Annotated in this window: 57 protein-coding genes (2 of these 57 cut by a window edge); 25 read left to right on the top strand and 32 right to left on the bottom strand. The window is 57.8% G+C overall.

The window, feature by feature from the left end:
* The 9 genes from I9185_RS02005 to I9185_RS01970 all read left to right on the top strand — a co-directional run.
* Positions 1-389: the 3' portion of a molecular chaperone TorD family protein gene (locus tag I9185_RS02005; protein WP_171231802.1), read on the top strand. 223 nt of this gene lie to the left of the window's left edge; 389 of the gene's 612 nt are visible here — the last part of the coding sequence; its start codon lies beyond the left edge, outside the window; its stop codon occupies positions 387-389.
* A 57-nt stretch (positions 390-446) separates the two neighbouring features.
* A complete protein-coding gene (locus I9185_RS02000) occupies positions 447-635 on the top strand; it encodes a ubiquinol-cytochrome c reductase iron-sulfur subunit N-terminal domain-containing protein (protein WP_171116379.1) in 189 nt (62 codons plus the stop codon).
* Positions 636-740: 105 nt separating this feature from the next.
* Positions 741-3,635 (top strand): formate dehydrogenase subunit alpha, encoded by a 2,895-nt coding sequence (locus I9185_RS01995; RefSeq protein WP_171633060.1) that lies wholly within the window; start codon positions 741-743, stop codon positions 3,633-3,635.
* A 12-nt stretch (positions 3,636-3,647) separates the two neighbouring features.
* Entirely contained in the window at positions 3,648-4,241 is a 594-nt protein-coding gene (fdh3B, locus tag I9185_RS01990) for a formate dehydrogenase FDH3 subunit beta (protein WP_010439472.1), read from the top strand.
* A gap of 111 nt (positions 4,242-4,352) precedes the next feature.
* Positions 4,353-4,703: an antibiotic biosynthesis monooxygenase gene (locus I9185_RS01985; protein ID WP_210092230.1), complete on the top strand. Its 351-nt coding sequence runs from the start codon at positions 4,353-4,355 to the stop codon at positions 4,701-4,703.
* A gap of 27 nt (positions 4,704-4,730) precedes the next feature.
* Positions 4,731-5,927, top strand: coding sequence for a formate dehydrogenase subunit gamma (locus I9185_RS01980; protein WP_210092229.1), 1,197 nt, complete (start codon positions 4,731-4,733; stop codon positions 5,925-5,927).
* Positions 5,928-7,190, top strand: a complete 1,263-nt coding sequence (locus I9185_RS01975; protein WP_171723440.1) for a c-type cytochrome — start codon at positions 5,928-5,930, stop codon at positions 7,188-7,190.
* Positions 7,191-7,203: 13 nt separating this feature from the next.
* A complete protein-coding gene (locus I9185_RS20515; protein ID WP_256367747.1) occupies positions 7,204-7,329 on the top strand; it encodes a hypothetical protein in 126 nt (41 codons plus the stop codon).
* Complete coding sequence (locus tag I9185_RS01970; RefSeq protein ID WP_210092228.1) at positions 7,330-8,202, top strand: helix-turn-helix transcriptional regulator; 873 nt, start codon at positions 7,330-7,332, stop codon at positions 8,200-8,202.
* 49 nt (positions 8,203-8,251) lie between these two features.
* Here I9185_RS01970 and I9185_RS01965 read toward each other — a convergent pair whose 3' ends face one another.
* The 11 genes from I9185_RS01965 to I9185_RS01915 all read right to left on the bottom strand — a co-directional run bounded on the left by I9185_RS01965 (position 8,252) and on the right by I9185_RS01915 (position 18,012).
* Positions 8,252-9,067 carry a substrate-binding domain-containing protein gene (locus tag I9185_RS01965; RefSeq protein ID WP_210092227.1) on the bottom strand — a complete coding sequence of 272 codons (816 nt, stop codon included), beginning with the start codon at positions 9,065-9,067 and terminating at the stop codon, positions 8,252-8,254.
* A gap of 22 nt (positions 9,068-9,089) precedes the next feature.
* Positions 9,090-9,824, bottom strand: a complete 735-nt coding sequence (locus I9185_RS01960) for an ATP-binding cassette domain-containing protein (RefSeq protein ID WP_171633076.1) — start codon at positions 9,822-9,824, stop codon at positions 9,090-9,092.
* A complete protein-coding gene (locus I9185_RS01955; protein ID WP_210092226.1) occupies positions 9,817-10,530 on the bottom strand; it encodes an ABC transporter permease in 714 nt (237 codons plus the stop codon). The genes I9185_RS01960 and I9185_RS01955 overlap by 8 nt, the downstream gene beginning before the upstream one ends.
* 157 nt (positions 10,531-10,687) lie before the next feature.
* Positions 10,688-11,677, bottom strand: a complete 990-nt coding sequence (locus tag I9185_RS01950; RefSeq protein ID WP_152457702.1) for an ABC transporter substrate-binding protein — start codon at positions 11,675-11,677, stop codon at positions 10,688-10,690.
* Between the two features lie 59 nt (positions 11,678-11,736).
* Complete coding sequence (locus tag I9185_RS01945) at positions 11,737-12,582, bottom strand: ABC transporter permease (protein WP_171231810.1); 846 nt, start codon at positions 12,580-12,582, stop codon at positions 11,737-11,739.
* Positions 12,579-13,496 carry an ABC transporter permease gene (locus I9185_RS01940; protein ID WP_171363011.1) on the bottom strand — a complete coding sequence of 306 codons (918 nt, stop codon included), beginning with the start codon at positions 13,494-13,496 and terminating at the stop codon, positions 12,579-12,581. Before I9185_RS01940 ends, I9185_RS01945 begins: the two co-directional genes overlap by 4 nt.
* Complete coding sequence (locus I9185_RS01935) at positions 13,493-13,936, bottom strand: GNAT family N-acetyltransferase (RefSeq protein WP_245217983.1); 444 nt, start codon at positions 13,934-13,936, stop codon at positions 13,493-13,495. Before I9185_RS01935 ends, I9185_RS01940 begins: the two co-directional genes overlap by 4 nt.
* The gene (locus I9185_RS01930) at positions 13,926-14,720 is read right to left on the bottom strand and encodes an ABC transporter ATP-binding protein (RefSeq protein WP_210092225.1); all 795 of its coding nucleotides are present in this window, start codon (positions 14,718-14,720) and stop codon (positions 13,926-13,928) included. Before I9185_RS01930 ends, I9185_RS01935 begins: the two co-directional genes overlap by 11 nt.
* On the bottom strand, positions 14,717-15,214 hold the full coding sequence (locus I9185_RS01925) for a hypothetical protein (RefSeq protein WP_210092224.1): 498 nt from the start codon (positions 15,212-15,214) through the stop codon (positions 14,717-14,719). The genes I9185_RS01930 and I9185_RS01925 overlap by 4 nt, the downstream gene beginning before the upstream one ends.
* Positions 15,215-16,669, bottom strand: a complete 1,455-nt coding sequence (gene hydA / locus I9185_RS01920) for a dihydropyrimidinase (RefSeq protein WP_210092223.1) — start codon at positions 16,667-16,669, stop codon at positions 15,215-15,217.
* A gap of 92 nt (positions 16,670-16,761) precedes the next feature.
* Positions 16,762-18,012, bottom strand: a complete 1,251-nt coding sequence (locus I9185_RS01915) for a Zn-dependent hydrolase (RefSeq protein WP_210092222.1) — start codon at positions 18,010-18,012, stop codon at positions 16,762-16,764.
* 172 nt (positions 18,013-18,184) lie between these two features.
* On the opposite strand from I9185_RS01915, the gene I9185_RS01910 reads away from it, so the two are divergent.
* Positions 18,185-18,793, top strand: a complete 609-nt coding sequence (locus I9185_RS01910) for a TetR family transcriptional regulator C-terminal domain-containing protein (protein ID WP_171723449.1) — start codon at positions 18,185-18,187, stop codon at positions 18,791-18,793.
* 47 nt (positions 18,794-18,840) lie between these two features.
* Here the strand turns inward: I9185_RS01910 and preA are convergent, their stop codons facing one another.
* From preA to I9185_RS01895, 3 genes are read right to left on the bottom strand one after another with little or no spacing between them, the layout of a single operon-like run.
* Entirely contained in the window at positions 18,841-20,145 is a 1,305-nt protein-coding gene (preA, locus tag I9185_RS01905) for an NAD-dependent dihydropyrimidine dehydrogenase subunit PreA (RefSeq protein WP_171633091.1), read from the bottom strand.
* Between the two features lie 18 nt (positions 20,146-20,163).
* Complete coding sequence (locus I9185_RS01900) at positions 20,164-21,000, bottom strand: methyltransferase domain-containing protein (RefSeq protein WP_210092221.1); 837 nt, start codon at positions 20,998-21,000, stop codon at positions 20,164-20,166.
* Positions 21,001-21,046: 46 nt separating this feature from the next.
* Positions 21,047-22,381 carry an NAD(P)-dependent oxidoreductase gene (locus I9185_RS01895; RefSeq protein ID WP_171723451.1) on the bottom strand — a complete coding sequence of 445 codons (1,335 nt, stop codon included), beginning with the start codon at positions 22,379-22,381 and terminating at the stop codon, positions 21,047-21,049.
* Positions 22,382-22,823: 442 nt separating this feature from the next.
* Here I9185_RS01895 and I9185_RS01890 point away from each other — a divergent pair, with 442 nt between their 5' ends.
* The 3 genes from I9185_RS01890 to I9185_RS01880 all read left to right on the top strand — a co-directional run bounded on the left by I9185_RS01890 (position 22,824) and on the right by I9185_RS01880 (position 25,897).
* On the top strand, positions 22,824-23,819 hold the full coding sequence (locus tag I9185_RS01890) for a hypothetical protein (RefSeq protein WP_210092220.1): 996 nt from the start codon (positions 22,824-22,826) through the stop codon (positions 23,817-23,819).
* A 72-nt stretch (positions 23,820-23,891) separates the two neighbouring features.
* Positions 23,892-25,184 carry an O-acetylhomoserine aminocarboxypropyltransferase/cysteine synthase family protein gene (locus I9185_RS01885; protein ID WP_171633102.1) on the top strand — a complete coding sequence of 431 codons (1,293 nt, stop codon included), beginning with the start codon at positions 23,892-23,894 and terminating at the stop codon, positions 25,182-25,184.
* A 2-nt stretch (positions 25,185-25,186) separates the two neighbouring features.
* Entirely contained in the window at positions 25,187-25,897 is a 711-nt protein-coding gene (locus tag I9185_RS01880) for a GNAT family protein (protein ID WP_210092219.1), read from the top strand.
* A 2-nt stretch (positions 25,898-25,899) separates the two neighbouring features.
* Here I9185_RS01880 and I9185_RS01875 read toward each other — a convergent pair whose 3' ends face one another.
* Positions 25,900-26,604 carry an SIMPL domain-containing protein gene (locus I9185_RS01875; protein ID WP_348539706.1) on the bottom strand — a complete coding sequence of 235 codons (705 nt, stop codon included), beginning with the start codon at positions 26,602-26,604 and terminating at the stop codon, positions 25,900-25,902.
* A 155-nt stretch (positions 26,605-26,759) separates the two neighbouring features.
* Between I9185_RS01875 and I9185_RS01870 the strand changes: the two genes are divergently transcribed.
* The gene (locus I9185_RS01870; RefSeq protein ID WP_210092217.1) at positions 26,760-28,709 is read left to right on the top strand and encodes a hypothetical protein; all 1,950 of its coding nucleotides are present in this window, start codon (positions 26,760-26,762) and stop codon (positions 28,707-28,709) included.
* Positions 28,710-28,798: 89 nt separating this feature from the next.
* On the opposite strand, the gene hppD is transcribed toward I9185_RS01870, so the two are convergent.
* Positions 28,799-29,896, bottom strand: coding sequence for a 4-hydroxyphenylpyruvate dioxygenase (hppD, locus tag I9185_RS01865; RefSeq protein ID WP_210092216.1), 1,098 nt, complete (start codon positions 29,894-29,896; stop codon positions 28,799-28,801).
* Positions 29,897-30,043: 147 nt separating this feature from the next.
* Between hppD and I9185_RS01860 the strand changes: the two genes are divergently transcribed.
* Together I9185_RS01860 and I9185_RS01855 are read left to right on the top strand one after the other, a co-directional pair.
* Entirely contained in the window at positions 30,044-30,499 is a 456-nt protein-coding gene (locus I9185_RS01860) for an Lrp/AsnC family transcriptional regulator (protein WP_171633115.1), read from the top strand.
* A 20-nt stretch (positions 30,500-30,519) separates the two neighbouring features.
* Positions 30,520-32,400 carry a monovalent cation:proton antiporter-2 (CPA2) family protein gene (locus tag I9185_RS01855; protein ID WP_209833366.1) on the top strand — a complete coding sequence of 627 codons (1,881 nt, stop codon included), beginning with the start codon at positions 30,520-30,522 and terminating at the stop codon, positions 32,398-32,400.
* A 30-nt stretch (positions 32,401-32,430) separates the two neighbouring features.
* Here the strand turns inward: I9185_RS01855 and cobT are convergent, their stop codons facing one another.
* The gene (cobT, locus tag I9185_RS01850; protein ID WP_210092215.1) at positions 32,431-33,441 is read right to left on the bottom strand and encodes a nicotinate-nucleotide--dimethylbenzimidazole phosphoribosyltransferase; all 1,011 of its coding nucleotides are present in this window, start codon (positions 33,439-33,441) and stop codon (positions 32,431-32,433) included.
* 30 nt (positions 33,442-33,471) lie between these two features.
* Here cobT and cobS point away from each other — a divergent pair, with 30 nt between their 5' ends.
* Entirely contained in the window at positions 33,472-34,284 is an 813-nt protein-coding gene (gene cobS, locus I9185_RS01845; protein WP_348539705.1) for an adenosylcobinamide-GDP ribazoletransferase, read from the top strand.
* Here the strand turns inward: cobS and I9185_RS01840 are convergent.
* The 6 genes from I9185_RS01840 to I9185_RS01815 all read right to left on the bottom strand — a co-directional run bounded on the left by I9185_RS01840 (position 34,281) and on the right by I9185_RS01815 (position 40,184).
* Positions 34,281-35,042 carry an ion channel gene (locus I9185_RS01840; RefSeq protein WP_210092214.1) on the bottom strand — a complete coding sequence of 254 codons (762 nt, stop codon included), beginning with the start codon at positions 35,040-35,042 and terminating at the stop codon, positions 34,281-34,283. The genes cobS and I9185_RS01840 overlap by 4 nt on opposite strands.
* Before the next feature lie 117 nt (positions 35,043-35,159).
* Positions 35,160-35,669: a CarD family transcriptional regulator gene (locus I9185_RS01835; RefSeq protein WP_171116428.1), complete on the bottom strand. Its 510-nt coding sequence runs from the start codon at positions 35,667-35,669 to the stop codon at positions 35,160-35,162.
* A 282-nt stretch (positions 35,670-35,951) separates the two neighbouring features.
* Positions 35,952-36,290 (bottom strand): ferredoxin FdxA, encoded by a 339-nt coding sequence (gene fdxA, locus I9185_RS01830; protein ID WP_152457680.1) that lies wholly within the window; start codon positions 36,288-36,290, stop codon positions 35,952-35,954.
* 66 nt (positions 36,291-36,356) lie between these two features.
* Positions 36,357-36,722: an RNA-binding S4 domain-containing protein gene (locus I9185_RS01825; protein ID WP_210092213.1), complete on the bottom strand. Its 366-nt coding sequence runs from the start codon at positions 36,720-36,722 to the stop codon at positions 36,357-36,359.
* Positions 36,723-36,728: 6 nt separating this feature from the next.
* Positions 36,729-39,554 carry a helicase-related protein gene (locus I9185_RS01820; protein ID WP_210092212.1) on the bottom strand — a complete coding sequence of 942 codons (2,826 nt, stop codon included), beginning with the start codon at positions 39,552-39,554 and terminating at the stop codon, positions 36,729-36,731.
* 21 nt (positions 39,555-39,575) lie between these two features.
* Entirely contained in the window at positions 39,576-40,184 is a 609-nt protein-coding gene (locus I9185_RS01815; protein WP_171633129.1) for a tetratricopeptide repeat protein, read from the bottom strand.
* 30 nt (positions 40,185-40,214) lie between these two features.
* On the opposite strand from I9185_RS01815, the gene I9185_RS01810 reads away from it, so the two are divergent.
* The 4 genes from I9185_RS01810 (at position 40,215) to I9185_RS01795 (ending at position 43,617) form a co-directional block, all read left to right on the top strand.
* Positions 40,215-40,505 carry an SCP2 sterol-binding domain-containing protein gene (locus tag I9185_RS01810; RefSeq protein WP_152457676.1) on the top strand — a complete coding sequence of 97 codons (291 nt, stop codon included), beginning with the start codon at positions 40,215-40,217 and terminating at the stop codon, positions 40,503-40,505.
* Positions 40,505-41,479 carry an alpha/beta hydrolase gene (locus I9185_RS01805; protein ID WP_210092211.1) on the top strand — a complete coding sequence of 325 codons (975 nt, stop codon included), beginning with the start codon at positions 40,505-40,507 and terminating at the stop codon, positions 41,477-41,479. The genes I9185_RS01810 and I9185_RS01805 overlap by 1 nt, the downstream gene beginning before the upstream one ends.
* Positions 41,480-41,563: 84 nt before the next feature.
* A complete protein-coding gene (locus tag I9185_RS01800) occupies positions 41,564-43,384 on the top strand; it encodes a M3 family oligoendopeptidase (protein WP_210092210.1) in 1,821 nt (606 codons plus the stop codon).
* On the top strand, positions 43,381-43,617 hold the full coding sequence (locus I9185_RS01795) for a hypothetical protein (protein ID WP_171633140.1): 237 nt from the start codon (positions 43,381-43,383) through the stop codon (positions 43,615-43,617). The genes I9185_RS01800 and I9185_RS01795 overlap by 4 nt, the downstream gene beginning before the upstream one ends.
* Before the next feature lie 405 nt (positions 43,618-44,022).
* Here the strand turns inward: I9185_RS01795 and I9185_RS01790 are convergent, their stop codons facing one another.
* From I9185_RS01790 to I9185_RS01775, 4 genes are all read right to left on the bottom strand, one after another.
* Positions 44,023-44,292: a DksA/TraR family C4-type zinc finger protein gene (locus I9185_RS01790; RefSeq protein ID WP_170346639.1), complete on the bottom strand. Its 270-nt coding sequence runs from the start codon at positions 44,290-44,292 to the stop codon at positions 44,023-44,025.
* 58 nt (positions 44,293-44,350) lie between these two features.
* Positions 44,351-45,325 (bottom strand): Gfo/Idh/MocA family oxidoreductase, encoded by a 975-nt coding sequence (locus tag I9185_RS01785; RefSeq protein ID WP_210092209.1) that lies wholly within the window; start codon positions 45,323-45,325, stop codon positions 44,351-44,353.
* A gap of 249 nt (positions 45,326-45,574) precedes the next feature.
* Positions 45,575-46,471 carry an RNA polymerase sigma factor RpoH gene (rpoH, locus tag I9185_RS01780; RefSeq protein ID WP_171116444.1) on the bottom strand — a complete coding sequence of 299 codons (897 nt, stop codon included), beginning with the start codon at positions 46,469-46,471 and terminating at the stop codon, positions 45,575-45,577.
* Positions 46,472-46,616: 145 nt separating this feature from the next.
* Entirely contained in the window at positions 46,617-47,651 is a 1,035-nt protein-coding gene (locus tag I9185_RS01775; RefSeq protein WP_210092208.1) for an RluA family pseudouridine synthase, read from the bottom strand.
* Here I9185_RS01775 and I9185_RS01770 point away from each other — a divergent pair.
* Positions 47,650-47,952: a DUF6476 family protein gene (locus I9185_RS01770; RefSeq protein WP_152457651.1), complete on the top strand. Its 303-nt coding sequence runs from the start codon at positions 47,650-47,652 to the stop codon at positions 47,950-47,952. The two genes, I9185_RS01775 and I9185_RS01770, sit on opposite strands and share 2 nt — an antisense overlap.
* Positions 47,953-48,001: 49 nt before the next feature.
* Here the strand turns inward: I9185_RS01770 and I9185_RS01765 are convergent, their stop codons facing one another.
* From I9185_RS01765 to I9185_RS01750, 4 genes are all read right to left on the bottom strand, one after another.
* A complete protein-coding gene (locus tag I9185_RS01765; protein ID WP_210092207.1) occupies positions 48,002-49,855 on the bottom strand; it encodes an ATP-grasp fold amidoligase family protein in 1,854 nt (617 codons plus the stop codon).
* A gap of 69 nt (positions 49,856-49,924) precedes the next feature.
* Entirely contained in the window at positions 49,925-50,977 is a 1,053-nt protein-coding gene (locus I9185_RS01760; protein ID WP_210092206.1) for a glycosyltransferase family 2 protein, read from the bottom strand.
* A gap of 22 nt (positions 50,978-50,999) precedes the next feature.
* Positions 51,000-51,671, bottom strand: coding sequence for a class I SAM-dependent methyltransferase (locus I9185_RS01755; RefSeq protein WP_171723465.1), 672 nt, complete (start codon positions 51,669-51,671; stop codon positions 51,000-51,002).
* Positions 51,672-51,765: 94 nt separating this feature from the next.
* Positions 51,766-53,649: a glycosyltransferase family 2 protein gene (locus tag I9185_RS01750; protein ID WP_210092205.1), complete on the bottom strand. Its 1,884-nt coding sequence runs from the start codon at positions 53,647-53,649 to the stop codon at positions 51,766-51,768.
* A 315-nt stretch (positions 53,650-53,964) separates the two neighbouring features.
* Between I9185_RS01750 and I9185_RS01745 the strand changes: the two genes are divergently transcribed.
* Complete coding sequence (locus tag I9185_RS01745; protein WP_171723467.1) at positions 53,965-55,062, top strand: acyltransferase; 1,098 nt, start codon at positions 53,965-53,967, stop codon at positions 55,060-55,062.
* Between the two features lie 32 nt (positions 55,063-55,094).
* On the opposite strand, the gene I9185_RS01740 is transcribed toward I9185_RS01745, so the two are convergent.
* On the bottom strand, positions 55,095-55,925 hold the full coding sequence (locus I9185_RS01740) for a class I SAM-dependent methyltransferase (RefSeq protein WP_210092204.1): 831 nt from the start codon (positions 55,923-55,925) through the stop codon (positions 55,095-55,097).
* 379 nt (positions 55,926-56,304) lie between these two features.
* Here I9185_RS01740 and I9185_RS01735 point away from each other — a divergent pair, with 379 nt between their 5' ends.
* Together I9185_RS01735 and I9185_RS01730 are read left to right on the top strand one after the other, a co-directional pair.
* Positions 56,305-57,057, top strand: a complete 753-nt coding sequence (locus I9185_RS01735) for a TylF/MycF/NovP-related O-methyltransferase (protein ID WP_210092203.1) — start codon at positions 56,305-56,307, stop codon at positions 57,055-57,057.
* A 103-nt stretch (positions 57,058-57,160) separates the two neighbouring features.
* Positions 57,161-57,171: the beginning of a hypothetical protein gene (locus I9185_RS01730; RefSeq protein WP_210092202.1), read on the top strand. It continues 199 nt past the right edge of the window; only the first 11 of its 210 coding nucleotides appear in the window; it begins with the start codon at positions 57,161-57,163; its stop codon lies off the right edge, out of view.

The raw sequence follows: 57,171 nt of genomic DNA, 5'->3' as shown, positions 1-57,171 counted from the left end.
ATGCATTGTTCATCGGTTTGGGTCGAGGCGAATTGCTGCCATATGCCAGCTTCTACCTCACGGGTTTTCTGAACGAGAAACCCCTTGCGCAGCTCCGCAATGACATGGCCGTGCGTGGGATCACACGCGCCCAGAACGTGTTTGAGCCCGAGGACAACATCGCCTCATTGATGGAGATGATGGCAGGCATGATCGTTGGGCGTTTTGGCAGCCCGGCATCGCTTGAAGACCAGAAAGCGTTCTGGAGCAAACATATCGGCCCATGGGCCGCACATTTCTATTCGGATTTGGAAGCTGCTGAAAACTCGGTTCTCTATGCATCCGTCGGCACCGCCGGTCGGGTATTCATGGAGATCGAGCGCGAAGCGTTCCGGATGACAGCGGGGTAGCCCGCAAATCGCCGGTGCCCCGTGGGCACCAAACCGCAATTGGGACAGGAGGAGCCCATGAGCAAGACCAAGGAAGAAGGCGCCACACGCCGCGACTTCCTCAAACTGGCCGGAACCGCAGCACCTGCTGCCGTTGCCGCCGCCAGCCTGACCGGAAAAGCCGAAGCGGCCGAAGCGCCGACAGACGACACCCGCATCCAGGATACCGCGCATACACGCGCCTACATCGAAAGCACCCGGTTCTAGGATCGGACGTTTTCACACCCGACTGACGGTTGCGATTGGCCCCGACGTCGGCTTCAGCAGTACCAAGCCAGCCGTGGCATACACGGCGCGCAAGGGAGGAAACAAATGCTTAGGAAAAAGACCAACGGGGTTGCGAGACGCCCCCAGCGGACAAGTATCCTGTCCCAAATCGGCGAGAATACCGTCGATCGCCGCGCATTCCTGCGTGGCTCGGGCCTGACGATCGGCGGCCTTGCCGCGATCAGCGCCACGGGTGGAACCGTGACGCCAGCCAACGCCCAGACCGCAGCCAACACGGCAGTCGAGAACATCAAATCCGTCTGCACGCATTGTTCGGTCGGTTGCACCGTGGTTGCCGAAGTTCAGAACGGCGTCTGGATCGGGCAGGAACCCGGCTGGGACAGCCCGTTCAACCTGGGCGCTCATTGCGCCAAAGGGGCCTCGGTTCGAGAGCACGCCCATGGCGAGCGCCGCCTGAAATATCCGATGAAAAAGGAGGGCGGAGAGTGGAAGCGCATCAGCTGGGAAGAGGCGATCAACGAGATCGGCGACGGCATGATGAGCATCCGCGAAGAAAGCGGGCCTGACAGCGTCTACTGGCTGGGTTCCGCCAAGCACAACAACGAACAGGCTTATCTGTTCCGCAAGTTCGCCGCCTACTGGGGCACGAACAACGTGGACCATCAGGCCCGGATCTGCCACTCGACCACTGTTGCGGGCGTCGCGAATACATGGGGCTACGGCGCCATGACCAACAGCTACAACGACATGCACAACAGCAAGGCGATCTTCATCATCGGCGGCAACCCTGCCGAGGCGCATCCCGTCTCGCTGCTGCATATTCTGCGCGCAAAAGAGCAGAACAACGCCCCGCTGATCGTCTGCGACCCGCGCTTTACGCGCACTGCGGCGCACGCGGATGAATATGTCCGTTTCCGCCCCGGCACGGACGTTGCGCTGATCTGGGGTATCCTCTGGCACATCTTCGACAACGGTTGGGAAGACAAAGAGTTCATCCGCACCCGTGTCTGGGGCATGGATCAGATCCGCGAAGAAGTTGCCAAGTGGAACCCGGATGAGGTGGAACGTGTCACCGGCACTCCGGGGTCGCAGTTGAAGCGGGTTGCCCGCACGATGGCCAACAACCGTCCCGGAACGGTTGTCTGGTGCATGGGCGGAACGCAGCACACCAACGGCAACAACAACACCCGCGCGTATTGCGTACTTCAGCTTGCACTGGGCAACATGGGCACCTCGGGTGGTGGCACCAACATCTTCCGCGGTCATGACAACGTTCAGGGCGCAACGGACCTTGGTGTTCTTTCCCATACCCTGCCCGGCTATTATGGCCTGTCCGCAGGCGCATGGGGTCACTGGGCCCGTGTCTGGGGCGAAGAACCTGAATGGCTGGCCGGTCAGTTCGCCACGATCAAGGACAAGGACGGCAAGGACAAACCGCTGCAGAACGAGCGCGGCATTCCCGTTTCTCGCTGGATTGACGGTGTTCTGGAAGACCCGGCCAACATGGATCAGGACAACAATGTCCGCGCCATGGTTCTGTGGGGCCACGCGCCCAACTCGCAGACCCGGATGACGGAAATGAAGACGGCGATGGAAAAGCTGGACATGCTGGTCGTGATCGACCCGTATCCCACCGTTTCCGCCGTTTTGCATGACCGGACCGATGGCGTTTACTTGTTGCCGGCCTGTACGCAGTTCGAAACCCGTGGCTCGGTCACGGCCTCGAACCGGTCGTTGCAGTGGCGCGACAAGGTGGTCGATCCGTTATTCGAAAGTCTGCCGGACGAGGTCATCATGGCCAAGTTCGCCAACAAGTTCGGCTGGGCGGATCGGTTCTTCCGCAATATCGAGATGGAAGACCCCGAAACCCCGAATGTTGAAAGCATCACGCGTGAGTTCAACTCGGGCCTCTGGACCATCGGCTATACCGGTCAGTCGCCGGAACGTCTGAAAAGCCATATGGCCAACCAGCACACGTTCGACAGAACCACGCTGCAAGCCATTGGTGGACCAAACGACGGCGAATATTACGGTCTACCGTGGCCCTGCTGGGGCACACCGGAAATGGGCCATACGGGGACACCAAACCTCTATGACATGTCCAAACCGGTGGCCGAAGGCGGCCTGACCTTCCGCGCCCGTTTTGGCGTGGAACGCGACGGCGACAACCTGCTGGCCGAAGGGGTCTATAGCGTTGGGTCGGAAATTCAGGATGGCTATCCAGAGTTTACGATGCAGATGCTGATGGATCTTGGCTGGGACGGTGATCTGACGGCCGAGGAACGCGCGGCCATCGACGCCGTGGCCGGACCAAAGACCAACTGGAAAACCGACCTGTCCGGCGGCATCCAGCGGGTCGCGATTGCACATGGCTGTGCGCCCTTCGGGAACGCCAAGGCCCGCGCGGTTGTCTGGACCTTCCCGGATCCGATCCCGCTGCATCGCGAGCCGCTCTACACGCCGCGGCGCGATCTGGTGGCCGACTATCCCACCTATGAGGACCGGCATGCCTATCGCCTTCCGACCTTGTACGCCTCGATCCAGAAGAACGACTTTTCAAAGGATTACCCGATAATCCTAACGTCTGGTCGTCTGGTCGAATATGAAGGCGGCGGTGATGAGACACGGTCCAATCCGTGGTTGGCTGAGCTTCAGCAGGACATGTTCGTCGAGATCAATCCGCGCGATGCCAACAACCTTGGCATTCGGGACGGATCACAGGTCTGGGTCGAAGGCCCCGAGGGCGGCAAAGTCAAGGTGATGGCGATGCTGACCAACAGGGTCGGTGCCGGCGTGGCCTTCATGCCGTTCCACTTCGGCGGCCATTTCCAGGGCGAGGACCTCAGGGAGAAATACCCCAAAGGTGCAGACCCCTATGTGCTGGGTGAAAGTACCAACACCGCCCAGACCTATGGCTATGATTCAGTGACCCAGATGCAGGAGACCAAGGCGACTCTCTGCAAGATCTGGGCAGCGTAAGGAGGACGATTAATGGCTAGAGCAAAGTTTCTCTGCGACGCTGAACGCTGCATCGAGTGCAACGCCTGCGTAACCGCGTGTAAGAACGAACACGAGGTGCCGTGGGGCATCAACCGCCGCAGGGTGGTGACGATCAATGACGGCAACCCGGGCGAACGCTCGATCTCGGTCGCCTGTATGCATTGTTCGGATGCGCCCTGCATGGCGGTGTGCCCGGTCGACTGCTTCTATCAGAACGAAGAAGGGGTCGTGCTGCACTCCAAGGACCTGTGCATTGGCTGCGGCTATTGCTTCTATGCGTGCCCCTTCGGTGCGCCGCAATACCCGCAGGCGGGCAACTTTGGATCGCGCGGCAAGATGGACAAATGTACCTTCTGCGCCGGCGGCCCCGAGGAAACGCACTCGACCGCAGAGTTCGCCAAATACGGTCGCAACCGGATCGCCGAGGGCAAGCTGCCCATCTGCGCCGAAATGTGTTCCACAAAGGCCCTGCTCGCCGGTGACGGCGACGTGGTTTCCGCAGTTTACCGTGAACGCGTCGTGGCGCGCGGTTTCGGCTCGGGCGCCTGGGGTTGGGGCACGGCCTACGACCAGAAAGACGGTTGAAATCCGGCTTTTGACAAAACAGCCTCCCGCCCTTTGCGGGGGGCTTTTCAGGTGATGTGATCGGGGATCCGTTTCCTGCAACGTCACAGCAAACAAATTTGAGAGGCGCGCATGACCAATGATGTTTACTGGCTGCTGAAGCTTGACCTCGATCTGGATAAAAAGGATGAGTTCGAAGCGCTTATGGCGGAAATGGTCGCGGCCACGCTGCAAGAAACCGGCGCCAGAAGCTATGAATGGCACATGACCGGTTCGGCCGTTCATATCTATGAACGCTATGCCAGTTCCGAAGATGCCATGATACATATGCAAAATTTTGGTTCTAATTTTGCGGAACGGTTTCTGGCCCTTCTGACGCCAGTGGGGTTGGACGTGTATGGTCCGGCCAAGGATGATCTTCGCGAAGCGCTCGCACCGGTCGGCGCCGTTTTTCACCAGCAAATCGGTGGATTTGACCGCTGATATGAAAATGCACAGGAGGATATCCCTATGCGTCTGATTCAGTTTCTGCTCGTTTCGATTTCTCTGACCGGAGCCGCATGGGCGCAAGAGACCTCTGAACCCACGACGGATGAGCGCACCTCGACCGGCGGAGCGACAACGCTGGAAGACATTCTCGCCCGGCAGCGTGGTGAAACCGTCGACAACAGCTATCGTTCCGAGAACACTGGTCAGGGCAATGCCGAGGGGTTGCTGGGTCAGCTTGGCACGCGTGGAGTGGCCTCGGACAGTGACGTGTATCGCGCTTTGCGCTATGGCTCGGCTGATGTGACGGTGTCTTCTCATGGTCCGGCAGACAGCGTGCTGATTCAGGATGGCGGCATGTGGTGGCTGACCTTCCGCACCGGACCGCTGCGCGAATACGGCACCTATATCATTGCCGGGATGCTGGGCATCATCCTGTTATTTTTCTTGATCCGAGGCAAAATTCGCATCGATGGTGAGAAAACCGGCCGTACGGTCACGCGTTTCAACGGGTTCGAGCGGTTCGGCCACTGGTTGTTTGCCGGGTCATTCCTGATCCTTGGCGTCACGGGCCTGCTGACGCTTTATGGGCGCGACTTCCTGATCCCGGTTTTCGGGAAAGAGGGCTTTGCAGCCCTCGCACAGGGCTGCAAGTGGTTACACAACAATCTGGCCTGGGCCTTCATGCTGGGCCTGATCATCGTCACGGTAAACTGGATTGCCCATAACATCCCCAACCGCGTCGATCTGAAATGGCTGGCCGCGGGTGGCGGGTTGTTTACCAAGAACAGCCATCCACCGGCAAAGAAATTCAACGCTGGTCAAAAGATCATATTCTGGGCCTGCATCCTGCTGGGCGCCTCCATCAGCCTGTCGGGTCTGTCGCTGTTGTTCCCGTTCGAGATGCCCTTGTTTGCCAAAACCTTCCAGATCGCCAATGCGACCGGTATTCCGCAAATGATGGGCCTGAACCTGCCGGTGCAGATGTCGCCGCAGGAAGAAATGCAATATGCCCAGGTCTGGCACGTGATGGTTGCTTATGTGTTCATTGCGATCATCGTGGCGCATATCTATCTCGGCTCTGTCGGAATGGAGGGCGCCTTTGACGCCATGGGCACCGGCGAGGTCGAAGAACAATGGGCCCGTGAACACCACTCTTTGTGGCTGGAAGAAGTTCAGGAAAAAGAGGCAGGCAAAACCGCCGCCTCGCCTGCTGAATAGATGCGGGGGCTGGTACTGGCCCTGGCGCTGATCCCTCTGCCCGCCTTGGCCGAATTCTTCACACTCAAGGGACACGGCGGCCCAATCATGGGGATCGCCACAGCCCCGGACGGGCGTATCGCAACAGCCAGTTTCGACAATTCCGTCGGGCTGTGGGATGATCGGACCCCCGAATGGCTGGAAGGTCATGAAGCCGCCGTGAACGCCGTTGCCTTCAATGGCACGGCCATCTACTCGGCGGGAGATGACTTCACCCTGCGCAAGTGGCCCGGTGGCGACGTGGTTGGGCGACATCAGGGCAAGATCGTGGGTCTGGCAGCGTCCAAGACCCACGTCGCAACCGCCAGTTGGGACGGAATGATTGGGCTTTGGCCCGTGAACGGAGCCGCGCCCACAACTCTTGGACCGACGGGAAGCGGTGTGAACGCCGTAGTTTTTTCTTCTGACGGCACACGGCTTTATTCAGCAAGCATGGATGGGTCGCTGCGCATTTGGGATATCTCGACTGGGCAAGAGATCAACCGGCTCATCGAACACGGGTTCGGTATCAACGAGCTGGTCCTGAATGAACAGGACAACTGGATCGCTTACGGTGCCGTCGACGGAGTGACCCGAATACTGGACCTTTCCACCGGTGAAGAGCGCGATTTCACACTGGATCGTCGCCCGATCCTGGCCATGGCGCTCAGCCCGGATCGTCGGTTTCTGGCCGTGGGCGACGGCGAAGGCTATATAATGGTCATCGATACCTCGGACTGGCGCATCGCGCAGGACTTTCGCGCAACGTTGCGGGGGCCAGTCTGGGCCCTGGCCTTCTCGGTCGATGGTGAAAACATCCATGCTGGCGGGATCGACGAGGCCATGTACAGTTGGCCGGTCACCGCCCTGTCCGATCGGCAACAGATGGCTTTTGCCGAGCCAAGTTTTCTGCAAAACCCCGACGAGATGGACAATGGTGAGCGTCAGTTCGCGCGGAAATGCTCGATCTGTCACAGCCTCACCCCCAACAGCCAGCGCCGCGCAGGCCCCTCCTTGCACGGGGTTTTCGGCAGGCGCGCGGGCACGTTACCGGGATATTTGTACTCGGATACTCTGCAAGGCTCTGATATCATTTGGAATGACGAAACGATAAATGCTCTTTTCGACGAAGGGCCAGACCATTACATTCCGGGGTCCAAGATGCCGATGCAGCGAATTACACAAGCTCAGGATCGTCAGGATCTTATTGTTTTTCTGCGCCGCGCAACGGGTGCCCGGAACTGAACTGGAGGAGACCATGAAAGCCTTTCTTGCCGCGGTCGCCGCAATGGTCGTCATTGCAGTGGCAGCCCCTGTCGTGCTGGATCGGATCGGGTTCACCGCCGCCGACGCCACGTCCGGCTCTGCCGTGCGCCTCGACTGAATGTCGCAATACCTGACCACCCGCGAACTGGCCGATCTGCTGCGCATCGGCGAGCGCAAAGCCTATGATCTTGCCTCCTCGGGCGAGGTGCCCTGTGTTCGCGCCATGGGCAAGCTGTTGTTCCCGCGGGCCGAAATCATTGCCTGGCTCAACGCGTCGCGATCCGGCCCGCAGGTGGCCGAACCGCCTCTGCCTCCGATTGTAGCAGGCAGCCATGATCCTCTGTTGGACTGGGCGCTGCGTGAAAGCGGATCGGGGCTTGCCACCTATTACGACGGCTCCTTTGACGGGCTGACACGGCTGAGCGAGCGCAGCGCACAGGCGGCCGTGTTGCATATCCACGAAGACGGAGGGTTCAACGAAAAATCCCTGCGTGACGCCTTGGGCGAAGGGCCGGTGGTATTGTACGAAATCGCCCGACGCAAGCGCGGGCTGCTTCTTGCCCCGGGCATATCGGATATCAAAACGTTTAAGGATCTCAAATCGCGCCGCGTGATCATGCGTCAGGACAGTGCGGCCAGCCAACACCTGTTCGATAGCCAGCTGGAAGCCCATGGCATGAGCCGAGACGATCTGGACGCAACCCCCGGCTGCGCACGCACCGAAGAGGAACTGGCCATCGCCCTTCACGGCGAAAAGGCCGAGGCCGGCTTTGGGCTGGGGGCTTTGGCAGGGCTTTACAACCTGGGTTTCGTCTCCACCCATTCCGAGAGGCTGGATCTGGCGATTTGGCGCAGGTCATATTTTGATCCGCCAATGCAGAAACTGATAACGCTGCTGCGCTCGGATCAATTTGCGCAAAGGGCCCGTGAATTCGGTGGCTACGACCTGTCGGGCCTGGGCACGATACACCACAACGGTGCCAGCGGGTGAGCCCTCACCCGCCTTTTACCTTGTCAGGATACGCCCGCCGCAGGCCGGCTTAGTCGGCGTTCGGAAAGAACACCTGCTGTCCGTCCAGCCTGAACGACGCAATCGCTTCCTGCCCGTCCGGCCCCGTCAGCCAGTCGATGAAACGTTGGCCGGCTGCCGCCCGCACATGCGCGTGCTTGTCAGGGTTCACAAGAATCACACCGTATTGATTGAACAGGCGCGGATCCCCTTCGACCAATACCTCAAGATTTCCCCGGTTTCCAAAAGACAGCCACGTAGCTCGATCCGTCAGCGTATAGGCATCCATTCCACTGGCCACGTTCAGCGTCGCGCCCATACCAGATCCGGTCTCGCGATACCAAGCACCCGAAGCCTCGGCAGGGTCCAGCCCGGCTGCGGACCAATAGCCCAGCTCGGCCTTGTGTGTTCCGCTGTCGTCACCGCGTGATGCAAACGGCGCTTCCACCTCGGCGATTTTCGACAGCGCGGCCAACACATCGACGCCGCCGCGAATTCGGGCAGGGTCAGACTTGGGGCCGACCAGAACGAAATCATTGTACATCAGATCCTTCCGCTCTATGCCCCAACCATCAGCAACGAATTTCTCCTCGGCCGGTTTGGAGTGAACCAAAAGAACATCCCCGTCCCCGTTGACGGCGTTCCGAATGGCTTGACCGGTTCCAACCGCCACGACACGGACATCGATACCTGAATCGGCTTCGAACCACGGCAGGATGTAATCCAACAGTCCCGAGTTCTGTGTAGACGTGGTCGACTGCACCACAATAAACGGTTCTTCCGCCGAAACCGCGCTGGTCAACAGGCCCACAGCCACCACCGCTGCCCGAATTGATTTCCGGAACATCACACTCTCCGCTTTCTGTATTTCATGTAACCAACCCGCCCCCCAAATAGCGGCGCGACGCATCGCTTTCGGGTGAATTCAAAACCTGTTTTGCCACACCGTGTTCCACGACATGCCCGCCCTGCATCATGACCACGTCCGAGGCCAAACGACGGGCCTGACCGATATCATGCGTCACCATCACGATCCGCACGGCCCGAGCCGATGCCCGCAATATCATTCGTTCGATCATCTGGGTCGCGCTGGGATCCAGAGCGCTGGTAGGCTCGTCCAGAAACAAGGTCTCAGGGTCCAGCGCCAGCGCACGGAGAATCGCCAATCGCTGCGCTTCTCCCCCGGACAATGACCGCGCGGGTTGTCTGGCCTTGCCGTCCAGCCCGCCTTCGGTCAGCAATTCGGCGATACGGGCCTTACGGGCCCTTCGCCCCATGCCTTGACGCTTGAGAACGAAGTCAAGGTTTGCCGCAACAGATCGACGCAGCAGAACCGGTTTCTGAAACACCATGGCCTGGCGGGCTTTCTGTGCCGCGCCCAGCGGTTTTCCACCCTGGACGACCTGCCCCCGATCCGGCGTGATCAGCCCGTGCAGACAGCGCAGCAACAGGCTTTTGCCTGCACCGTTGGGGCCAAGAATCAAGGTTGGCCCCGGCCCATCCAGAACCAATGACGAGACGTCCAACAACGCCTTGCCGTTACTGCGGATTTGCAGGTTCTCGACCTTCAGGCAGTTCACCCTGTCGCAGAGCAGGTCACGCATGACGCACCCCTTCCCGTTCGGCCCGCAGGCTGATCGCGCTGACCATCGCGTTCACGGCCACCGCGATCCCGATCAGGATTGCCCCCAGCGCCAGAGCCAACGCCAGATTTCCCTTCGACGTCTCCAACGCGATCGTCGTCGTCATTACGCGCGTCACATGGTTGATGTTGCCGCCCACGATGATCACCGCGCCGACCTCGGCAATGGCGCGCCCAAACCCCGCAAGCAAGGCGGTAACCAGTGCCAGCCGCGCATCCCAGAGAAGCACGGGAACCGATGCCAGCCGCGACACGCCCAGTGATCGCAGCTGTTCGGAATATTCCTCGGCCAGCATTTCGACCACCTGCCGGGTCAATGCCGCGATAATGGGAGTGACCAACACGACCTGCGCAATGATCATGGCCGTCGGGGTATACAAAAGCTCTAGCACACCCAACGGGCCGGAACGGGACAGCATCAGATAGACCAGCAGCCCCACGACCACGGGCGGGAACCCCATCAGGGCATTCATCAGAACGATCAGCATCCGCCGCCCCGGAAACCTGGCCACAGCCAGAGCGGCACCGACGGGCATGCCGATCAGGGCGGAAATCAGAACCGCAAACACGGATACTTTCAGGGACAACAGCACAATCGCCCACAGCTCTGAGTCTCCCTCAAAGATCAGCGCGATGGCAGAGTTGAATTCTGATGCAAATCCCTGCATTTTATCCCGTGAAGTTCACAATTCGTATGAAATGCGTTCGTTTACAAGTAAATACTACTCTGATTTCAGGTCGAGTACAGACACATATCCGGCATTTAGAATGAAAAACGCGGCCCCGATTGGGACCGCGCCTCAATTCCCCAAGGAAAGGCTGAGATCAATTCAGTGCAGCATCGGTGATCTGATGTGTCCAGGCCCCTTCGGGCTTTTTGGTAATAACCGGATCAGACCCGCCTGCCAGCAATGTGTTGACGGTGCGGTCGAAATCAGCCGGGTCCAGCGCGCCGTTCGACCCTGCGGTCAACTTGGCGATCTCACCCATCATACGCTTTTGGTGCTCTTCCGTCTGAGCACCGGTTGCATCGTTTTCCAGAACGATTTCCGCCGCTTCGTCCGGGTTCTCCTCGGCATATTTCCACCCCTTCATCGACGCGCGAACGAACCGCTCCATCTTGTCGGCGAAGGCCGCATCGCTCAGGTTCTCTTCCAGCACATAAAGACCGTCTTCCAGCGTTGCCACGCCCTGGTCTTCGTATTTGAAGGTCACCAGCTCATCCGGGCTGACACCGGCATCGATGACCTGCCAGTATTCATTGTAGGTCATGGTGCTGATGCAATCCGCCTGACGCTGAAGCAACGGGTCGACGTTGAAGCCCTGCTTCAAAACTTCCACTCCGTTTTCGCTTTTGCCATCGGTACTGATGCCCAACTGGCTCATCCAGCTCATGAAGGGAAACTCGTTGCCAAAGAACCAGACACCCAGCGTGCGGTTCTTAAGGTCTTCGGGCGACGAGATCCCGGCGTCTTTCCAGCAGGTCAGCATCATGCCCGAGCTTTTGAAAGGTTGCGCGATGTTCACCAGCGGCAGCCCTTTTTCACGGGCAGCCAGCGCGGCAGGCATCCATTCGACGGTCACATCGGCACCACCGCCTGCAATCACTTGCGTCGGAGCGATGTCAGGCCCGCCGGGCAGAATGGTGACGTCCAGCCCCTCTTCTTCGTAAAAGCCCTTGTCCTTGGCAACATAATAGCCCGCGAACTGTGCTTGCGTGACCCATTTCAGTTGCAATGTCACCTCATCCGCCGCCAGCGCCGCACTGGCTGCCAGGCTAAAGGCGGCAACCGCCCCGCTGAGTAGCTTGTTCATCTTCATTTCTCCTAGTTGCTTGTTGTGCCCCAATTTCGGGGTCTGTTGATTTCTTTGTTTTATCCGCGCTGTGACGGGTGCCAGAAGGTCACCACTTTTTCGATCCCCGCCACCAGCCCATAAAAGGCCGTGCCGGCCAGTGCCGCAACAACGATTTCGGCCCAGACCATGTCCAGCGACAATTGCCCGACACTGGTAGAGATCCGGAACCCCATACCAAGTGTCGGTGAACCGAAGAACTCGGCCACGATAGCGCCGATCAGAGCCAAAGTGGTGGAAATCTTCAACCCGTTGAAAATGAAGGGCATCGCTGCGGGCAAACGCAGTTTCATGAAGCTCTGCCAATAGGTTGCGGCATAGGTCTCCATAAGATCGCGCTGCATCGAGGTGGCTTCCCGCAGGCCCGCCACGGTGTTGACGAGCATCGGAAAGAACACCATCACAACCACCACCGCCGCCTTGGAGTGCCAGTCGAACCCAAACCACATCACCAGAATGGGGGCGGTTCCGACAATCGGCAGGGCGGCCACGAAATTGCCGACCGGCAACAGGCCCAGACGCAGGAAATCCCAGCGATCCACCGCAATCGCCATCAGAAAGGCCGCGATGCACCCGATGACATAGCCGCTGAGCGCGCCCTTGATGATGGTCTGCACAAAATCAGCCCACAGGATCGGAAGGCTGTCCGCAAACCGTACCGCTATTACCGACGGCGCTGGCAGGATGACCAGAGGAACCTCAAGCCCGCGCACCAGAAGCTCCCAGATCCCGATGACCGTCAGGCCAAAGATCAGCGGGGCCAGAAATCGCACCATTCGGGTGTCGGCATAAGGCCCGCTGGCCAACCGGCTGTTCAACCACCAGCCCAAAAGCCAAAGCAGGACAGCACACAAAACCAGTATCATTGCGCCATCCCCATCCGTTTCAATACGGCACGTTCAATCAGCCCCAGCAACCCGACCAGGCATGCCGCCAGAATGGCAGCCGCGAACAGAGCCGACCAGATCTGTACCGTCTGACCGTAATAGCTGCCGGCAAGCAACCGCGCGCCCAGACCGGCAACAGCCCCTGTCGGAAGCTCACCAACAATGGCGCCGACCAGCGACGCGGCGATCCCGATTTTCAGCGAGGTGAACAGATACGGCATGGATGCCGGCAGGCGCAATTTCCAAAAGCCCTGAGACCGGCTGGCGTTATACGTCCGCAACAAGTCCAGCTGCATCGCATCGGGGCTGCGCAGGCCCTTGACCATGCCGACGACAACCGGAAAGAAACTCAGATAGGCCGATATGATCGCCTTGGGAATGATGCCCTGGATACCAACGGAATACAGCACCACAATGATCATCGGCGCCAGCGCGATGATCGGAATGGTTTGACTGACAATGGCCCATGGCATGACCGACAGGTCCATAACGCGGCTATGCACGATACCCACGGCCAGAAGGATCCCCAGGCCGGTGCCAATCGCAAATCCCAGCATCGTCGCGCTGAGCGTGACCCAGCCATGATAGATCAGCGACCGTTTCGAAGTGATCTTTTTCTGGACCGTCGTTTCCCACATTTCTACGGCGACCTGATGCGGGGCCGGCAGTCGAGGCCGGTCCTGTTCCCATGTGGCCGGGATGGCGAATGTGTTGTTCAAAACAAGACCAACCTCGGACATGTCCCGCCGGTCCTTGGCAGACGGCGGCTGTACGACGGCCCCCGCGCGTTCCTGTTCGGTCAACACGCCCTTTATGTTCATCGGAATACAGGCCACGTACCAGAACAGAACAATTGCGGCGATGACTGTGAATACGGCGATGACTTGCTTCATGCACGCCACTCCATCCGATAGACGGGCACGGTATCCGGCGGCACAGGGGGTTCCTCGGCCGTCACTTCAAACCCTTCACGGCGATAAAAACGTTGCGCCGCCGTATTGGGCCGGTGCGTCGTCAGCCAGAGAAAATTTCGGCCCTCTTTTGCTTTGTCGACAAGGCGCTTGCCGATACCCTGCCCCGTCCGGCTGCAATACAGCGCGCCGATTTTATTCTGTGCCGGGTCCACTGACATGTAGCAATCGACCGGATCACCGGCGACCCACATTTCACGGCTGTCGAATGCGTCGCTGATCAGCTTCGCCAGTTCATCGACCGGCAGTTCGTCGGGCATCCAGTCCGTTTGCGTGGCCCAGTCGTGAACAACCCTGGCGCAGGCAGGCACATCGTCTGGCGCCGCGCGCCGGATCTTATCCGCATTCAGCTCAGCCGTCATTGGAATGCCCACCCCGCAAACCTTCGCGCACACGGTGCGCAACCTCGATGAATTCCGGGGTGTCGCGAATGTCCAGCGGCCGTTCCTTGGGCAGCGGGCTGTCAATCACATCGGCGATCCGCCCGGGCCGTGGGCTCATCACCACGATCTTTGTGCTCAGATAAACCGCCTCGGGAATGGAATGCGTCACAAATCCGATCGTCTTTTCCGTACGCGCCCAAAGCTCAAGAAGCTGCTCGTTCAGATGGTCCCGCACGATCTCATCAAGCGCCCCGAACGGCTCGTCCATCAGCAGGATATCCGCGTCGAACGCAAGGGCCCGAGCAATACTGGCCCTCTGCTGCATCCCACCGGACAACTGCCAGGGAAACTTGCCGCCAAACCCATTCAAATCAACAAGCTCCAGGACCTTTCTCACCCGTTCATCCTGTTCGGCAGCAGGGTATCCCATGATCTCAAGAGGCAGTTTTATGTTCTTTGCAATGGTGCGCCAGGGATATAGGCCCGCCGCCTGAAAGACATACCCGTACGCCCGGTTTCGACGCGCCTCATCAGGCGTCATGCCATTGACGGTCAGCGTCCCGCCCGTAGGTGTCTCCAGGGCTGCGATACAGCGCAGAAAGGTGGTTTTGCCACAGCCGGACGGCCCGATGAAACTGACGAAATCGCCCTTGTCGATTGTCAGGTTCACGTCCTTGAGGGCGTGCACGGGTCCGTCATTGGTTTGGAAGGTCAGGTCGAGGCTTTGCGCTTCTATGACTGGGTTGGACGTGGTTGGTTTCATGTTGCTTCGTTCTTGTAAAGGATCAGAAACGCGGACAAAAGCGCCGCGGGTGCACCGAAAATTAGTGGCCAATAATTCGAAAGATCGGACAGGTCAGCCATTAAGCGTTTCATTTCGCACTCTCGACCTATGAGCCAACTCCCAATCGGCACTCCAAGCGAACTCACCAAACTGGTCATCAGTGCCGCTGCAGCGACCGCGATTCTAGTGTTGGCACCGAACCCAGCCGCGGCGGAAACCACCGCTCGATACACCACGATGCCAGGAAACAAAGCCAATAGGGAAACCGGAACCCAAAACGAACTCCCCCAAAACAAAAAGAACACGTAAAGCCACAAGAACCCGGCTAGCAAATTCAAAAGTTCGGCCGCAGATTTAACGTAAAAAAACGGCCAAAAGGTTATGAAAAGCAGGGACAATAGAATGGTAACGGCCACAAACCTTGCATACCGACCGAAAGGTGGGCTTTGTATATCCCAAGATTCGTCTGCCACTCACACCCCCGTCGCCGGAATTCCCGTCCGCTTGACTGGCCTTGGGGCGGTCAGCTCTTTCCAGGTGCTCAGCGCTTTGTTGACGGTGGTGTTCGCCTCACGCGCGACAAAGTCCCCATGACCTTCCTGCGTCCGGATTTCACCGTCATGCACCGCCACCTGACCCCGCGTCAGAGTAAAGCGCGGCAGGCCTTTGACCTCTTTGCCCTCGAACACATTGTAGTCGATCGAAGATTGCTGCGACGCGGCGCTGATTGTCTTGCTTTTCTCAGGATCCCAAACAACAAGATCAGCATCCGCCCCGACCAGAACCGCACCCTTTTTAGGATAGCAATTCAATATCTTGGCAATGTTTGTTGAAGTGACAGCCACGAATTCGTTCGGTGTCAGACGTCCAGTGTTGACCCCATGTGTCCACAACATCGGCATCCGGTCTTCCAGCCCGCCGGTGCCGTTCGGGATCTTGGTGAAATCCCCTACGCCAAAGCGTTTCTGTTCGGTTGTGAAGGCGCAATGATCGGTTGCAACCACGCTCAGCGTTCCCGATTGCAGGCCATTCCACAGGCTGTCCTGATGCTGTTTGTTGCGGAACGGAGGGCTCATGACCCGTCGCGCCGCATGGTCCCAATCCTGATTGAAATATTCACTTTCGTCCAATGTCAGGTGCTGGATCAGGGGTTCTCCCCACACCCGTTTGCCCTGCATTTTTGCCCGGCGGATGGCTTCATGCGCCTCTTCGCACGAGGTGTGAACAACATACAGCGGGACACCCGCCATGTCCGCGATCATGATCGCTCGGTTGGTGGCTTCACCTTCCACCTGCGGCGGGCGCGAATACGCATGTGCCTCGGGGCCGGTATTGCCTTCGGCAAGCAGCTTGGCACTCAGCTCTGCCACCACATCTCCGTTCTCGGCATGCACCAGGGCGGTACCGCCAAGCTCGGCAAGACGCTTGAACGAGGCGAACAGCTCATCATCATTCACCATCAGCGCGCCCTTGTAGGCCATGAAATGCTTGAAGGTGTTGATACCGCGCGTCTCGATCACGGTTTTGATGTCGTCGAACACCTGTTCCCCCCACCAGGTCACCGCCATGTGGAACGAATAGTCACAATTGGCCCGTGTCGACTTGTTGTCCCAACGTTTCAGCGCATCCAGCAGGCTCTCACCGGGGTTGGGCAGTGCAAAATCAACAACCATGGTCGTGCCGCCCGCCAGGGCCGCCCGCGTCCCGCTTTCAAAGTCATCGCTGGAATAGGTGCCCATGAACGGCATTTCGAGATGGGTATGAGGATCAATACCGCCCGGCATCACAAAACAGCCGGTTGCGTCCAGTTCCTTGTCCCCCGTCAGGTTCATGCCGATTTCGGTGATCACGCCACCCTCGACCAATACATCCGCCTTGTAAGTCAAATCCGCGGTGACAACGGTTCCGTTTTTGATGACAGTACTCATTTTGAACTCCCTGATGCGGTCTGCGCCGCTTGCTTCATCTGGCCAAAAATATCCCGGGGGAGTCGCCCTTGGGGCGACGGGGGCAGCGCCCCCTATTCCACGATTTCGGCAGTCTCGACCACGGCATGCAGCAGAACATCCGCCCCGGCTGCGGCCCATTCCTTGCTGATTTCTTCGGCTTCATTGTGGCTCAGCCCGTCAACACAGGGGCACATGATCATCGCGGTCGGCGCAACCCGGTTGATCCAGCAGGCATCATGCCCCGCGCCCGAGATGATATCAGTGTGCGAATAGCCCAGCCGTTCGGCTGCGTTTTGCACGGCCGATACGCAAGCATCGTCAAATTTCACCGGATCGAACCCGCCGACTTTCTCGAATTCGATCTGAAGACCCATCTCGTCAACGATGTCCTCGGCAGCCACCCGCAGGCGGTTCTCCATGTCGGTGATTACCTCCAGCTCGGGCGAGCGGAAATCGACCGTAAACACCACCTTGCCCGGAATCACGTTGCGTGAGTTCGGGTAGACATCGATATGCCCTGCCGCACCCACCGCATGCGGAGCATGAGACCATGCGATCTCGTCGACTTTCTCCAGGATCCGCGCCATGGCCAGCCCGGCATTCTTGCGCATCGGCATCGGTGTCGATCCGGTATGCGCATCCTTGCCCGTTACCGTGATCTGCGTCCAGCTCAGCCCCTGACCATGGGTGACGACGCCGATATCCTTGCCTTCGGCTTCAAGGATCGGGCCCTGTTCGATATGCAGCTCAAAGAACGCATGCATCTTGCGGGCGCCCACCTCTTCATCACCACGCCAGCCGATCCGGTTCAGCTCATCCCCGAACTTTTTGCCTTCAGCATCTTCGCGGTTGTATGCCCAGTCTTGCGTGTGCATCCCGGCAAAAACGCCCGAAGACAGCATCGCCGGCGCGTAACGCGTGCCTTCTTCGTTTGTCCAGTTGGTGGCGACGATCGGATGTTTCGTCTTGATCCCCAGGTCGTTCAGCGTCCGGATCAGTTCCAGCCCTCCCAGGACACCCAGCACACCATCATATTTGCCGCCGGTCGGCTGCGTATCCAGATGCGAACCCACGTAAACCGGCAGCGCGTCCGGGTCAGTGCCTTCGCGACGGGCAAACATGTTGCCCATCTGGTCAAGCCCCATGGTGCACCCTGCTTCCTCGCACCATTTCTGGAACAAGGCGCGGCCTTCCGCGTCCTCATCCGTCAAGGTCTGGCGATTGTTGCCACCGGCGACACCCGGGCCGATCTTGGCCATCTCCATCAGACTGTCCCACAACCTGTCGCCATTGATCCTGAGATTCTGCGCCGGAGCTGCCATGTTCATCTTCCCTGTTTGCTGGCGAGTTGGCTCGCTTTTGATGTCTTGATTTGACCATATGGTCAAACTCACGCTATCACGGGTTCGGTATCAGTCAAGAATTTGCGCGGTTCAGCTGAAATTTTCAGTAGGTCCCGCACCTGTTCGACGAAAAAAGAGACACGCTGAAAACATGCCAAAAGACCGCGCACCAACCCGTATTCAGAAAAAGAACCGCGCCGCGATTCTAGAGGCCGCCCTGAACGTGTTTTCATCCCACGGGTTTCGCGGCGCAACCGTAGACCAGATCGCAGCAGAAGCAGGTCTGAGCAAGCCGAACCTGCTGTACTATTTCCCATCAAAAGAAGCGATCCACACTGAATTGCTGTCCGGCCTGCTGGATACCTGGCTGGCTCCGCTGCATGATCTGGACGCCAATGGCGATCCGATGGAGGAAATCCTGGCATACATTCGGCGCAAGTTGCAGATGAGTCAGGAGCTACCACGGGAAAGCCGCCTTTTTGCCAACGAGCTTGTACAGGGCGCGCCGCGTATTCACGATGCATTGTCCAATGATCTCAAGACACTGGTCGACGAAAAGGTCACGATCCTTACCGGCTGGATGGATCAGGGAAAAATCGCGCGGGTGCACCCCTACCACCTGGTGTTCTCGATCTGGGCCTTGACGCAGCACTATGCAGATTTCGATGTTCAGGTTCGTGCAATTCTGGGCAACGAAGATCCGTTCGAGGGTGCAGAAGCCTTTGTTGACACGTTGTACCGCAAACTTCTGAGCCCCTGAAAAAAGGGGCCGCAATAACGGCCCCTTGACGATCTGTCGCAATCCCCTCATTCGGCCGCCTTGGCCATCGGGTTGTTCGGATGCGTCGTCCAGTTCGCATAAGTTGGCTGAACTTCTTTTCCGGTCCGGGGATCAACCTCGCCCGCTGCCATCGGCACCATATCGATGCAGCCTTCGATCGGACAAACATCGACGCAGAGGTTGCAAGCGACGCATTCGTCATCCATCACCTCAAACACGCGGTCCTCGGACATGGAAATCGCCTGGTGGCTGGTGTCTTCGCAGGCAGCATAACACCGGCCACACTTGATGCACTGATCCTGATCGATCTTCGCCTTGGCGACGTAGTTGAGGTTCAGATACTGCCAGTCGGTGACATTGGGCACCGCACGTCCGATCACCTCATCAATGCTGGAATAGCCTTTCTCATCCATCCATTCCGACAGCCCCGCCGTCAGTTCGTCAATGATCTTGAAGCCATAGGTCATCGCAGCGGTGCACACCTGAACGTTGCCGCAACCCAACGAGATGAACTCGGCCGCGTCACGCCAAGTGGTGACGCCGCCGATGCCGGAAATCGGCAGGCCCCGCGTTGCCTCGGCCCGCGCGATCTCGGACACCATCGACAATGCAATGGGCTTTACTGCCGGGCCGCAATACCCACCGTGGCTGCCTTTGCCGTCAATGGACGGTTCAGGGCTGAACGTGTCCAGATTGACGCTGGTGATCGAATTGATGGTGTTGATCAGCGACACCGCATCCGCACCACCGTTTCTGGCGGCCGCAGCCGGTTTGCGGATATCTGTGATATTCGGCGTAAGCTTAACGATGACCGGGCGGTCGTAATACTGTTTGCACCAGCGGGTGACCATCTCGATATATTCCGGCACCTGCCCCACGGCCGAGCCCATGCCGCGTTCGCTCATCCCATGAGGGCAGCCGAAGTTCAGCTCGATCCCGTCCGCACCGGTTTCTGCCACGCGTGGCAGAATGGCCTTCCATGCTTCTTCCTCGCACGGAACCATGATCGACGCGATCAAGGCGCGATCCGGGTAATCGGATTTGACCCGCGCCATTTCCTCGAGATTCACCTCGAGAGGACGATCCGTGATCAGTTCGATATTGTTCAGGCCCAGCAAACGGCGGTCGGCCCCGTAGATTGCGCCATAGCGCGGGCCATTCACGTTCACGACCGGAGGCCCCTCGGACCCCAGCGTTTTCCAGACAACTCCTCCCCACCCGGCTTCGAAGGCGCGGCGCACATTGTATTCCTTGTCCGTCGGCGGCGCAGAGGCCAGCCAGAACGGGTTGGGGCTGGAAATGCCCAGAAAGTTTGTCGTCAGATCGGCCATGGCTTCTCCCTTCCCGGCTCAGCCGGATTTTTTGAATATCATTTCGGTCGGGCGAATACGCCCGGCCTTGAGGTTTTTGACGTAGTTTTGGAACTTTTCGGGCGCCGTTTCGCCCATCATCAGGTGGATTCCCAGCGGCGCTGGTCCGGTCTCGGCTATCTTGGCAAATACGTCTTCGAAGAACTGGATCGCAAACGCGGTGCGGTCTGTTTCGGCAACCAGCTCAAGACCGGCCGCGGCCGCGGCGTCTTTGTATACTTCTGGCGCGTGAACAAAGGAGGTTTCCGGAAAAGTGGACCAGGGAAGCGGAAAAGCCAGCGGCTCATCCACCTCTCCGCCCATGACGTCGAACAGGGCAAAGGTGCCACCGGTGGCCAGAACCCGTGACACTTCCGCGAACAGCCCCGCTTTGTCTTCGATATTCATGCCCACATGCATCATGACGGCAAGGTCGAACCCGGCATCCGGCACAGGCATGTCCAGAGCACTGCCAACAAGAAAGCTGGTCTTTTCGGAATGTCCGACTAGATCGCTGAGCGCAGTTGCGGTTTCCACGAACTCAGGCGTCAGGTCGACCCCTGTAACCGTTGAGTCATATTTGTCCACTATGTACCGGGATGTGCCTCCGATGCCGCATCCGATGTCCAGAACGCGTGTCGCATGGGTCGGAGAAAGTTGCGCAAACAGGTTGTCGGTCGCAAGAACGCCGCCGGTATGGAATTCATCCCCCGCCTTCAGATCAGCGACAGTGGCCGCATCCGGGTCGATGCCGCTGGCCTCCAGCGCCGCGCGGACGCGTTCGGTCAGTGCACCGGTGGTATAGTGTTGAGCAACAGCTTGTTCGATCTGGGACATGGGAATACCTCAGCAGCGAAAGGAATGGGGTGAATACCCCACCCTATCACGAAACGAGCGTCGCGTGGATGTCCATCGCCGCGTCCCGACCTTCGGCAACGGCCGTTACGGTCAGATCTTCACCGCCCGCAGCGCAGTCACCACCAGCCCAGACACCAGCCAAAGAGGTTCGGCCAGCGCCGCTGACGGCGATCTTGTTGCCATCCAGCGTCAGGCCTTCGGGTGCGCCCTCCAAGGTCTGTCCGATGGCCTTGAGAACCTGATCGGCCGGCAAGCGGATCGTTTCTCCGGTTGCGATGAGCTGACCGTTCTGGCTGGAGGTATATTCCAGCTCGATCTCGGTCGCGGCGCCATTGCCGTGGATGGCCACTGGCTGAACATTGGTCATGATCCGAACGCCATGCGACGCTGCCAGGTCCTGCTCGTACCGGCTGGCCCCCATGGCATCCCGGCCGCGGCGATAGGCAATCGTGACGTTTTCGGCGCCCAGAAGCTTGGATTTCACGGCGGCATCCACAGCCGTCATGCCCCCGCCGATGACGACCACATTCCGGCCAACGGGCAGATCGGCAAGGTCGCTGGCCTGCCGCACGTCCGATATGAAATCAACCGCGGCCCGCACACCGTCCTTGTCAACACCGCCTGCACGCAAGGCGTTGACGCCGGCTAGACCGATGGACAGAAACACCGCGTCGTAGTTTTCGACCAGCCCATCCAATGAGATGCTTTCGCCCAAAACCGAACCGGTCTCGATTGCAATCCCGCCGATTTTCAGAAGCCAGTCCACCTCGGCCTGTGCAAAATCGTTGGTCGATTTGTAGGCCGCGATACCATATTCATTCAGGCCGCCGGGTTTGGGCTTGCTTTCATGGATCACCACGTCATGGCCCAGCATCGCCAGCCGATGGGCACAGGCCAGACCCGCAGGCCCGGCCCCTACAACGGCAACTGTCTTGCCGGTCGAAGGCGCACGTTCAAACGGATGCACGCCCGAGGCCATGATTTCATCGGTGGCGAAACGTTGCAGGCGCCCGATCTCAACCGGTTTGCCTTCGGCGGCCTCGCGAACGCAGGCCTCTTCGCACAATGTTTCGGTTGGACAGACCCGAGCGCACATTCCGCCCAGAATATTCTGTTCGAGAATCGTGCGCCCTGCTGATTGCGGTTGACCGGCTTGAATCTGGCGAATGAACAACGGGATATCGATATCCGTTGGACAGGCCGTCACGCATGGCGCGTCATAGCAGAAATAACAGCGATCTGCGGCTACTGCGGCCTCGTGCTGCGCAAGTGGCGGATGCAGATCGGTGAAATTCGAGGTCAGCTCATCGCTTGAAAGCCGCCCGGCTACGATGCCGGGTGCCATCTGGCCCTGTGCCATCACTCTACTCCCTGTAGATATGTTTGTTATGCTCTCAGCTTGCCACAAATATTTTTTTTATCAATTGGTAAAATTTGCCAAATGGTCAAAAAATGAAAAGCCTTGCAAAAACAACCGTGTTTTTGGGCACTTCGCTTAGGGGTTAAGCACGAAAAGCGTTGAATCATTGGGTCGGAAGGCAGGATTTGCCCAGGAAAGGGCTGTGCGGGTATGGGCATACAAGGTTCGGTCAGCATCGCACGCCACCGATTTTCCCTTACGACATGAACCGGGCCAACCTCGGAAAATCCGCAAAATGACCTTGCTCAGCCCTTTCTCGGCGCGATGAGAGGAATGCCATAGATAACAAGAAATCAAACTTTCGGCTTTTGACGCCCCACCCCGCTTGCTGTAACCCGGATCAAAGGGTGCCGGTTCCGGCAGCTTTCAGGAATGGGCATAGATGCAGGCAAGTTCTCGGAAATTCAACATCGCGGTTGTCGGGCAAAACAACCGCCTGCAATATGAGGCCCTGTTGTTCGCGGCCTCGCTTCGCCATTGTTCGCCCGGGTTCAAAGGCCGGCTGTTTGTCGCCACACCCAACCCGGGCCCGCGCTGGACCCACAACCCGAGCATCCAGGACGAAGACGTTCTGAAGGCCCTGAAACAGTTGGATGCCGAAATCCTACCCTTCGACTCGCATGTTTTCGGCGAAAGCTACCCTTATGGCAACAAGATCGAAGCCTTGTCGGCCCTGCCGGAAGGTGAACCCTTTGTGTTCTTCGACACAGACACGCTGATCACCGGCGACATCACAAGCGTCCCGTTCGATTTCAACCACCCCGGAGCCTCACTGAAGGTCGAGGGCACATGGCCAAAGCCGACGCTGTACGGCCCCGGCTTTGACGGTATCTGGCGGGCGCTTTATGCGCGCTTCGGGCTGGATTTCGAAAGCTCGGTGGATCCGGGCCAACCCCATGATTACTGGCGGCGATACCTTTACTTCAACGCAGGTTACTTTTTTTTCAAATGCCCCAGGATGTTCGGTGAACGGTACCTGGACTACGCAAGAACGATCCGGGATGAGAACATTCCCGAACTGACGGGCCAGAACCTTGACCCATGGCTGGATCAGGCGGCCCTGCCGCTGGTCATTCATTCTTTCGGCGGCGGGCGGGACGCTTTGCCGGACGGGCTTCTGGACGGGTCCGTCAGCTGCCACTATCGCCTGTTCCCTTTGCTTTATGCCCGCGAAAGCGATCACGTGATCGATGTGCTGGAAACCGTCGTGGCCCCCAACAAGGTCAAAAAAGTGCTCAAACAGTATGATCCGTTGAAAAAACTGGTTCTTCAGGGCAAAGGCGAAAAAATCCGTGCGCTCTTTGATCAGGACAATCTGCCGCGGCGGGAACAGGTGCTGCGCAACGCGATCAAAAGCAAAGGACTCTGGCTGCGCTGACAGGATCGTTGTGCGCAGGCGGGCAATGGCCTACAGATTCCGCAAGACAGATACCAACAGGAGATTTTCACGATGTCTGACGGCCCGACCTACGGTTTCGACACATTGCAAATTCATGCGGGTGCCCGCCCCGACCCGGCGACCGGAGCACGCCAGACACCGATTTATCAGACCACGGCCTATGTGTTCCGGGATGCGGACCACGCGGCGGCCCTGTTCAACCTGCAAGAGGTGGGCTTTATCTATTCCCGCCTCACCAACCCAACCGTCGCCGTTCTGCAGGAACGCGTGGCGACGCTTGAAGGCGGCGTCGGGGCGGTGTGCTGCTCGTCCGGGCATGCGGCACAGATCATGGCGCTGTTCCCGCTGATGGGGCCCGGCTGCAACGTGGTCGCCTCGACCCGTTTGTATGGCGGCACGGTCACGCAGTTCAGCCAGACGATCAAACGCTTTGGCTGGTCCGCCAAATTCGTGGACACCGATGATCTGGACGCCGTGAAGGATGCCATCGACGAAAACACCCGCGCCGTGTTCTGCGAATCCATCGCCAATCCGGGCGGTTATGTGTCTGATATCCGCGCGTTGGCGGATGTTGCTGATGCTGCGGGCATCCCGCTGATTGTCGACAACACCTCGGCCACGCCCTACCTGTGCCGTCCGATCGAGCATGGCGCGACACTGGTTGTGCATTCTACCACCAAATACCTGACCGGCAACGGCACCGTCACCGGAGGGTGCATCGTGGATTCTGGCAAGTTCGACTGGTCCGCGAATGACAAATTCCCGTCACTGAGCGAACCCGAGCCTGCCTATCACGGCCTGAAATTCCATGAGACTTTTGGTCCGCTGGCCTTCACCTTCCACGGCATTGCCATCGGTCTGCGTGATCTGGGCATGACCATGAACCCGCAGGCAGCTCATTACACGCTGATGGGGATCGAAACACTGTCGCTGCGTATGGAGCGCCACGTGGAGAACGCCCAGAAAATCGCAACGTGGCTGGAAGCGGATGACCGGGTGGAATACGTCACCTATGCGGGATTGCCGTCATCACCTTACAAGGACCGGGTCAAATCGCAGTATCCACGTGGCGCTGGCGCATTGTTCACTTTTGCGGTGAAGGGCGGCTATGACGCCTGTATCAAACTGGTCAACGCGCTGGAAATCTTCAGCCACGTGGCCAATTTGGGCGATGCCCGCTCGTTGATCATCCACTCGGCCTCGACCACCCACCGACAACTGACGCCGGAACAACAGGAAGCCGCGGGCGCAGGCCCCGGAGTCGTGCGGGTGTCAATCGGCATCGAAGACGTGAACGACCTGATCGCGGACCTTGATCAGGCCCTCGCCAAGGCCAGCGCCTGACTATGGCCGGGCACGACACAAACGACCTTGGCCAGCCCATCGGTTTGCCGGTGTCGGGTGACTTTCCGCGCCCGACGCCGCCTTACACACCGATGGAAGGCCGGTACTGTTCTGTCGTGCCACTGGATGTGAATCGCCATGCGCCCGGACTTTTTCGGGCGTTTGCCAATGACAGGGATGGCCGTAACTGGACTTACCTGCCCTATGGCCCGTTTGTCAGCGAACCGGAATTTGAAGACTGGGCCCGCGCCAACTGCATGGATGCGGACCCGATGTTTCATTCCGTATTGGATGCGGACGAAGTGCCAGTCGGCATGGCCTCTTATCTTCGGATCGAACCCGCAGCGGGTGCCATCGAAGTCGGCCACATCCACTTTTCACCGCTGCTGCAACGCAAGCCGCAATCGACCGAGGTCATGTACCTCATGATGAAGCGGGTTTTCGACGAGCTCGGCTATCGTCGGTACGAGTGGAAATGCGACGCACTGAATACACCGTCACGCAATGCCGCTGAACGGCTGGGATTTACTTTCGAAGGGGTGTTTCGACAGGCGACCCACTACAAGGGCCGCAATCGGGATACGGCGTGGTACGCGATCATCGACACTGAATGGCCGCGCATTCGCGATGCATTCGAAGCCTGGCTGTCGCCCGACAATTTTGACGGCACGGGCCAGCAGCGCAAACCGCTGATGGCCCGTGTGAAAGCGTGATCTTAGTCTGAAATCTCGAATTCCATCGAGACACTGACGGAAACCGACACCTCGCCGCCCGCGACGGGAACACCACCCGCATCCGCCATGCTCAGCGCGCGCATTTCTGCCATCGGACGAATGCCAGCTGTTTGCTCCGAGATCGACTGAACCGGACCAAGCGTCACGCCCGCTGCCTCTGCCAACTGCTGTGCTTTGGCCGTGGCTTCGCCAACGGCCTTGGCACGCGCCTGCGCCTCGATCGGTTTGGGATCCCGTACGCCAAAGCTCAAGCCCCCGAAATCATTGGCGCCGTCCTGAATGACCGCGTCCATGATCTTCCCCAGTTGGGTCAGGTCGCGTACGCGCACAAACACGCGGTTGGACGCCGTAAAGCCGGTGATTTCGGGCGTCTCCCCATTCTGTCCATGACGACCCGACCAGACGGGCGACAATGACAGGTCCCGTGTCTGGACGTCACGATCTTCGATACCCATCTCGGTCAGGCGCGCCAAGACTTTGGAAACGGCATCTGACGTCGCCTGCATCGCAGCCGAGGCTTCGGCGTCTTCGTTGGTCACGCCCAAGGTTATCGTCGCCATATCAGGCGCAATCTGCACTGTTCCGGTTGCATCAACGTTGATGCGACGTTCTTCCGCATGAGCGGCCCCGGCAGCCGTAGCCGCCATCATCGCGGCCAGAAAAGCGAATGTCTTCAAGGTTATCACTCCAAATTACTCTGCTTTTAGATGGGTTGACGGGCCCTTGCGATACAAGAGGAGATACCGCCTTTTTCTTTCCCTCGGCGGGTTCCTGCTTTAATGTCGGTCTGCAAACGCAAAGTCGTTTGCATTGACATTGATAATTATGGTTCCTCCGGAATATGAAACCCGCCTTTGCGCTGTCTTTTTCTGCGACCGGAATAACACTGCACCACCGTTCCGATGACGACTGGTTTGTTGTCGGTACGATTCCGCTGGATGTTCCGGACTTGTCCGCACAGATGCAGGCGTTGCGGGAAAAGGCATTTGCGCTGGAAAATGATCTGAGCTGCAAGCTTGTGCTGCCAGAGGATCAGATTCGGTTTCTAGAGCTTTCCACCGATAGGTTGCTGCCGGAATACCGGGCTGAACGTATCGAAACTGCTCTGACCGAGGCCACGCCTTACGCCCTGTCGGAACTGAGTTATGACAGCCAGACCGAAGGCGACACGACCTTTGTTGCCGCCGTGGCGGTTGAAACTCTGGCCGAAGCGCGGACCTTTGCCTCGGAAAATGGTTTTGTGGTGGTGGCGTTCACCGCCGAAGACAAAGAGGGCGCGTTCCCGCGTGAGGCGTTGTTTCGCGAAACCTCGGACGCTTCCGATCTGTCACACCCGGAAAACCAGCCATCTCCGGTGGAAACGGACGCAGTTGAACAGGCTGATGATTCCGACCTGCCCACCCATCCGATTGCCGGAACCGCCGCGCCCGAGGCTTTCCGAGCACCCCGGGAAACAACGAACAATCTTGATGCATCTTCAGGGGTAAACCGGTCTGTCATTCCGGTCTTTGCCGCCTTGCTTCTCGTTGGTGGACTTGTTGGCGTTTGGCTGGCATCGGGGTCCGACCCTGAACAGGATCAGGCGGAACAGAGCCCGGCTCAGGTTGCGGTTCCCGCCACTGAACCCGCCGCAGAGCCCCTGCCTGAATCGGAGCTGGACACGGCTGCGCTGGAAGCCCCGCAACAAACCGTTCCGGACCTTGCGATCGATGAAGCCGAAGTGCCTGCGAACGAGGCCTCGGAAACTGAGACCGGCACGCAGCCGGATCTGACTGCCACAGATGCAGCCATTCTGGAGGCCCTCAAAGTTGCCCCTACCGCGGTGGACTCCGTCGCTCAGGACCCCGAAACACTAAAAGGTGTCGAGGCCGTTACGGGCATAAGCACGACAGCGCCTGCGGCACCGGAAATACCTGAGACTGTGGAACCGCAGGAATTGTATCTGGCATCGCTGGACCACGCCGATCTGTTCGAGGATGCGGTTGCCTTACCGCCCGACCCCAGTTTTGACACCGACGCTCCTTTTGAACCCGACGTATCCCCCAACATTGCGGGCACTCGGTTTGATCTGGATGAGAACGGCCTGGTCGTGCCTACACCGGAAGGCACCGTTAATCCGGCGGGGGTCGTTGTTTATCTGGGGCGCCCTTCCAAGGTTCCACCTGAAACTCCGGTTCGTTTCGAAGAAGAACCTGTGGTTGACGAGGTCGACGACAGATTGGCAGGCATTCGGCCCAAGCCGCGCCCCGCTGATCTGGTCGAGAATTTCGAGCGCGGTCAACTGGGTGGCCGGTCACTGGAGGAATTGGCATCCAAGCGACCGAAAGCGCGCCCGGAAAACCTTCAGACCGAACCACAGGTCGATGAGGCACCAACGGCCTTGGCTGTCGTAAGAGTCCCGCGGCCCAAATCCCGCCCCGCCGGATTGGCCCCTGCCAAATCACCTGCTTCAAACAGTTCGAATCTTGGGTCCACAGCAGCATTGGATCAGAAATCCGATGACGCAGGATCGTTCCAACCAAAGACCGTCGCGCCCAAAATCCCTTCGACCGCGTCGGTCGCACGACAAGCCACGATCGACAACGCAATCAACCTGCGCAGGCTGAACCTGATCGGGGTCTACGGAACGCCGGCCAACAGACGCGCATTGGTGCGGCTTCCCAGCGGGCGTTACAAAAAGCTGAAAGTCGGAGACCGCCTTGATGGCGGGAAAGTCATCGCGATCAGCGACAGTGAGCTCCGATATCAGAAAAAGGGCCGCAACGTGACCCTGGCGATGCCGCGCAGCTGAAAACCGGCAATCGATCTTCTGACGCACCAACCGTCACATAAAAGCGCCGAAGGCAGATGAACTGCCCCCGGCGTGTCAGTGCGTTGCAATCAGGCTGCGGAAATCTCGCCGCTTTCGATCTGTTCGCGTTCGATGGATTCGAATAGCGCCTGAAAATTTCCCTCGCCGAAACCGTCGTCGCCCTTGCGCTGAATGAACTCGAAGAAGATCGGTCCGATGACGGTTTTCGAGAAAATCTGTAGCAGAATCCGGGTCTCACCACCGTCGACAACGCCTTCACCATCGATCAGGATGCCGTGTTTCATCATCCGGTCCAGCGGCTCCTCGTGGCCGGCCACGCGGGTCTTGGACATCTCGTAATATGCCTTGTTCGGGCCCGGCATAAATTTTAGACCGTTTTCCGCAATTGCATCGGTCGAGGCGTAAATATCGTCACTGCCGACAGCAATATGCTGAATGCCTTCACCTTTGTATTTCTTCAGGTAGGATACGATTTGCCCCGTCTCACCGCGGTCTTCGTTGATGGGGATGCGGATACGACCGCAAGGAGACGTCAGCGCCCGGCTGTACAACCCGGTGAACTTGCCCTGAATGTCAAAGAAACGAATTTCACGGAAGTTGAACAGGTCGCCGTAGAACTTGAACCACTTGTCCATGTTGCCCTTGTAGACGTTGTGCGTCAGGTGATCGAGATAGAAGAACCCCTCGCCCCGAGGTTTGGATTCTTTGATCCACTCGAATTCCTGATTGTATGGCGATGTGTCGTAATATTGATCGACGAAATAGATCAACGATCCGCCGATGCCCTTGATCGCAGGCACATTCATGGTTTTGTCAGCGCCGTCGTAAGGTTCCGCACCTTTTGATACGGCATGGTCATAGGCCTTTTGCGCGTCAACAACTCGCCACCCCATGGATGGCGCGCAAGGTCCGTGCTCGTCCACGAACCTCGCGGCAAAGCTGTCGGGATCCGCGTTCAGGATATAGGTGACATCCCCTTGCTGCCACAGCTCGACGGCGGGCTTTTCCTTGTGGTGGGCCACCAGGTCAAACCCCATCTTCGCGAACAGATCACGCAGCTCCTGCGGCTCAGGATGGGCAAACTCGACGAACTCAAACCCATCGGTACCGGCAGGGTTTTCTTCGCTGATAACAGATTTCGGGGCGTTGTGTGGGAAAGGACCCATGGCGCGTCTCCTTCGAAAACAGGAATTTCTTTGCTGATTCAAAAATATGACTTTTATGACGCTGTTTCTGCGCATTGTTTTCGTGTAAACTGCCGATAGGCGCGCAAAACGCGCATAAAAGTTAATAATGGCAGGATTTTTCCGCACATGCTGGACGCGACCGACAAGCGATTGCTTTCCGCCCTGCAAAAGGACGCACACCTGACCGCGCACCAACTGGGCGAAATGCTGAACCTGTCACCCAGTCAGGCAGGACGCCGCCGCCAGCGGCTTGAAGCCGAAGGGTACATAACCGGGTATGCCGCGCGGCTGGACCCGTTGAAACTGGGTCTGCAAGTGCAAGGCTTTGTTCAGGTCCATCTGGGAACTCATGGCCCTGAACAATCTGCAAGCTTCGCCCGCATGGTCGACACCCGCCCCGAAATTACCAGCGCATGGACGATGACCGGTGAGGCAGATTACCTGCTGCACATCTATTGTGACGATCTTTCCGCGCTCAACAGCTTGCTACATTCGGTCATCCTGCCGCATCCTGCCGTTGCAAGAGTTCAGAGCCAGATCGTAATGGACCAACTGAAACGCGACGCCCCCCTGCCCACCTGAACGGGCCCGAGAGGACACCTATGGACGTATTCCTATATCAGGCTTCAATCTATCTGGCAGCCGCAGTCATCGCCGTTCCCCTGTCTGCACGGCTTGGGTTGGGGTCGGTTCTGGGGTATCTGGCCGCTGGGATTATCATTGGTCCTGTTCTTGGCCTTGTCGGCGCGGAAACGGAAAACCTTCAGCACGTTGCCGAATTCGGTGTGGTGATGATGCTGTTCCTGATCGGTCTGGAACTGGAGCCGCGCGCCCTGTGGGATATGCGCGATAAGTTGCTGGGGTTGGGCGGGTTGCAGGTTGCGTTGTCGACGGCTGCGATTGCTGCCGTGGCAATGTACGCCAACCACCCCTGGTCGGTCGCCCTGGCCGTAGGGCTGACTTTGTCGCTGTCATCCACGGCAATCGTTCTTCAGACCCTTTCCGAAAAGGGCCTGATGCGAACAAATGGCGGTCGAGCTACGTTTTCGGTGCTGTTAACGCAAGACATAGCGGTCATTCCGATCTTGGCCTTGCTTCCACTTCTGGCCTTGCCGGCCATGCCTCAGATCAAATCGGATGGTTCGATTGACCGCGGGGCCGGAGGACTTCACGGCGCGGACCATCACAGCCTTTCTCTGGTCGAAGGTCTGCCGGGTTGGGCCGTCACGCTGGTCACGATCGGGGCAGTGGTGTTTGTCATTCTGGCCGGTGTCTACCTGACCCGTCCGCTGTTTCGCTTCATTCACGCGACCCGCCTGCGCGAGATGTATACCGCTCTGGCGCTTATGATCGTGGTCGGGATTTCCTTCCTGATGACCCTCGTCGGACTTTCCCCTGCCCTGGGCGCCTTCCTGGCGGGCGTGGTTCTGGCCAGTTCCGAGTTCAGACATGAAATGGAAAGCGACCTTGAGCCATTCAAAGGGCTTTTGCTTGGGCTTTTCTTCATCACGGTCGGTGCCGGGATCGATGTTGCCTACTTCTTTGATGACCCCCTTGACCTGATCGGTCTGGCGCTTCTTTTGATCCTTGCAAAAGGGATCATCCTGTATCTTGTGGGCAAGGCCTTCAAGTTGCGTGGGCGCGATCACTGGCTGTTTACCTTGGGCTTGGCGCAAGCGGGTGAGTTTGGCTTTGTTCTGCTGGCATTTTCCACGCAACAGAATGTCATCCCCCCCGACCTGTCCCAAAAACTGCTGATGATCATTGCTTTGACGATGCTGATCACACCGCTTCTGTTTATCATCTACGATCTTCTGTCGCGAAAGATCGGCGACACTTCCAAAGAACCCGTGCCGGATGAAATTGACGAAAAAGGCCCCGTCATCATTGCCGGGATCGGTCGGTTCGGGCAGATTGTAAACCGGTTGGTGCGGGCCAGCGGATTCAAGACGGTTGTGCTGGACCACAACATCGAAACTATTCAGCTGATGCGCCGTTTCGGGGTCAAAGGGTTTCTGGGCGATCCAACACGCCCTGAATTGCTGCGCGCTGCGGGATTGGAAAAAGCGTCGGTCCTTGTCGCTGCCATGGATGACCACAAACAAGTCACGCGGCTTGTCGGGTATGCCAGACGGCAGCGCCCTGACCTGCACATCATCGCACGCGCCCGCGACCGGACTCATGTGTACGAGCTCTATCAGGCTGGTGCCAACGACATCGTGCGGGAACTTTTCGACAGCTCATTGCGCGCAGGCCGCTATGTTCTGGAGAATATCGGGCTGAGTGAGTACGAGGCCGCACAGGCGGAACAGACTTTTTATCATCATGACCGGATGTCTGTTCGCGATCTCGCCGAGCTGTGGGTCCCGGGTCTGCCAACTGCCGAAAACAAGAAATACATCGAGCGTGCACAGCAGCTGGAAAAGGATCTGGAAACCGCGCTGCTGGAACTGGCCGAAAAACACGCCAAGAAGTCCGCCTGACCCAAGCCTGTGCCCGGGTCAGGCAATGAATCAACCGTCAGACACTCCTGCCTCGGCAAAGGTTGCCATACCGGAATGGCAGGCCACGGCGCTTCTGAGAATATTGATCGCCAGCGCCCCGCCCGAGCCTTCGCCCAGCCGAAGACCAAGGCTCAGCAGCGGTTCCTTGCCCAGCTTCACCAATACGGCACCGTGTGCGGCCTCGGCGCTTTGGTGGCCGGCCACGGCGTGATCCAGCGCGGTGTCCGACAGCCTCCACAGGCAGGCAGCGGCAGCGGTACAGATGAAACCGTCCAGGATCACAGGAATGCGCAATATCCGCGCGGCGGCAATCGCCCCGGCCATCGCCGCAATCTCACGACCTCCGAGGCAGCGCAGAATTTCAAGGCCATCCTCTGACCTGTGCAACGCTACACCTTCGGCCACAACACGGGTCTTGTTGGTCAGCCCCGCATCATCGACGCCCGTCCCGCGACCTGTCCAATCGGCCGCGTCACCACCGAACAGCGCGCAGGCAATCGCGGCTGCCGGGGTGGTGTTGCCAATGCCCATTTCGCCCACGACCAACAGATCAGCCTGCGGATCCACGGCCTGCCAGCCAGTGCGCAGCGCGTCCAGCAATTCGGCTTCCGTCATGGCCGGTGCCCGGGTGAAATCTGCGGTCGGGTTGTCCAGATCCAGCGCGTGAACATCCATCGTTGCACCCGCCGCCCGGGCCAGCTGGTTGATCGCCGCACCGCCATGTTCGAAGTTCATCACCATCTGCACGGTCACTTCCGACGGAAAAGCCGAGACCCCCTGTGCGGTGACTCCGTGGTTTCCGGCAAAGACGATGACCTGTGGCGCCGCGATCTTTGGACGGGCATCTCCGCGCCATCCTGCGTACCAGATTGCCAAATCTTCAAGTCGCCCCAGCGCGCCCGGGGGTTTCGTCAGTTGTCCGTTTCGCTCTGCCGCGCCCTGCGCCGCGGTGGCATCCGGCCCCGGAGCCGCTGCAAGCGCAGCACGGAACGCGTTCAAATCATTCAGTTCAGGCAACATGAAAGCCTCATTGCATCAGAGTGGTCCTGTGTGTTTAACCGAAGCATCGAAACCAACAAGACCCCGAAAGGCACGGGCGTGCAGAAAAACGACACCAATCCCTTTTCCCTGTGGGATATTCCGCTGGCTCTGGTGCTGTTGACCCGCCTGCCCCTGCCCCGATTGCCGGAACCTGTATTCAAGCGGCAGGCACAGGCGGCATGGGCCTTCCCCATCGCCGGGCTGGCCGTCGGAGCGATCGCCTGTCTGGTCGGATGGTTGGCAATGGTCTTTCATCTGCCCCCTTTTGTTGCCGCGACACTGTTGGTTGCAATGTTGATCATGACGACGGGCGCGATGCACGAGGACGGTCTGGCCGATACGTTCGACGGCCTCTGGGGCGGGTTCACTGCTGAACGTCGACTTGAAATCATGAAAGACAGCCAGATCGGAACCTATGGTGTTCTCGCTTTGGTTGTTTCCCAGCTTGCTCGGGTTTCGGCAGTTGCCACGATTTTGGCAACCGGGTCGATTTGGGCGATTCTGGCAGCCTGCGTGTTCTCACGCGCCCTGATGCCGGTTTTGATGGCATCCCTGCCAAACGCCAGAAAATCGGGGCTGAGCCATTCGGTGGGAACCCCCGGCGCGATTTCGGTCAGCATGTCCTTGGGCCTGGCCGTTACAATCGCCGTTTTCCTGTGCGGGGGTGCGGCGATCACCGCCATATTCTCTGCTGCCTTGGTTGCCGCCATCTTGGCGCTGACAGCGCGCAAGAAGATCGGCGGCCAGACCGGGGACATACTTGGGGCATCGCAACAACTGGCCGAGATCGCGTTTCTGCTTGCCATCAGCGCGCAGATTTAGGACGCGCCGCCTGTTTCGATCCGCAGTGTTTCACCGCAATGCTTGCAATGCACGGCATCCGGATCATGCCGATACAACCCGCAGCTTGGGCATTTGTGACGTACCTTCTGCGGCATGAATATCGCCTGCGCCAAACGGACAAACAACGCGACGCCCACGACCATGATGAAGACCGAAAACAGCTTGCCCCAAGGTGTGCTCAGCGTGATGTCGCCGAACCCGGTTGTGGTCAGGGTGGCCATGGTGAAATACAGCGCGTCTATGTAAGGCGTCTGGGCGTCTTCCGGAATGAAGAACACCAATACCGCCGTAGAGGTGGCAAAGACGAAAACCATCAGATTGATTGCTGCAATCACCGCGTCTTCATGGGTGCGAAAAAAGGTACTGTCGCGTCGCAAGTCCCTGAGCAGGTGGTATGAATGGATCAGGCGCAAGGCCCGCAGAATCCTCAGGAAAGCCAGGTTGCCCGTCAGAAACGGATCCAGAACCAGCGAGACGATAACGACAATATCCGCCAGCGTGTAAATCTGGCGCAGCAGCTTCCAACGATCCTTTGAAATCCAAAGCCGCGCTGAAAAGTCCAAGAAAATTAAAAAACCGATCAACTGGCTTGCAAGGATCAAGCCGGGACCATGAGGGACGTGAGCCGTTGCAACAAAGAAAATGATTGTCGCAACATCGAACAGGATCAGAGCGTACCGAAACCAGACCGAAATCGGGTCATGTCCGATATACAGATATCTAACTGTCTGCTTCATGTCCGCCCTGTAGCTTGCTGCATATACAGTAAAATTAGCGGTACTTGCGGAATTCACCAAGCCACGAAAAAGGCCGCCCCGATGGTGGAGCGGCCTGTTGTCATATCGAACTCGCTGTCAGGCAGCGCGAGAGGTCAGAACTTCGTCCACCTGTTTGGCGGCGGATACTTCGCCGGTGCCGGAAACCGCCGCAACCTCGCGGGTCAGGCGTTCCAGCGCAGCTTCGTACAGCTGACGTTCGGAATAGCTCTGCTCGCGCTGGTCGTCCGTGCGATGCAGATCGCGGACCACTTCCGCAATCGAAATCAAATCGCCCGAGTTGATTTTCTGCTCGTATTCCTGAGCACGGCGCGACCACATGGCGCGTTTGACCTTTGCCTTTCCCTTCAGCGTTTTCATTGCCTGACTGATCACGTCGGGCGAGCTGAGCGACCGCAGACCGGACTCGGTAACCTTGTTGGTCGGCACGCGCAGAGTCATCTTGTCTTTCTCAAATGAGATGACGAACAGCTCCAGAGAGAATCCCGCGACTTCCTGTTCTTCGATCGAGATGATCTGGCCTACGCCATGAGCGGGGTAGACAACATAGTCGTTCGGGCGGAACTCGAGCTTTTTCGACTTTGTCATTCAGTTTTTTCCTTGCTTGCGGACGGGACACAGACAACAAAAGCACCACATGCGGGGACTTTCTCAGCCCCGACAGGCGGCGATATTGTCACAAATTCAAATCTCCAAAGCGAGCATACTTGTGGAGCGCATCCCAATCTCGGTCATCATACAAGAACCAAGTATATCACAAAAATACGACACCCGAAAGTTTACCCGGCGGTAAATTTTCATATTAAACCTGTTTTCAACAGGTTGAGCCGCGTTCTTTTCGCATCAAACAGAGGTTTGAGCGCGAATCGTTCAACCACCCTCGCCCGGTGCTTCCGAGAAATACTTCTCCATCTTGCCTTCTTCACCGTCGCGTTCTTCCGCATCGGGAAGCGGATCTTTCTTGGTGACGATCACGGGCCACATTTCCGAGTACTTGCGATTGAATTCGACCCATTGATCCATGCCCGGTTCAGTATCGGGGCGGATCGCGTCGGCCGGGCATTCTGGTTCGCAAACACCGCAGTCGATGCATTCGTCGGGATGGATGACCAACGTGTTCTCACCTTCATAGAAACAGTCCACCGGACATACTTCGACACAGTCGGTATATTTGCAGGCGATACAGTTTTCGGTGACAACATAGGTCATGATCGGATTCCCGTTTGCGGTTTGAGCGTTTAGCTAATTCAGTCTGGCCTACTCTTCAAGATATGATCAGCGATCTTCGGTGCGAGAAAGATCAAGAGAACGGCGATCTTTCTTTGTCGGGCGACCTTTTCCCTCAAACCCCGGATTTTTGGGCGGAACGTCCTGTTTTTCGGTCATATCGAAATACAGCGTTTGCGCTTCGGGGGCCGGACCACGGCGATCCCCGATTTTTTCGATGCGCACAACGCGGACGATACGGCCCTGAGGAAAGGTCAGAACGTCGCCCGGGGCCACGGTCTGCGCCGGTTTTTGCACCCGGCTTCCGTTCAACCTGACATGGCCCCCGCTGACCTGTTTGGCGGCCAGGCTGCGGGTCTTGAAGAACCGCGCCTGCCACAACCATTTGTCAATCCGCAGCTTGGCCTCGGCCATTTCGGATCAGTTGCCGTCCTTCAAACCCATCAGCGCGGCTGCAAACGGGTTGTCGGGATCAATCGCCTTTTCCTTTTTCGGCGGCCGGGACGAGAAGGTCTTGGCGCCCTGAGGCTTGCCGCCCTTCTTGCCATGCGGTTTGCCACGGCCATCCTGCGGCTTGCCGCGCGGTTTGCCCTTGCCCTGCCCCTGCTCGCGGCGCGGACCTCGGTTGGGCTGTCGCTGACGGGCCCAGGTGAAGGTGTAGAACACTTCAACCTCGGGTTCGTCTGACACTGGTTCTGCGGGAAGGCTGTCCGCACCAGCCTCGGCTGCCGCCTCGGTGCCGTCGGTGGCCTCGGCTGCCGCCTCGGCGGGTGCGGCGACGTCTTCTGCCGCGACTTCACTTGCCGGGGCTTCTTCGGCGGTCGGTTTGTCCGCTTCAGCTGCCGCCGGCTGTTCGGCCGGTGCAGGTTTGACTTTCGGCCGCTCGCCGCGTTCCGCCTTGTATCCCAGCCCCTGCATAAGGTCTGCGAACTGATCCAGCGTCATACCGGTGATCGACAGCATATCGGGTTTGGCTTCGAAACCGCCGCGGCTGTCTTCTGCGCGCAGCATGTCCGCCAAACGTTCCAGCATGTCGATACGGATCGAACGCTCGCCTGCATCGCGGTAGCCACACATGGTGTCATAGCCCTGCGGCGCATCCTTGGCGACCGGCACGGTCACCAGGCCCGGAGGCGGCGCTTCGGGGAATTCCTGCAACCCGCTGGACAGCGCCCAAAGCACGAGACGCAGACGCGTCGGGGCCGGTTTCAGCAGCAGCGGCATGAAAATGGTGAACTGGCCGAACCGGATACCATGCTTGCGCAAGGCGCCGCGGGCGTCCTGATCAAGATCCTTGACCTCTTGTGCGACCTGTGCGCGGGGCAGGATACCCAGCGCTTCGACCATGCGGAAAGCAAAGCCTTTGGCAAGGCCGCTGAGTTCCTCATCGCGGGACAGGTTCAGCAGCGGCTCGAACAGAGCGGTCACCTTGCGGTCAATGAAGTGCTGCAAACGGCGCTGCACTTTCTGCTCGACATCCGGCCCCGCCGCTTCGTCAACGAACACTTCGACCATAGGTTTGAGAGGTTCCGCCCCGGCAACCAGCTTGCCAACGGCGTATTCACCCCACATCAGGCCACCCTGATCAGTGAAATCAATTTCAGTATCGGGCGCGTTGTAGAAGCGATCGGCGCGCAGATGGAATTGCGGCGCGAGTGCTTGCAGAGACGCCGATTTCAGAGCTTTTGCCTCGGTTCCCTGCGCGCTTTTGTCCGGGATGAACCGGAACCCTTCCAGACGACCGACGAATTCGCCTTCGACGGTCACTTCACCCTTGTCATTTACTTCGGCCAAAAGGGCCTCCTTCTGTTTGAGCCGGCGCAACAAAACGGATGTGCGCCGATCCACAAATCTTTGCGTGAGACGCTCATGCAGAGCGTCGGACAGTCTGTCTTCTACAGTGCGGGTTTCGTTACGCCAATGTGATTCGTCACGAACCCACCCTTTCCGCTGCGCAACATATGTCCACGTGCGAATATATGCCAATCTTTTAGATAAAGCGTCGATATCGCCGTGGGTCTGATCGATCCGTCTGATCTGCCGTGCCATGAACTCGTCGGGAAGGGATCCCCGTTCATGCAGATGGCCATAGATCACCTCCAGCAAGCTGGCGTGTTCCGCATGGCTGATACCGCGAAAATCAGGGATTCTGCACACATCCCACAGCAACCGGATGGACGGGCCGTCGCTTGCCCGGGCGACAACTTCGGTCACTTGCGACAGCGATTTCAACGCGTTCAGGTCATCAGCAGGGCGGGCCTTGATCAGGTGTTCATCATCCGGGCTAACCTCAAGCGAGTCGATCAGCGCATCAATCGAGCCGAACCGAAGGGCGGCATTTCGCCAGTTCAGCTTTTTCATCGGCGTAAACCGGCTGTCCATGATCGCCTGCGCCACGCCCTCGTCCAGCGGCGGGGCCTCTCCGGTTACGCCGAATGTGCCATCCGACATCCCGCGACCTGCCCGGCCCGCGATCTGCGCCAGCTCGTTCGGCGCAAGCGGACGCATCCTGCGCCCGTCGAATTTGGACAGGGATGAAAACGCAACGTGGTTCACATCCAGGTTCAACCCCATCCCGATAGCGTCCGTGGCAACCAGGTAATCAACCTCACCGTTTTGGTACAGGTCCACCTGTGCATTCCGGGTCCGCGGGCTGAGCGCCCCCATGACCACCGCAGCTCCACCTTTCTGGCGGCGCAACAATTCGGCGATGGCATAGACGTTTTCAACCGAGAACCCCACGATGGCGCTGCGCGCAGGCATCCGGCTGATCTTTCTGGAGCCCGAGTAAACCAGCTGTGACATCCGCTCTCGCCGCACGAACTGCGCCTGGGGGACCAGCGCCGAAATCGGGCCACGCATTGTGTCCGAGCCCAGGAACAGTGTCTCGTTCGTGCCGCGAGACCTAAGCAGACGGTCGGTGAAGACGTGACCCCGTTCCGGATCGGCACAAAGCTGAATCTCATCGATGGCAACGAAATCAGCACCCATGCCTTCCGGCATCGCCTCAACCGTACACACCCAATACTGGGCGCGAGGCGGTACGATCCGTTCTTCGCCCGTGACCAGCGCCACCACCGACGGCCCACGGATCGCAACGATCTTGTCATAGACCTCGCGCGCCAGCAGGCGCAGCGGCAGACCGATCACGCCGGTCCGATGGCCCAGCATGCGTTCGATAGCGTAATGGGTTTTACCAGTGTTGGTCGGGCCAAGTACGGCCACGATTCGGGATGACCCGCTCACATTCGCCCCCTGCCCCGAGCCTTACAGCGCCTTGCCTTCAACCTGAGGCTTCAGCCGATTCACGGCATTGGTTACTTCTTCGTGATGGGGATGTATAGCCAAGGCCCGAGAATAAGCCTCGTAGGCTTTCCGAGGTTCCCCGATAACTTCAAAGATCAGACCCAGACCGTAGATCGCCTCATAGTGGTTTGGATTCAGCGTCAGCACATGTTCCAGATCGGCGGCCGCCATACCAAATCGCTCGACCCCGAAAAAGGCAGAGGCGCGCAGATGCCAGCCTTCGGCAAAATCAGGCGCGTGATCCGTCAGCGCGGTCAGGTGATCCAGAGCAGCGCCGACGTCGCCCTCATCCAAGGCTTCGCGTCCCCGCTCCAGCAGCAGATCAGCCGACGCAGACCCCGATTGCGACCACAGCGCCTGCAACTGCCGATCCAGTGCAATTGCCTGTTCCGGGGTCGACTGCGCCAGTTTTTGCAGCAACTCATCCTCGTCCCGTGAATCCGCCTGCTGCGCGAAACAATTGGAGGAAAACGTGACTAGGACAAAAAGTGCCGCAACGGTACCTTTGAGATTGTGAATTGCAATGCTCATAACAATAGTCAGTGTAGCGTTGCGACCGGGGATGTCCATTCACGGCGCACTAACAATATGAGGAAAAGCATGAGCGAGACTCTTGAAAAGGCGGCTGCCGCACTGAACGAAAAACTGGATGGCGGCGCGTTTGATGACACGGCCAAGTTTGCCATCACCGATCTGGGTTCGATCGTCCTGGATGAAAACGGTGCGCGGGTCAGCGATGAAGAGGCCAGTGTCACCATGAGCGCTGATGCAGAGACGTTCGAACAGATCCTCAGCGGTGAGCTGAATCCGACCGGCGCGTTCATGTCCGGAAAGCTGAGCATTGACGGCGACATGGGTGTTGCCATGAAGCTTGCCTCGGTACTGGCCTGATGGAGTTGTCGCCGGCCCCCTTTTTTGAAGACGTGGCCGGCGGACCTGCCGGTGGAAAGGCCCACTGGTTGACGACGTCTGACCAAAAACGCATTCGCGTGGGTCACTGGCTTCCGGATGGTGGCGCACATGGCACCGTCATGATGTTCCCCGGACGCACCGAATACATCGAAAAATACGGAAGTACCGCCGGTGAATTCGCGAAACGCGGCTTTGCGATGCTGGCCGTGGACTGGCGCGGTCAGGGTCTTGCGGATCGGCTGCTGGACAACCCACGCATCGGCCATGTCGATCATTTCACCGATTACCAATACGATGTTCAGTCAACCCTGGACCTTGCGAACGCTCTGGATCTGCCCAAGCCGTGGTATGTCGTCGGGCATTCGATGGGCGGTGCCATCGGGTTGCGTGCCGTCATCGAAAAAGGGTGTTTTGCCGCGTGCGCGTTCACCGGCCCAATGTGGGGAATTTTCTTCACTCCGGTCATGAAACCTCTGAGCCGCGTTACAGCGTATTGGGGCACCGCGCTTGGCCTTGGCGAACGCACCCCCCCGACCACGACGCTTGAAAGCTATGTCCTGTCACAACCTTTCGACGGGAATATGCTAACCCGCGACCCGGACATGTACCGGATGATGCAAAATCAGCTGAATGCGCATCCCGAACTGGCTCTTGGTGCCCCTTCCAACCGCTGGCTGCGCGAGTCGCTGGACGAATGCGAATGGTTGATGGAACAGCCCGCCCCGAAGACACCCTGTCTGACTTTTCTGGGCAGCCACGAACAGATCGTCGATCGCAAGGCCATACGGGCGCGCATGGCCAATTGGCCGAATGGTACATTGATCGAAATCCCGAACGGTGAACATGAAGTGCTGATGGAAGCACCGGACGTTCGGGGCCCGGTTCTGGACCAGCTTGCCAGGCATTTCCGGGCCAACCAATCAAATGGGGCGTCCGAGCTGGTTTCCACGTAAACCTTTTCACCATGGGATTGGCCGCTTGTGATCCGCGCGCGCCACCCCTAGATGTTTGCAAAAGCAGTCTACAAAAGGTGATCCATGCGCGACCTTCCCTTTCCCGTCCGTGACGCAAACGCAATGGGCGGCGCCGACAATCTGGGCAATCTCCCCGAATGGGATCTGACGGATCTCTACACATCCGAAGAAGCGCCCGAACTGGCGCGCGACCTGGACTGGCTGGAAGGTGAATGTGCCGCCTTTGCTGCCGACTATGAAGGCAAGCTGGCAGAGCTGGACGCCGCGGCCCTTTTGGCCTGCGTTCAGCGCAATGAAAAGATCAACGCCGTCGCGGGCCGTATCATGTCCTTTGCCGGTCTGCGTTATTACCAACTGACCACCGACGCAGAGCGGGCCAAGTTCCTGTCGGACATGCAGGAAAAGATCACCGTGTTCACAACGCCTCTGGTGTTTTTCACGCTCGAGATCAACCGGATCGAAGATGATGTGCTTGGGGCGCATTTTGCTGCCAACCCGGATCTGGCCCGATACGAGCCCGTGTTCCGGCGTATCCGCGCGATGAAGCCCTATCAGCTGTCTGACGAGCTGGAAAAATTCCTGCACGATCTGGGCGTTGTCGGCGACGCGTGGGAGCGTCTGTTCGACGAAACCATCGCCGGTCTGACGTTCAATGTGGATGGCAATGAACTGAACATCGAGGGCACCCTGAACCTGCTGACCGAACAGGACCGCTCCAAGCGCGAGGCAGCGGCGCGGGAACTGGCCCGCGTGTTTCAAGAGAACATTAAAACATTTGCCCGTGTCCACAACACGCAGGCCAAAGAGAAAGAAATCGTCGATCGCTGGCGCAAGATGCCGACCGCGCAAACAGGGCGTCACTTGTCGAACGATGTCGAACCCGAAGTGGTCGAAGCCCTGCGCGAGGCGGTCGTGGCCGCCTATCCCAAACTCAGCCATCGGTACTATGAGCTCAAGCGCAAGTGGCTGGGGCTGGATGTGATGCAGGTCTGGGACCGCAACGCGCCGCTGCCGATGGAAGACACCCGCACCGTGTCGTGGGAGGACGCCGAGAAAACCGTGATGGAGGCTTACTCCGCCTTCGATCCCCGTATGGCCGACATCGCGGCGCCGTTCTTCTCGAAAGGCTGGATCGACGCGGCGGTGAAGCCCGGCAAGGCCCCGGGCGCCTTCGCACATCCCACCGTGACCGAGGTGCATCCTTACGTGATGCTCAACTACCTGGGCAAACCGCGCGACGTGATGACCCTGGCGCACGAGCTGGGCCACGGCGTGCATCAGGTGCTGGCCGCCGATCAGGGCGAGATGCTGTCCTCGACGCCCCTGACACTGGCCGAAACCGCCAGCGTCTTCGGCGAGATGCTGACCTTCCGCAAGATGCTGGATCAGGCCGAAACGCCCGAACAGCGCAAGGTTCTGCTGGCCGGCAAGGTCGAGGACATGATCAACACGGTGGTCCGCCAGATCGCCTTCTATGACTTTGAATGCAAACTGCACGCCGCCCGCCGCGAGGGGGAACTGACTCCGGATGACATCAACGCCCTGTGGATGAGCGTTCAGGCCGAAAGCCTTGGCCCCGCGTTTGAATTCATGGACGGGTACGAGACCTTCTGGGCCTATATCCCGCACTTTGTTCACTCGCCCTTCTACGTTTACGCCTATGCCTTCGGCGACGGGTTGGTGAACGCGCTCTATTCGGTCTATGAAAGCGGCGCCGAAGGTTTCGAGGACAAGTATTTCGAAATGCTGCGCGCAGGTGGATCAAAGCACCACACGGAATTGCTGGCCCCGTTCGGGCTGGATGCCAGCGACCCGAACTTTTGGGACAAGGGCCTGTCGATGATCTCGGGCTTTATCGACGAGTTGGAGGCGATGGAGGGGTGACTGACCCGGGCGACAAGGGGCGCTGGCGGGCCATCCAGCACCGCCTGCACCCTGTCTTGGCCCGGATCCGCCGCAACGTCCCGCGGGGGCTGCGGTTTGTCGTGGGGCTATTGTTGATCGTCGCGGGCGTCTTCGGTTTTCTTCCTGTCCTGGGCTTTTGGATGATCCCTTTGGGCATCATGGTGGCCGCCATGGACGTCAACCTGCTGCGACGTTGGTGGCGCCGCCGGTAACTCCAGTTTGGCTTTCACCTAGTTTTTCCCGGTCGCCAGAAACACTGCGAAACGATCAAAGTCGCCCCCAGAGCGGCCACTTGGGATGATCGGTGCCCGTAGAAAAATAGCCGGATTGACGAAGGTGAACACCACTGAGGTGGCGACCAATCAGGTGGCCGTCAGGATCGAGACACGTGCGGCGGCCTCGTACCAAAGCAAATAGGCCAGCGCAGTCGACAATACGCCCAGAAAGGTCAGGAAGACCACATCGTTGACGGTTGGTTTTTGCTGCTAAAAAGCCGGTGGGTGGGATCATGCAGATTAGCAATGATCATGCATCGATGTGACAGTTCTGTTTAAAGTCTTGATTACTGACGCGATCGAAGCCCATGTACGTTTGGCTCATCGCGGCCATACCCAAGATCACTTCAACTGACTGTCCTTCGACCCCCGCCGATTGACGCCGCCGCGCGCCTTGAACGCGCCGTCCCGTTCCTGCTGGCAATCCAGGCAGAGCTTTACTCCGGGCAACGCGACGCGACGCTTTTCCGGGATAGGTTCCTCGCATTCGGCACAATGGGTCAAGCTTTCGCCCTGGGGCCGCTTTTGCGCCTGCATCCGCGCCAGTTCATCTGAGATCGACGCTTCGATCTGTTCGCTAACAGCGCCGTCGCGCGCCCAACCTCCGGCCATCGGTCATCTCCTGAAATTGTGACACTCAGGATAGCTGAGCCGCTGGCCGCAACGCAAGTTACAGCGAAATCGCGCCTTCGAATACACGATCAATCACCTCTTGCGTCCCGCGTGAGAATTCCAAAGGACAGGGATACTCCGCCCCGTCCCTGATTGATCGGCAAAAGGCCTCGACCTGCAACTTGTAATGGTCTGCTCCGGGGAAGCGAGTGACCTGAACTTCAAGCCCCGGCCGGTGCAGCTCGACCCGAGCCTCGCCAAACACACGTGCATTGAACGGGGTCGTCAGACGGATCAAACCGCTTTCGCCGTGAAACACCATCTCCTGATGGGGATGCATCCGTATGGAAACATAGCTGGAATAGGTAAATCCGGGGAACTGCGCGCGAATTTCAGTGAAGATGTCGATATCATCCTGCCAACGGATCGCGGATTGCACCGACACAGGCTCTTGCCCGGTTGCAAAGCGCGCCCCGCCGATCACGTAGACCCCGATGTCACGCAATCCGCCGCCACCCGTTTCCGCGCGGTTTCGAATATTCTGGGTATCTGCCCGATTGTCAAAACTGAACGCCCCGGTCACATGTACCAAATTGCCGATGGCACCATCAGCGATCAGTTTCCTTGCAAGCTGCCATTGAGGGTGATGGACGATCATGTAGGCCTCGGCGGCCAGCAGGCCGCTTTGGTCCCGCTTTTGGATCAATGCGTCGAATTCATCCGCCTTCATGGTCATGGGCTTTTCGCACAGAATATGCTTGCCAGCGCTCAAAGCCTTAAGGCTCCATTCCGCATGCATATGGTTGGGCAACGGGATGTAGATTGCGTCGATTCCGGCGTCTGCCAACAACGCATCATAGCTGTCAAATACTTGCAAATCCGGGCAAAAGGACTGAAACGGTTCTGCTTTCGCTGCATCCGAGGTTGCCAGCGCGGCCAAGCGCGCCCCATTTGCAGCATGTATCGCCGGGGCCATGTATTCGCGGGCAAATTTCGCGGCACCCAATACACCAAATTGAACCGGTCTTTGCATTGCGCCCTCCGTACTCGGCTTGTTTCAAATTACGCGCTTCCCGAGGGGTCACCAGCGCTCGTTCTGCTGCGAAATCAAAGACAAAACACGTCTTTTCCTAACACAGCTTTCGACCTTCAGCCATTGATTTAGGCCTTTGGTTCAGTTTCCGCCAACATTCGCAAAAAACGCCCCCTGATCATCAGAAGGCGTTTTCCGTCATTGCTTGAACGCGAAGAATCTTCCTGCGAGGCAAGAAGGGCGCAACTGTTAGCTGACGCCTAACATGCCTTTTTCCCGCGCCAGATCCCGCATTTTCTTTTGCAGCTTCTCGAACGCGCGCACTTCGATCTGGCGAATGCGCTCTCGGCTTACGTTATACTGAGTGCTCAACTCTTCGAGCGTGACCGGCTGATCCATCAAACGACGCTGGGTCAGGATATCCTTTTCCCGATCATTCAGCACATCCAGAGCCGCCGCCAGCAATTCCCGACGCGCTTCCAGTTCATCGCGTGCTTCGTAGTCACCGGCCTGATCTGCATCCTCATCCTCAAGCCAGTCCTGCCATTGCATGGTGCCTTCGCCTTCGGACCCGACCGTGGCGTTCAGGGACGCATCGCCACCGGACATCCGGCGGTTCATGCTGATCACTTCTTCTTCGGTCACACCCAGATCAGTGGCGATCTTCTTGACGTTTTCAGGGCGCAGGTCGCCCTCTTCCAGTGCACCGATGCGGGCCTTGGCCTTGCGCAGATTGAAGAACAGCTTTTTCTGCGCCGAGGTCGTGCCCAGCTTCACCAATGACCACGACCGCAGGATGTATTCCTGGATCGAGGCACGTATCCACCACATGGCATAGGTCGCCAAACGGAAGCCTTTTTCAGGGTCAAACCGTTTGACAGCCTGCATCAGGCCCACATTGGCCTCGGAAATCACTTCGGCCTGCGGTAGACCATAGCCGCGATAGCCCATGGCGATCTTGGCCGCCAGACGCAGGTGAGACGTCACCATCTTGTGCGCGGCTTCGGTGTCCTGCTCTTCGACCCAGCGTTTGGCCAGCATGTATTCTTCTTCCGGCTCCAGCAAAGGAAACTTGCGGATTTCCTGCATATAGCGATTCAGGCCGCCCTCGGGCGTCGGTGCGGGAAGATTTGCGTAGTTTGCCATTATTGTGTCCCTCCGACAAATGTTTAGATGTTTAACATAGGATATGGGTAAGGAACCCTTCCCATTCAAGAGGTGCTGCTAACAGTCTGGAATTAATCTTCCGTTAAGGAAAGGTAAAAAGCCCTTTTTCACAGGAGTTTGCTTATTATGACAGCGGTGCGCGCAGACGTTCGACAAGGTTTTGCATATCTTGCGGTAAATCGGCCTCGAACCGCAGGGATTCACCAGTGACAGGGTGCTCGAATCCCAAAACAGCGGCATGAAGTGCCTGACGGGGAAAAGCGCCTGCAAAACCGGCGGCAGCGGCAGAGAACGCTTTGACGGACAGCTTTCGCTTGCCGCCATAAACCGGGTCGCCCACCAGCCCGTGCCCCGCGTGGGCCATATGAACGCGGATCTGATGCGTTCGGCCGGTTTCAAGCCAGCACTCGATCAGGGCAAGACCCGCAGGCACTCCAAATGTCTCGACAACGCGCGCGCGTGTCACGGCATGCCGCCCACCATGGAACAGAACCGCCTGTCTCTGACGGTCGGTCTTGTGCCGTGCAAGTTGCGTTGTCACACGCATGATGTTGCCGGGTTCAAAGCTGATCCCTTTGACACCGCGCAACCGAGGATCGTTGGCATCCGGCACCCCGTAACACACCGCACGGTAATACCGCTCGACGCTATGCGCCGCGAACTGCTCGGCCAGCCCGTGATGCGCCGCGTCTGACTTTGCGGCCACCAGAAGGCCACTGGTTTCCTTGTCGATGCGATGCACGATACCGGGGCGTTTCACCCCGCCGACGCCCGACAGATCGTCTCCGCAATGGTGGAGCAAAGCATTCACCAAAGTCCCGCTGGGTGATCCCGGCGCGGGGTGTACGACCATGCCTGCGGGTTTGTTGACGACGATTACGTCCGCATCCTCGAAGACGATCTCGAGCGGGATGTCCTCGGGGCCGATATGGCTGTCTTCGGCCTCGGCCACGACAATCGTGACACGCGCCCCTTCGGCCACCTTGGCCTTGGGGTCGCGTATCTCGGCACCGTCGATCTGTACCGCGCCCTCTTCGATCAGACGCGCAAGTCGGGTGCGCGACAGGCTTTCCCCGTCTGGCACATCGCGGGAAAGCGCCTTATCAAGGCGAGGCGGCGGATCGGCCGCGATCTGAAACTCAATCTGGCGGGTGCCCATGACTGTCCCTTCCGAACCTCAAGAACCGCAGGAAACTCCGCAACTGCGATTGCTGCGGCGGATGGTCATGCTGTTGACCGCGGTGATGATTGGCGGGGTTCTAGTGACATTCGCCCTGATTGTCATCCGCCTATCGGACCGCACACCCACCTTGCCGGATCAGATCGCGCTGCCCGACGGCGCCCGGGCGCAGGCCCTGACCATCGGGGCAAACTGGTATGCCGTCGCAACCGATGACAATCGCATTCTGATCTTTGACAAAACAACTGGAAAACTGCGCCAGGAAATCGCGGTCGAATAGGCCCTGCCACCTGTTCCGGCGGCATGAAAGATCCGGGGATTGTCCAGCCTCAGCCGGGGAACAGCCGAGTTCCGGTCCACGCAGCACCCAGACGCTGATCCAGCGCATCCGACCGCATCTTGTGCTTGCCTGACACCGGCGCCAACATGATGTCACCCAAGCAAACTCTGTCACCAACCGGGAAAAGCTCTACGCTTGCGCATTCAACGTCTTGCCCCAGGGTTTCAGCGATCCGGATCATGTCTTCAAAGCGGTCGGACCGGGGTTCAACGGTGCTGCTGGTTGGCGAATACAGCTCATCTGCAAGGTAATTGTAGTCGCGATCATGGAGCATCTGGATGCGCCCACGCCCCCGGTCACGGTCAACCTGCACCAGCTGCACGCGTCCGGCGATCACCCAGAGTTTCCAGGTGCCGGCCTGTCGATCCCCGGCGGTCAAGTCTTCTTCGATGTAATAGAGGGGCTTTTGCGTGGCGCGCCACCATTCGCCTGTCCAGAACCCTTCGGACGTTTTTGTCTTGTGCCACGCGGCCAGCTTCTGGTTGGCATCATCGCGCTGCGTGGCATCCAGCGGGAACGACAGGGCCAGCTTGTGACCATGGCTCATCGTTCCTTTCAACCAATACTGGCCGGGCCCGAGGTCGAGTGTTTCGGGCAATGCCGGAATGTGCGCCTCCCACATGCGCTGCGGGCAGGCAAGCAATTCCGAGGCGCTGCCCACGTATTTGGACCGGTCAGAGATCAATGCATCAGGGACTTCGCCAAACAGCTTCATGACCACCAGCTTTTCGGCAAATGTCTTTGGCGCGCGCAGGTCGGGTAAAGATCGATGACTATCCGCATAGTTGTACAAAGCCATACCAAGCGCATTCAGCCTAGCAGGGTCACTGTCATAGTGTTCCCAACCGCGCGAAAAACCCACGCGCGGCGGGGTGTTGGCACCGTACAGATTGTCAGCTGCAATTGCGTCGAGATCAGCCTGTGCCGCCTTGAGATAGTCTTCCCGGTCAGAGAGCAGAGCAACAGAAACAACGCCGCCGGTGGCGTCGTGGATTTCTTCGGTCGTAGCGCGCAAGGTGGGCAGGTTTGCGGGAAACTCCACCGGTTTGAGGCCCCCTCGGCCGTGGCGCGGCAAAGGCGCGTCGCCCGGTCTCACCCCCAGGTTCCGCAAACGTCGATCCAGAAACGAATGCCGCTTGATTCCGTTTGCAATCCACCACCGCATCCGGCGTCCCCACAGATGCACGGCAAGCGTTTCCTCTTTGATATACGCGTCCCTGAACTCTCGGACGTGAATGTCATTGGCCTGCCCTGCACGTCTAAACGGCAAAGGATAAAAGACCGGTATGGGGCTGGCATGCTTCAACTCGTCAAAATGGCGCAGAAACCATGTCATGACACCGGGGCCGTAAACACTGTGTTCCTGATCTGACGCATGAGGCAACTCACCAGCCTGTTTCAGGCGTTCCAGTTCCTTCCGCTCCTCCCCTTCAACCCAGGGGCGGATCGGATAGGGGTCCTGGCAGTATTCGGAATACGCGTTCAACGTGGGGCTGTCGAAAGGCAGCCGCATAACAGCATTGCAGATGGTATCGCGGTTGAAATACCCAAAAACATGATCGGCCCTTGGGATCGGGGCAAGCGCCAAAACATCCGTGTCGCACCACAGAAAATCCGTTTTCTTCATCAGGTGCAATCTGAAGATATCGGATTGGGGCACCGGCGTCTTGAACTGGTTGTTCACGATGAACTGCCTGGGTTCGTGGATTTCATTTGCCGACACCAGTTCGATACCATCCGGAACGTTGTCGACTTGCCCATAGTGGAACAAAACGACCCTGTGACCGCATTCGACGAATGACAGCATGCACATCTGCTCCAGAAAGCTCAGGCTTCCTTCCATCCACAGCATCCCAATCGTCGGAAGAGAGTGATCCGCAACCATTCGTCTATTTCTCCAGGGGCTGTTTTGTCAGGACTCTGTCCGGTTTTCGTCAGTCGAAGACGGCGCGCTGGCCGACAGGCGTTCCCTTACGCCACGGTCCTTTGCGACAAAATCCACGGCCGGTTTTTCAAGAAGTTTCTGGTACAGCTCATCATACTCTGGCAGTTTCAGCAGATCGTTGATCAGAGCCTTGTGCCAGCGGAACGCTCTTCTATGTAGCCGTCGAAGCCTGTCGTCAGCGCGAAACTCTTCCAGCACCGCATCCACTTCGTCCTTGTACCGCAGGATTGTTTCATCCTTGGCACCGCCACGGTTCCAGCGGTCCCAATATTCGGTTCCAAGTGTCTGCGCGGAATGATTTGCCCGACCTCGGCTGCGCTTGGCCAAATAGGCCTGCGTGGATCTGACGGCATAGTGGTTGATCTGTGCGACTTCAAATCCAAACGGAGGCGAGACATGGTTGCCGAAGGGCGCAGGTTCCGTGGCGTGCCCTCCGGGCACGGACCGGAACACGCCGGCCTGAAGTTCGGGACGGGGGTGCGGGTTGTGCAACCCGAAACGAAGATAGAAATCGCCCTGCCTGAACAGGGATTTGACAAACCGGCGCCCTGCCCCGCCTTGTTCGAAATCCAGCTCACAATCGAAGAACTGCCGCGTCACCAGCGTATCGCGCATAACATGCCGACCACCGTTCGAGAATATCTTCCAGGGTATGGAAATAACGTCAACGCCGGGCGTTGCCTCGATCAGATCATCAACCCTGTGATTTCCAACGTGAATATTCAGGAATTCATCCGCGTCGCCGACATATATCCACTTTGCGTCTTTCACCACCGGCAAGCGCCGTGCCTGCCTCAGCGCAGACCGGTGTATCCCTCCGGTTCCAACCCGGTTCCTGTGAAATTCCACATGGCCCAAGTCCTGCAACCGTCTCAGAATCTGGTTGGTGCCGTCTGTACAATCATTGGTGTAGACAATGATCCGGTCAAACCCCAGCACCTTGTGATGGGCCACCCATTCCAGAATATAGGGACCCTCGTTCTTCATCGCGGTGATGAGGACTTTTTCAGGCTTTTCCATCGCTGCCACTTATCCCCGCCGCCTAGTCGTTCTGACCTTTGCTGTCATCTTGCGGGACAATCTTTTCGATGGCGATCTGCGCGCCGGCAATCGCGCGGATGCGCAACTCTCGGGGGTGCTGGCCCAGAAACTCGTTGACCGCACGGATCACCCCGTCGCCCCACCAGCCGCGGCGGTGGTAGTCGTCGAATGCCATGATCCCACCGGGTTTGATCTTGGGAAACAAAGCGGCCAGATCAGCGGTCACGCCTTCGTATGAATGGTCTCCGTCGACATAGGCGAACGAGATGCTTTCATCATCAAAAAGCTTCAACGCAGGTACCGAAAAATCGCGTATAATACCAACCTTGCCTTCTTCGATCTCGGCCTCGAAAGTCTTTACGACCTTCTGGAAGATGGCCTCCATCTTTTCGTCTTCGGTCCGACCCACAAACGCGGTTGTGTGCGATTCCTCACCGATATGCTTCCATGGATCGATCAGAAAAAGCTGACTGGGCTCGATCAGTTTCAGAATGGTCGGAGAGAACTCACCCTGCCAGACACCGATTTCTACGGCAAGGCCCCCCTTTGGCAAACGGGAAAGGAATGTGCGGCGGATTGCGTCTTTGCTGTTTTTGCGCTTGGTCGCTTTGTCAGCCTTCGGTTTCTTCTGGCTGCCGGGCGCAACACCGATAACCTTGGATTCGTTTGACATCTCGACCTCACTCGCAGACGGGTATCCCATTTACTCAGAACCCGTTTTGTTCATTGCGCCATGGCTACCACGCCACAGCCTCAAGAACCAGAAGCTATGTGTCCTTTTTGCCAAGCGGTGGCAACTTGTCGATACCAAGCCACGGTGGCTGCAAGCTGGTTATCCGGTATCGTGCAGCATTACGCCCGAGGAAACTGTTTATCGCCGCATTCATACCCGTATACGACCCGCCTCCGTGACGGCGATAAGATGTGAACGCGATACTCCCCCCGGGCGCAAGAACCCGGTCGATCCGACGCAACAGCTGGTTCATCACCTGCTCTGCCCGCACCCCGCGGATGATGACGACGCCGACGCTTTCGTCTTCAAACAGCTTCAGCATCAAGGGGGGCAGCGCCCGGTAGACACGCAATTGTCCGGCAAGAATGGGGGCGCGGAAGTATTCCAGCAATGCATAAAACGTGCGATCCAAAGCCTGTAGCTCGGGATCCTGAGTTGCATCCGGACATGTGAAACCGTCCCATGACAGCCCCCACGGTCCTATGACCGTCAATTTCTCGACAGCGTCCAGATCAAGTATTTCTTCGATGATTTCAATCTCAACATGTCCGATCAGCACCCAATTCTTCTTACCACTGATTGATCGAAGAAAACTCTGCCGCTGGTCTTTTGTTCTTTCAACCTCCGGAGGGGCAGAAGGCAGGTAGACAGGATCCTTGGGGTCGAACAGCACCGAAACCTGTTTGGCATCCGTAATTTGCGCATGCTGCGCGGCGGCCTCTTCGTAATCAAACGAGGTTTCGAGGGCGTCGAGCCGAACGAACCAAGGAAAATTGTATGGCTTGGAGTTCTCGGGCTTGGACATCTTGCCGAGCCGCGTCCATTTCGCGACCTGGGCAAATGTGATGTCCGGATCCTTATACATTTCGGCGTTGAAAGACAGATCGCCATCTTCCATCACGCCGAGTTCCAGCGCCTTGACATAGCGCCCGCTGCGAAAGCGGCTGAACTTAGCGATAAAATCCTGCGCCACCTCGGTTTTTCTGAGGCTTGCGATGCGTTCCTTGTGAAATGCAACTGCCTGATTATGCAATTGCCCCAGAACAGTATCGGATCGCAGCTTTTCATAAACCTCCCGAAGTCGTGCAACTTTGGACAGGATCGAGGTTTCTTCGATGTCGTTATAGCAATGCAGCTTCCAGTAGGCCTGACCTGTTGCCTCCATCTTCGGATGAAAACTCGAGGTATTTACATCCCCACGCAACCGCTTCATCAGATAGCTTTCCACGGACCTCACCGCATAGTGGTTCATCCGAAAAAGCCTGCGCCCAAACCCGGCGCCCGTTGATGAATACGCCCACCCTCGTCTTCGCATGGCCGGCGGCAACGGATCACCGTCCCCGTCGACCCAGGCAAATCGATCCGCCTTGTTGGGTATCGGGCCGCGCGGTCGATGCGTGCTGATTGTGCGATACGATCCGTTGTTGCGAAAGAGCGATTTGAACGCCCGCAAGTTATGGGGGCTGACGGCGCCAAGCTCGCCCGCACGGGTGAATTGCTCGACAACGAACCTGTCTTCGAACTCGACGATTCCGTTGTGTCCGAACAACTGCCAGATTGCGGCAAATCCGTCCGCATGCGGCAATGCACGAAACAAATCGTCCAGTGTTCCGTCGCCGACGCGAATATCAAGAAATTCATCCACGTCGCAGACCAATATCCATTCGGCTTCTTTGCACCAGGGGTGTTCCATGGCGTTTACATAAGCTGAAGCCTGAGGTCCAAATTCCCACGGGCCGGGATTGCCGATATGCGCCAGAAACCCCAGTTCCTGGCACCGCTGAAGGATCGTGTCGGTGCCATCGGAACAATCGTTCGAATTGACGATAAAATGGGTGAAGCCGATCGAAAGATAGTATGCAATCCATTCCAGGATGAACGGCCCCTCGTCTTTCATCGTGGATATGACAAGTCTCATCGCGTCTACCTGTACCCGTGGCCCGCAAATTCAGGATAGCGGGAAAAAACGCATCTTTGCAGATGTATAGCGCGCATCCCTGCCTGCGGCTTAGTTACGGGCCCCGGAAATGCATTGCAAGTGGACGAGCCCGCCGGTTCAGCGACTGCCAACTCCAGATCCCGCAGACGGCCACGGCCCCGCAGGCAGCGATCACCAGCGTGTCTTCGCCTTGAAACCGTCATTCGGATTGCCATCGCGCGCCAACCATCTATAGCTGGTATTCACTGCTGCCGAAGTCATATGGCAGCAAAGGCGCGGCATCTCGAGTGGATCATGACAGGTAATCTTAAAGATCAAAGGGCACATGGCCTTGATGCATTGCGCGGTATCGCTGCGTCTGCGGTCGTGTTTGTACACGCGGTGCAAATTCATCCGCTTGGTGTCAGCTACAATAAGTGGATTGTCGACTATTTTTTGATGGGAGTGCCGCTGTTCTTCATAATCAGCGCAATGTCCATGTCGCTGGCTTATCCAAAAGGGATTTCTTTTGATCGAAGCTGGGCCTATGCCTTGCGCAGGTTTTTTCGAATTGCCCCACTCTTCTACGTGATGCTCTTTGCTTGGCTCTACGTAGGTCTCCAAGCTGAAACGGGTACGATCATCAGGAATATGACATTTTTGTTTGGTTTTTTCCCCAGTGAACAAACCAGTCTCGTTCCTGCGGGATGGTCAATTGGCGTCGAAGCTATCTTCTATCTTCTGTTCCCCTTCCTTTGGGTTTGGCGGAACATATGGGCGGCAGTGTTTCTCTTATTAATCACCTGCTTGGGATGGACGGCAGTAAACGCAAATGGCCAGGGCGAAGTTCCCGACTATTACTATTGGACCAGCTTTTTCACGAACGCCCCATATTTTGCGTTGGGCCTGATCATCTGGTGCATCTACCGTTCGACACCCACGTCGTTAAAGCGGCTAATTGGCTATTTGACCCTCGCTGCGGGAATGGCCGGATTGATTTGCCTATACTTGTATGGGCCAGTCGTTGATCAGACGCAAACGCAATACAAACCGGTTTCGCTCGTACTGGTTCTGGGTTGGGGCTTCGCCTTTGCAAGCCTTGCGCTATCGCAGGCACTTCGACCCGTTTCTTTTCTCTATAACCCTTTTACCCGCTTTCTTGGCAAGATCAGTTACAGCCTATATCTGATGCATCCGTTTCTTATCTATAATACTAACCTGACCCGATGGGCCGCAACGCTAACGGACAACCCAGATCTTGTGGTGCCCGTGGTCTGCGCAGTTACCCTTGCCGTAGCGATACCCATTGCAACTGTTATCTATTATGCTGTCGAAGTTCCGTTCATGCGTCTGGCCCGCCGGATAACCAAGCCAGATCTGAGAGAGACAATGTCACAACGACAGACCTCGTGACGGCAGAGCACACCCGCCGACACAATGCGGATTTATAGTACCAGGGGAATAATCTCGCCTCGATTGCGGGCGATCTCGGTAATGTCAAAAGCACCGCTTTTCAGTTCAGCCTCGCCCCGAACAACCATTGCAGAGTGATTTTTCACGATGACTTCGCGAACGATATCTGGCCGGCAGGCGCAGGACATGACGCATTGAAGCACCAGATTCGCCAGCGCCTTTTTCCCTTCGAAATAGTTGGAATTGTAATGTTCTTCCATCGTGGACCATTGCCAGTCTTCAAGGACGAAGACGCCGCCTTCCGACATGCGCGGAAAAACGAGGTTGAACGACAACAACGTTTCCAAATACTGGTGCGATGCGTCATCTATGACGAGATCAATCTTCTCGTCGCCGAACTCTGCGTCCAGCAATTCTCCGAACCGATTGATGTCCGCTTGACTTATCCCCTTGTACAGCCGCACGTTATCCTGCCGCGAGTGCCTTTCGATATAGGCGTCAAGGTGAGGCAGTTCGCGCGTCGAATATTCAACTGCAACCAGTTTGTCAGGCTGAAATACACGATCGAGAAGCGCCACACTCCCACCCTGCCATACTCCGATATCGACGATATTGTTAACATCTATCTTCGAGGTGCAATCCAGTTCAGCCTCGATCATTTCGCGGGTTTTCACCAGCAGAAACTCGTTATCGTTCGATGTGATTTCGTGGTATTCCGCAATATCGACCGTGGCGAAAAAATTGACGCCGTCAACGGTACATCTGTTCCGCTCGGACCAGGCTATCGGTTGAATTTTCTTCTGTTGCGAACCGCCTGAAACTGAGCGCAAGACAGTCGAGACAACTTCCGTAAATTTGCTCACCACTATGCCCTTACCTGATGGCTGGTGTGCTTCATCTCCTGAAAGGCACAGGTTTACAAGCTTCCTTTACATCAAACGCAGAAAGAAAGTGCGAGGCAGCCATTTCACGGCCTAACAAATGAGTTGGGTCCGACCATATTCGCCAAGACTGATGCTGAAGTCGGCGCAAACATTCGCGTAATTCGTAGCGTCAAAAAAGATATGTTTCATTCTGGACGTCAAAGCTGAGAGTTAAGGCACGTCTGAGTTAAAAAAAACGCAGTTCACAGGAAATGTGCCTCCATTTGACCAACCCTATAGGCGATTTCCAGCGAATCTTGTTGAAACTTCACAGCTGAGAGGTCAGAACCAGCCAGACATCTATGCAAGGTTATAATCTATGCTCGCGGAACTTCGGGAACAATATCTGACCACGGTTGCCCGTGCCCTGGATGGCACGATCTATGAAGACCCACCAATTCTGTTTGGAGACACCAAACCGGATTATGACTCCAAAAACCGTGAATACGGCTGGGATTGGCCGTCTGTTGCTTTCACTATGGTGGGCAGCAAGAGATTGGCCAATGTTCGCGCCATGGTGGAATCCGTCATCGGCAACCAGGTTCCCGGCGATTTTGTCGAAACCGGAGTATGGCGTGGCGGTGCCAGCATCTTTGCGAAAGCAGTTCTCTTTACATATGGCCAGAATGACAGACGTGTCGTTCTGTGTGACTCTTTCAAGGGGCTGCCCGAGCCGAACGAGGAACTTTACCCTCACGACAAGGGGTCTGATTTCCACAAGTACGATGCCCTGGCTGTGTCAGCCGATTCTGTAAGGGCGAATTTTGAAAAGTTCGGGCTTTTGGACGATAATGTCGTGTTCATCGAGGGCTTTTTCAAGGACACCATGCCACTGGTGCCCAGTGAGCAGATTGCAGTGCTGCGTCTTGACGGCGACATGTATGAATCAACCATAGATCCTTTGCGGCACCTTTTTGGCAAGGTCTCGAAAGGTGGTTGGATCATCGTTGACGACTATCACGTGGTTCCCGCAGCCAAAGCTGCCGTTCATGACTATCTTGACGAAGTGGGCTATCAGCCACCCGCGATCAACGAAATCGATGGTGTGGGCGTCTATTTCCAAAAGGTCTAGCGAGGACCGGGCCTTGGGTTCAGGTCACGGGTCAGGTTGCGCCCGTCACCTGAACACCTGAAATGTCACACTCAGCGAGACTGCGGCCTGTTCGTGTTTCAGAATGGCCGACCA

Source organism: Ruegeria sp. HKCCSP346 (assembly GCF_017872595.1).
GTDB lineage: Bacteria > Pseudomonadota > Alphaproteobacteria > Rhodobacterales > Rhodobacteraceae > Ruegeria.
This window is presented reverse-complemented; position numbering and strand designations above follow the sequence as displayed.

Bases quoted from the DNA above. Each gene is read 5' to 3' on its own strand.
- I9185_RS01825 (WP_210092213.1), bottom strand. From the start codon at position 36,722: ATGGCCGAGGCCAAGCTGCGGATTGACAAATGGTTGTGGCAGGCGCGG.
- I9185_RS01860 (WP_171633115.1), top strand. From the start codon at position 30,044: ATGCTGGACGCGACCGACAAGCGATTGCTTTCCGCCCTGCAAAAGGAC.
- I9185_RS01835 (WP_171116428.1), bottom strand. From the start codon at position 35,669: ATGACAAAGTCGAAAAAGCTCGAGTTCCGCCCGAACGACTATGTTGTC.
- hppD (WP_210092216.1), bottom strand. From the start codon at position 29,896: ATGGGTCCTTTCCCACACAACGCCCCGAAATCTGTTATCAGCGAAGAA.
- I9185_RS01975 (WP_171723440.1), top strand. From the start codon at position 5,928: ATGCGGGGGCTGGTACTGGCCCTGGCGCTGATCCCTCTGCCCGCCTTG.
- I9185_RS01970 (WP_210092228.1), top strand. From the start codon at position 7,330: ATGTCGCAATACCTGACCACCCGCGAACTGGCCGATCTGCTGCGCATC.
- I9185_RS01995 (WP_171633060.1), top strand. From the start codon at position 741: ATGCTTAGGAAAAAGACCAACGGGGTTGCGAGACGCCCCCAGCGGACA.
- I9185_RS01890 (WP_210092220.1), top strand. From the start codon at position 22,824: ATGCAGGCAAGTTCTCGGAAATTCAACATCGCGGTTGTCGGGCAAAAC.
- I9185_RS01900 (WP_210092221.1), bottom strand. From the start codon at position 21,000: ATGTCCCAGATCGAACAAGCTGTTGCTCAACACTATACCACCGGTGCA.
- I9185_RS01760 (WP_210092206.1), bottom strand. From the start codon at position 50,977: ATGGAAAAGCCTGAAAAAGTCCTCATCACCGCGATGAAGAACGAGGGT.
- I9185_RS01790 (WP_170346639.1), bottom strand. From the start codon at position 44,292: ATGGCCGGAGGTTGGGCGCGCGACGGCGCTGTTAGCGAACAGATCGAA.
- I9185_RS01885 (WP_171633102.1), top strand. From the start codon at position 23,892: ATGTCTGACGGCCCGACCTACGGTTTCGACACATTGCAAATTCATGCG.
- I9185_RS01755 (WP_171723465.1), bottom strand. From the start codon at position 51,671: ATGTCAAACGAATCCAAGGTTATCGGTGTTGCGCCCGGCAGCCAGAAG.
- hydA (WP_210092223.1), bottom strand. From the start codon at position 16,669: ATGAGTACTGTCATCAAAAACGGAACCGTTGTCACCGCGGATTTGACT.
- I9185_RS20515 (WP_256367747.1), top strand. From the start codon at position 7,204: ATGAAAGCCTTTCTTGCCGCGGTCGCCGCAATGGTCGTCATTGCAGTG.
- I9185_RS01950 (WP_152457702.1), bottom strand. From the start codon at position 11,677: ATGAACAAGCTACTCAGCGGGGCGGTTGCCGCCTTTAGCCTGGCAGCC.
- rpoH (WP_171116444.1), bottom strand. From the start codon at position 46,471: ATGGCAAACTACGCAAATCTTCCCGCACCGACGCCCGAGGGCGGCCTG.
- I9185_RS01980 (WP_210092229.1), top strand. From the start codon at position 4,731: ATGCGTCTGATTCAGTTTCTGCTCGTTTCGATTTCTCTGACCGGAGCC.
- preA (WP_171633091.1), bottom strand. From the start codon at position 20,145: ATGGCCGATCTGACGACAAACTTTCTGGGCATTTCCAGCCCCAACCCG.
- I9185_RS01815 (WP_171633129.1), bottom strand. From the start codon at position 40,184: ATGGACATCCCCGGTCGCAACGCTACACTGACTATTGTTATGAGCATT.
- I9185_RS01935 (WP_245217983.1), bottom strand. From the start codon at position 13,936: ATGACGGCTGAGCTGAATGCGGATAAGATCCGGCGCGCGGCGCCAGAC.
- I9185_RS01870 (WP_210092217.1), top strand. From the start codon at position 26,760: ATGAAACCCGCCTTTGCGCTGTCTTTTTCTGCGACCGGAATAACACTG.
- cobT (WP_210092215.1), bottom strand. From the start codon at position 33,441: ATGTTGCCTGAACTGAATGATTTGAACGCGTTCCGTGCTGCGCTTGCA.
- fdh3B (WP_010439472.1), top strand. From the start codon at position 3,648: ATGGCTAGAGCAAAGTTTCTCTGCGACGCTGAACGCTGCATCGAGTGC.
- I9185_RS01915 (WP_210092222.1), bottom strand. From the start codon at position 18,012: ATGGCAGCTCCGGCGCAGAATCTCAGGATCAATGGCGACAGGTTGTGG.
- I9185_RS01770 (WP_152457651.1), top strand. From the start codon at position 47,650: ATGACTGTCCCTTCCGAACCTCAAGAACCGCAGGAAACTCCGCAACTG.
- I9185_RS01945 (WP_171231810.1), bottom strand. From the start codon at position 12,582: ATGATACTGGTTTTGTGTGCTGTCCTGCTTTGGCTTTTGGGCTGGTGG.
- I9185_RS01745 (WP_171723467.1), top strand. From the start codon at position 53,965: ATGACAGGTAATCTTAAAGATCAAAGGGCACATGGCCTTGATGCATTG.
- I9185_RS01775 (WP_210092208.1), bottom strand. From the start codon at position 47,651: ATGGGCACCCGCCAGATTGAGTTTCAGATCGCGGCCGATCCGCCGCCT.
- I9185_RS01750 (WP_210092205.1), bottom strand. From the start codon at position 53,649: ATGAGACTTGTCATATCCACGATGAAAGACGAGGGGCCGTTCATCCTG.
- fdxA (WP_152457680.1), bottom strand. From the start codon at position 36,290: ATGACCTATGTTGTCACCGAAAACTGTATCGCCTGCAAATATACCGAC.
- I9185_RS01855 (WP_209833366.1), top strand. From the start codon at position 30,520: ATGGACGTATTCCTATATCAGGCTTCAATCTATCTGGCAGCCGCAGTC.
- I9185_RS01960 (WP_171633076.1), bottom strand. From the start codon at position 9,824: ATGCGTGACCTGCTCTGCGACAGGGTGAACTGCCTGAAGGTCGAGAAC.
- I9185_RS01810 (WP_152457676.1), top strand. From the start codon at position 40,215: ATGAGCGAGACTCTTGAAAAGGCGGCTGCCGCACTGAACGAAAAACTG.
- I9185_RS01880 (WP_210092219.1), top strand. From the start codon at position 25,187: ATGGCCGGGCACGACACAAACGACCTTGGCCAGCCCATCGGTTTGCCG.
- I9185_RS01910 (WP_171723449.1), top strand. From the start codon at position 18,185: ATGCCAAAAGACCGCGCACCAACCCGTATTCAGAAAAAGAACCGCGCC.
- I9185_RS01765 (WP_210092207.1), bottom strand. From the start codon at position 49,855: ATGGAAGGAAGCCTGAGCTTTCTGGAGCAGATGTGCATGCTGTCATTC.
- I9185_RS01785 (WP_210092209.1), bottom strand. From the start codon at position 45,325: ATGCAAAGACCGGTTCAATTTGGTGTATTGGGTGCCGCGAAATTTGCC.
- I9185_RS01735 (WP_210092203.1), top strand. From the start codon at position 56,305: ATGCTCGCGGAACTTCGGGAACAATATCTGACCACGGTTGCCCGTGCC.
- I9185_RS01800 (WP_210092210.1), top strand. From the start codon at position 41,564: ATGCGCGACCTTCCCTTTCCCGTCCGTGACGCAAACGCAATGGGCGGC.
- I9185_RS01985 (WP_210092230.1), top strand. From the start codon at position 4,353: ATGACCAATGATGTTTACTGGCTGCTGAAGCTTGACCTCGATCTGGAT.
- I9185_RS01930 (WP_210092225.1), bottom strand. From the start codon at position 14,720: ATGAAACCAACCACGTCCAACCCAGTCATAGAAGCGCAAAGCCTCGAC.
- I9185_RS01940 (WP_171363011.1), bottom strand. From the start codon at position 13,496: ATGAAGCAAGTCATCGCCGTATTCACAGTCATCGCCGCAATTGTTCTG.
- I9185_RS01965 (WP_210092227.1), bottom strand. From the start codon at position 9,067: ATGTTCCGGAAATCAATTCGGGCAGCGGTGGTGGCTGTGGGCCTGTTG.
- I9185_RS01895 (WP_171723451.1), bottom strand. From the start codon at position 22,381: ATGGCACAGGGCCAGATGGCACCCGGCATCGTAGCCGGGCGGCTTTCA.
- I9185_RS02000 (WP_171116379.1), top strand. From the start codon at position 447: ATGAGCAAGACCAAGGAAGAAGGCGCCACACGCCGCGACTTCCTCAAA.
- I9185_RS01955 (WP_210092226.1), bottom strand. From the start codon at position 10,530: ATGCAGGGATTTGCATCAGAATTCAACTCTGCCATCGCGCTGATCTTT.
- I9185_RS01840 (WP_210092214.1), bottom strand. From the start codon at position 35,042: ATGAAGCAGACAGTTAGATATCTGTATATCGGACATGACCCGATTTCG.
- I9185_RS01805 (WP_210092211.1), top strand. From the start codon at position 40,505: ATGGAGTTGTCGCCGGCCCCCTTTTTTGAAGACGTGGCCGGCGGACCT.